The 52112-nt window shown below is 62.3% G+C and carries 44 protein-coding genes; 21 read left to right on the plus strand and 23 right to left on the minus strand.

The features are described 5' to 3' along the window. Nucleotides 1-120: 120 nt before the first annotated feature. Nucleotides 121-1233 carry a hypothetical protein gene (locus AC3WKX_RS25385; protein WP_256579680.1) on the plus strand — a complete coding sequence of 371 codons (1113 nt, stop codon included), beginning with the start codon at nt 121-123 and terminating at the stop codon, nt 1231-1233. On the opposite strand, the gene pbpC is transcribed toward AC3WKX_RS25385, so the two are convergent. From pbpC to AC3WKX_RS25400, 3 genes are all read right to left on the minus strand, one after another. Then, nucleotides 1234-3531 carry a penicillin-binding protein 1C gene (pbpC, locus tag AC3WKX_RS25390; RefSeq protein WP_102370200.1) on the minus strand — a complete coding sequence of 766 codons (2298 nt, stop codon included), beginning with the start codon at nt 3529-3531 and terminating at the stop codon, nt 1234-1236. After that, a complete protein-coding gene (locus AC3WKX_RS25395; RefSeq protein ID WP_102604140.1) occupies nt 3512-9355 on the minus strand; it encodes an alpha-2-macroglobulin in 5844 nt (1947 codons plus the stop codon). Before AC3WKX_RS25395 ends, pbpC begins: the two co-directional genes overlap by 20 nt. Nucleotides 9356-9434: 79 nt before the next feature. Next, entirely contained in the window at nt 9435-10064 is a 630-nt protein-coding gene (locus tag AC3WKX_RS25400; protein WP_102604021.1) for a LysE family translocator, read from the minus strand. Between the two features lie 145 nt (nt 10065-10209). Here AC3WKX_RS25400 and AC3WKX_RS25405 point away from each other — a divergent pair, with 145 nt between their 5' ends. Next, the gene (locus tag AC3WKX_RS25405; RefSeq protein ID WP_032899927.1) at nt 10210-10683 is read left to right on the plus strand and encodes an Lrp/AsnC family transcriptional regulator; all 474 of its coding nucleotides are present in this window, start codon (nt 10210-10212) and stop codon (nt 10681-10683) included. 254 nt (nt 10684-10937) lie between these two features. Here the strand turns inward: AC3WKX_RS25405 and AC3WKX_RS25410 are convergent, their stop codons facing one another. Genes AC3WKX_RS25410 through AC3WKX_RS25435 form a run of 6 tightly spaced genes read right to left on the minus strand, consistent with a single transcriptional unit; the run spans nt 10938 to nt 16625 of the window. Then, nucleotides 10938-11870, minus strand: a complete 933-nt coding sequence (locus AC3WKX_RS25410) for a phosphatidate cytidylyltransferase (RefSeq protein ID WP_102604022.1) — start codon at nt 11868-11870, stop codon at nt 10938-10940. A gap of 1 nt (nt 11871) precedes the next feature. Then, a complete protein-coding gene (locus AC3WKX_RS25415; RefSeq protein ID WP_003213522.1) occupies nt 11872-12492 on the minus strand; it encodes a lysophospholipid acyltransferase family protein in 621 nt (206 codons plus the stop codon). 9 nt (nt 12493-12501) lie between these two features. Then, entirely contained in the window at nt 12502-12945 is a 444-nt protein-coding gene (locus tag AC3WKX_RS25420; RefSeq protein ID WP_003213520.1) for a hypothetical protein, read from the minus strand. Beyond that, the gene (locus AC3WKX_RS25425; protein ID WP_102604023.1) at nt 12935-14233 is read right to left on the minus strand and encodes a phosphatase PAP2/dual specificity phosphatase family protein; all 1299 of its coding nucleotides are present in this window, start codon (nt 14231-14233) and stop codon (nt 12935-12937) included. The genes AC3WKX_RS25420 and AC3WKX_RS25425 overlap by 11 nt, the downstream gene beginning before the upstream one ends. 3 nt (nt 14234-14236) lie before the next feature. Continuing rightward, on the minus strand, nt 14237-15991 hold the full coding sequence (locus AC3WKX_RS25430; protein ID WP_102604024.1) for a bifunctional alpha/beta hydrolase/class I SAM-dependent methyltransferase: 1755 nt from the start codon (nt 15989-15991) through the stop codon (nt 14237-14239). Nucleotides 15992-16001: 10 nt separating this feature from the next. Continuing rightward, the gene (locus tag AC3WKX_RS25435) at nt 16002-16625 is read right to left on the minus strand and encodes a CDP-alcohol phosphatidyltransferase family protein (protein WP_003213515.1); all 624 of its coding nucleotides are present in this window, start codon (nt 16623-16625) and stop codon (nt 16002-16004) included. Nucleotides 16626-16809: 184 nt separating this feature from the next. Between AC3WKX_RS25435 and hflK (AC3WKX_RS25440) the strand changes: the two genes are divergently transcribed. The 8 genes from hflK (AC3WKX_RS25440) (at nt 16810) to cfaB (ending at nt 25991) form a co-directional block, all read left to right on the plus strand. Then, nucleotides 16810-18741, plus strand: a complete 1932-nt coding sequence (hflK, locus tag AC3WKX_RS25440) for a protease modulator HflK (protein WP_102604025.1) — start codon at nt 16810-16812, stop codon at nt 18739-18741. 9 nt (nt 18742-18750) lie between these two features. Beyond that, nucleotides 18751-19749, plus strand: a complete 999-nt coding sequence (gene hflC, locus AC3WKX_RS25445; protein WP_173883038.1) for a protease modulator HflC — start codon at nt 18751-18753, stop codon at nt 19747-19749. Next, nucleotides 19746-20780, plus strand: coding sequence for a protease modulator HflK (hflK, locus tag AC3WKX_RS25450; protein WP_003213508.1), 1035 nt, complete (start codon nt 19746-19748; stop codon nt 20778-20780). Before hflC ends, hflK (AC3WKX_RS25450) begins: the two co-directional genes overlap by 4 nt. After that, nucleotides 20777-22672, plus strand: coding sequence for a cation-translocating P-type ATPase (locus AC3WKX_RS25455; RefSeq protein ID WP_102604026.1), 1896 nt, complete (start codon nt 20777-20779; stop codon nt 22670-22672). The genes hflK (AC3WKX_RS25450) and AC3WKX_RS25455 overlap by 4 nt, the downstream gene beginning before the upstream one ends. A gap of 107 nt (nt 22673-22779) precedes the next feature. Then, nucleotides 22780-23031, plus strand: a complete 252-nt coding sequence (gene bufA2, locus AC3WKX_RS25460) for a BufA2 family periplasmic bufferin-type metallophore (RefSeq protein ID WP_003213503.1) — start codon at nt 22780-22782, stop codon at nt 23029-23031. A gap of 66 nt (nt 23032-23097) precedes the next feature. After that, entirely contained in the window at nt 23098-23943 is an 846-nt protein-coding gene (gene bufB, locus AC3WKX_RS25465; RefSeq protein ID WP_102604027.1) for an MNIO family bufferin maturase, read from the plus strand. Further along, entirely contained in the window at nt 23934-24719 is a 786-nt protein-coding gene (locus AC3WKX_RS25470; protein ID WP_102604028.1) for an HvfC/BufC N-terminal domain-containing protein, read from the plus strand. The genes bufB and AC3WKX_RS25470 overlap by 10 nt, the downstream gene beginning before the upstream one ends. An 87-nt stretch (nt 24720-24806) precedes the next feature. Beyond that, nucleotides 24807-25991, plus strand: a complete 1185-nt coding sequence (gene cfaB / locus AC3WKX_RS25475) for a C17 cyclopropane fatty acid synthase CfaB (RefSeq protein ID WP_102604029.1) — start codon at nt 24807-24809, stop codon at nt 25989-25991. Between the two features lie 145 nt (nt 25992-26136). Here cfaB and cls read toward each other — a convergent pair whose 3' ends face one another. Then, entirely contained in the window at nt 26137-27576 is a 1440-nt protein-coding gene (gene cls, locus AC3WKX_RS25480; protein ID WP_003213496.1) for a cardiolipin synthase, read from the minus strand. A gap of 130 nt (nt 27577-27706) precedes the next feature. Here cls and AC3WKX_RS25485 point away from each other — a divergent pair, with 130 nt between their 5' ends. Continuing rightward, the gene (locus AC3WKX_RS25485; protein WP_003213494.1) at nt 27707-28228 is read left to right on the plus strand and encodes a DUF3617 domain-containing protein; all 522 of its coding nucleotides are present in this window, start codon (nt 27707-27709) and stop codon (nt 28226-28228) included. A 142-nt stretch (nt 28229-28370) separates the two neighbouring features. On the opposite strand, the gene AC3WKX_RS25490 is transcribed toward AC3WKX_RS25485, so the two are convergent. The 7 genes from AC3WKX_RS25490 to folE2 are packed head-to-tail and all read right to left on the minus strand — an operon-like array spanning nt 28371 to nt 34013. After that, nucleotides 28371-29708 carry a dihydroorotase gene (locus AC3WKX_RS25490; RefSeq protein ID WP_008439513.1) on the minus strand — a complete coding sequence of 446 codons (1338 nt, stop codon included), beginning with the start codon at nt 29706-29708 and terminating at the stop codon, nt 28371-28373. Between the two features lie 2 nt (nt 29709-29710). Then, complete coding sequence (locus AC3WKX_RS25495; RefSeq protein ID WP_087694587.1) at nt 29711-30271, minus strand: gamma carbonic anhydrase family protein; 561 nt, start codon at nt 30269-30271, stop codon at nt 29711-29713. Further along, a complete protein-coding gene (hisI, locus tag AC3WKX_RS25500) occupies nt 30268-30693 on the minus strand; it encodes a phosphoribosyl-AMP cyclohydrolase (RefSeq protein WP_102604030.1) in 426 nt (141 codons plus the stop codon). The genes AC3WKX_RS25495 and hisI overlap by 4 nt, the downstream gene beginning before the upstream one ends. Then, on the minus strand, nt 30690-31574 hold the full coding sequence (locus AC3WKX_RS25505) for a metal ABC transporter substrate-binding protein (RefSeq protein ID WP_102604031.1): 885 nt from the start codon (nt 31572-31574) through the stop codon (nt 30690-30692). Before AC3WKX_RS25505 ends, hisI begins: the two co-directional genes overlap by 4 nt. Nucleotides 31575-31585: 11 nt before the next feature. Beyond that, nucleotides 31586-32452 (minus strand): metal ABC transporter permease, encoded by an 867-nt coding sequence (locus tag AC3WKX_RS25510; protein ID WP_003213483.1) that lies wholly within the window; start codon nt 32450-32452, stop codon nt 31586-31588. Then, complete coding sequence (locus AC3WKX_RS25515; protein WP_008439505.1) at nt 32452-33120, minus strand: metal ABC transporter ATP-binding protein; 669 nt, start codon at nt 33118-33120, stop codon at nt 32452-32454. The genes AC3WKX_RS25510 and AC3WKX_RS25515 overlap by 1 nt, the downstream gene beginning before the upstream one ends. After that, entirely contained in the window at nt 33117-34013 is an 897-nt protein-coding gene (gene folE2, locus AC3WKX_RS25520; protein ID WP_102604032.1) for a GTP cyclohydrolase FolE2, read from the minus strand. The genes AC3WKX_RS25515 and folE2 overlap by 4 nt, the downstream gene beginning before the upstream one ends. A gap of 128 nt (nt 34014-34141) precedes the next feature. Between folE2 and AC3WKX_RS25525 the strand changes: the two genes are divergently transcribed. Continuing rightward, the gene (locus AC3WKX_RS25525) at nt 34142-35365 is read left to right on the plus strand and encodes an N-acetylmuramoyl-L-alanine amidase (protein ID WP_003213478.1); all 1224 of its coding nucleotides are present in this window, start codon (nt 34142-34144) and stop codon (nt 35363-35365) included. Here AC3WKX_RS25525 and AC3WKX_RS25530 read toward each other — a convergent pair. After that, nucleotides 35362-35730, minus strand: a complete 369-nt coding sequence (locus AC3WKX_RS25530; protein ID WP_003213476.1) for a hypothetical protein — start codon at nt 35728-35730, stop codon at nt 35362-35364. The two genes, AC3WKX_RS25525 and AC3WKX_RS25530, sit on opposite strands and share 4 nt — an antisense overlap. 127 nt (nt 35731-35857) lie before the next feature. Here AC3WKX_RS25530 and dksA point away from each other — a divergent pair, with 127 nt between their 5' ends. From dksA to AC3WKX_RS25550, 4 genes are read left to right on the plus strand one after another with little or no spacing between them, the layout of a single operon-like run. Further along, nucleotides 35858-36262, plus strand: coding sequence for an RNA polymerase-binding protein DksA (dksA, locus tag AC3WKX_RS25535; RefSeq protein ID WP_003213474.1), 405 nt, complete (start codon nt 35858-35860; stop codon nt 36260-36262). A 27-nt stretch (nt 36263-36289) separates the two neighbouring features. Further along, nucleotides 36290-37495: a zinc metallochaperone GTPase ZigA gene (gene zigA / locus AC3WKX_RS25540; protein WP_102604033.1), complete on the plus strand. Its 1206-nt coding sequence runs from the start codon at nt 36290-36292 to the stop codon at nt 37493-37495. After that, complete coding sequence (locus AC3WKX_RS25545) at nt 37495-38139, plus strand: DUF1826 domain-containing protein (RefSeq protein WP_102604034.1); 645 nt, start codon at nt 37495-37497, stop codon at nt 38137-38139. Before zigA ends, AC3WKX_RS25545 begins: the two co-directional genes overlap by 1 nt. 45 nt (nt 38140-38184) lie before the next feature. Continuing rightward, nucleotides 38185-39147, plus strand: coding sequence for a CobW family GTP-binding protein (locus AC3WKX_RS25550; protein ID WP_102604035.1), 963 nt, complete (start codon nt 38185-38187; stop codon nt 39145-39147). Here the strand turns inward: AC3WKX_RS25550 and AC3WKX_RS25555 are convergent. Next, nucleotides 39141-39539 carry a DUF3301 domain-containing protein gene (locus AC3WKX_RS25555; protein ID WP_003213466.1) on the minus strand — a complete coding sequence of 133 codons (399 nt, stop codon included), beginning with the start codon at nt 39537-39539 and terminating at the stop codon, nt 39141-39143. The two genes, AC3WKX_RS25550 and AC3WKX_RS25555, sit on opposite strands and share 7 nt — an antisense overlap. 117 nt (nt 39540-39656) lie before the next feature. Here AC3WKX_RS25555 and pdxY point away from each other — a divergent pair, with 117 nt between their 5' ends. Further along, nucleotides 39657-40529 carry a pyridoxal kinase PdxY gene (pdxY, locus tag AC3WKX_RS25560; RefSeq protein ID WP_003213465.1) on the plus strand — a complete coding sequence of 291 codons (873 nt, stop codon included), beginning with the start codon at nt 39657-39659 and terminating at the stop codon, nt 40527-40529. Between the two features lie 81 nt (nt 40530-40610). Beyond that, nucleotides 40611-41657: a hypothetical protein gene (locus AC3WKX_RS25565; protein WP_102604036.1), complete on the plus strand. Its 1047-nt coding sequence runs from the start codon at nt 40611-40613 to the stop codon at nt 41655-41657. Between the two features lie 27 nt (nt 41658-41684). Here AC3WKX_RS25565 and AC3WKX_RS25570 read toward each other — a convergent pair whose 3' ends face one another. After that, nucleotides 41685-42170, minus strand: a complete 486-nt coding sequence (locus AC3WKX_RS25570; RefSeq protein WP_003213461.1) for an acyl-CoA thioesterase — start codon at nt 42168-42170, stop codon at nt 41685-41687. Nucleotides 42171-42465: 295 nt separating this feature from the next. Here AC3WKX_RS25570 and AC3WKX_RS25575 point away from each other — a divergent pair, with 295 nt between their 5' ends. Next, nucleotides 42466-44229 carry a cation:proton antiporter gene (locus AC3WKX_RS25575; RefSeq protein ID WP_003213459.1) on the plus strand — a complete coding sequence of 588 codons (1764 nt, stop codon included), beginning with the start codon at nt 42466-42468 and terminating at the stop codon, nt 44227-44229. An 80-nt stretch (nt 44230-44309) separates the two neighbouring features. Here AC3WKX_RS25575 and AC3WKX_RS25580 read toward each other — a convergent pair whose 3' ends face one another. From AC3WKX_RS25580 to uvrD, 3 genes are all read right to left on the minus strand, one after another. After that, complete coding sequence (locus AC3WKX_RS25580; RefSeq protein WP_003213456.1) at nt 44310-44717, minus strand: SMI1/KNR4 family protein; 408 nt, start codon at nt 44715-44717, stop codon at nt 44310-44312. A 136-nt stretch (nt 44718-44853) separates the two neighbouring features. After that, entirely contained in the window at nt 44854-45723 is an 870-nt protein-coding gene (locus AC3WKX_RS25585) for a Tim44 domain-containing protein (RefSeq protein WP_102604037.1), read from the minus strand. A 191-nt stretch (nt 45724-45914) separates the two neighbouring features. Further along, nucleotides 45915-48098 carry a DNA helicase II gene (uvrD, locus tag AC3WKX_RS25590; protein ID WP_003213452.1) on the minus strand — a complete coding sequence of 728 codons (2184 nt, stop codon included), beginning with the start codon at nt 48096-48098 and terminating at the stop codon, nt 45915-45917. 279 nt (nt 48099-48377) lie between these two features. On the opposite strand from uvrD, the gene AC3WKX_RS25595 reads away from it, so the two are divergent. Both AC3WKX_RS25595 and AC3WKX_RS25600 read left to right on the plus strand, forming a co-directional pair. Then, on the plus strand, nt 48378-51251 hold the full coding sequence (locus AC3WKX_RS25595; RefSeq protein WP_102604038.1) for a GGDEF domain-containing phosphodiesterase: 2874 nt from the start codon (nt 48378-48380) through the stop codon (nt 51249-51251). 162 nt (nt 51252-51413) lie between these two features. Continuing rightward, the coding region (locus tag AC3WKX_RS25600) for an SIS domain-containing protein (RefSeq protein ID WP_102665791.1) at nt 51414-52112 on the plus strand (699 nt) is incomplete at its 3' end.

The raw sequence follows: 52112 nt of genomic DNA on the forward strand, positions 1-52112 counted from the left end.
ATGAGTGTCCGGATCAGCGTGGAATCACTGTCCGGATGCGCGTGGAATGGGTGTCCGAGTCAGCGTGGAATCCGCACCCAGGCAGGGGTTGTCACAAAAAAACCAGCGTGGAAAACCCTGGTGGCACTGGTTTTTCTCGCCGGCTTTATTGGCCTGATGGTCTACGCCCCGACGATCCTGGTGGCGCTGTTTTTTCCTGTGTGCATCCTGATCGGACTGCTGGCCAGCTTCGGCCCCAATTTCTATCGCACCGAACAGCGCCTGGCCACCAGCCAGATACGCTCATTGGCCATGGGGCTGGTGGAGGTGAACGGCAAGGTGATCGTCGACACGCCCCTGATCTCCCCGGTCCACGGCAAGCCTTGCGCCGGTTACGTGTGGGTCATCGAAGAAGGCACCAAAGACAAGGATGGCGATTGGAGCTGGAGCCAGGTCTCGGCCGAGGCTCGCTGCAATGACTTCCGCCTGCAGGACGCCACCGGTGAAGTGACAGTGATTGCCGAGGGTATCGACCTGTTCGGCAAGAAGCGCCCTGACGACCATGAATGGATCAGCAACTCCCGCCGCCAGGGCGAACTGCTCCTCACCCAGGATATGCAGGTGATGCTGATTGGCGACGCCTGCGAGCGTGCGGGCAAGACGGTGATTGCCCAGGGCCGGCAACCTGACGCGGTGTTCGGCCTGGCCGAGACCAAGGATGTGGAAAACCGCCGTGTGCTGGCGCCGCTGTGGCGCGCCGGTGGTTTCTACGCGGTGGTGGTGGGTTTGATCGGCGTCGGCATCATGGCCATGACGCCGGAACATTTTGCCCAACTGCATTTGCCGGGCCCCGCCACCTACCAGCAAATGGCAGAGCTGAATCCCGCCTATCGGTTTCTGGCCTGGTTGTACCGTGACAATGGCTTCGTGATTCCTTTCATGGCCGCGTTTGGCTTCTTGCTGACGATGTTTGTGGTGTTGCTCGCGCTGCGGCTCTTGCTGCCCACGGGCATGCGCCTGGCGGTAGGCCGCGTGCTGGGCGCCTGGATGGGCCTGGGCATGGTGATTGGCGGCGTAGTGACCTTGCTGCTGGTGGTGGCCCAGGTGGACACCATGAAGGTGTTCCTGGTGTGGATGATGATTCTGCTGGGTACCCTGGTGTTTTCGATCTTTGAGCAACGCAAGCTGGGGGTGGCGTACAAGCATTTCGCAAAAGATGCCGGCACTGCCGGTTTAGGCGAGGAGGACGCCTGATCAGGGTACAAACTCAACCTTCAAGCCTCGGCTGGCGCTGCGGCCCTGATCGTCAGTGACCCGCAACCGGTACTCCCCCGACTTACCCGGCCGCCAGTTCAGCGTGGTTTGCGGCGGGCCCTGGCCGATCAGGGTCTGGTCGGCGAACCAATACAGCGTCAGTGCATCACTGGCCGCGTTGGCGTTCAGCGGGATGCTTTCCTGGGGCTGGGACAGGCGCAGGTGGTAGCTGACCTGGGTCAGCGGCGAGCGAATCTGTGGCGCTTCGCTTTGATCGCCGACACGGTTGGGTTGGCAGCTTTTCTGCACATTGGGCGGCGTACGCCGGGGCAGTCCGGCGGCGCGGAACAGCCGCTGCACATCGCTGGGCCAGAACTCGAAGACTTCTTCACGGGTGTACTGCGGGTCGAACGGCGGGCACGCGGCCTTGCCGGTGCGGGTGTCGATCAGCACCGGGCGGTGCAGGTTGGACACCCGAATCGGTGACACGCCGGGGATGTACCAGGTCTTGCGGGTACGTGGGCACCAACGGTTGGGCAAGTCACCAGAGGCCGTGCAGACGTCGATGCGGATCAGCCCGGCGGGCGGCTTGTCGGGTTTGATCACCACATTGGGCAAGGCCAGCGGCAGGGCGTCGGCGATACGGAAGAACAACGGTGCCGCAGTTTTCGCACCGATAAACTCAGGATTCGGACGGCCATCGAAGTTGCCCACCCACACCACCAGCACGTACGGGCCTACGAGGCCGGCGCTCCATGCATCATGAAAACCCCAGGACGTGCCGGTCTTCCAGGCCGTACGCCAGTGGCGCCCCGGCAGCCCGTCCGGGCGCGGGTTGCGCCGCAGCATGTCGCGCACCATAAACGCGGCCTGCGGCGTGAGTAGCTGGGCGCCAGTGGTTTGCGGCTGTTCCTGCAAATAGCGCAGCGGCCGCAAATGCCCGTCACCAGCCAGCATCACATACAGCCGCGCCAGCTCCTCGGGCGTCATCTCGCCGCCGCCCAAGGCCAGCGCCAAGCCGTAATGGCTTTCGCCGCGCAGGCCCTTGATCCCGGCCCGTTGCAGCAATCCGTAGAGTGACGGTGAGCGGGTTTGGCTGGCCAGCCACACCGCCGGAATATTGCGGCTGCGAATCAGCGCGTCACGGGCTGTCACCGGCCCGACAAAACTGCCGTCGAAATTTTCCGGCTGGAAGTAGCCGAAGTTACTCGGCATGTCCTTGAGGATGCTCATGGGGTGGATCACCCCTTGGTCCAGCGCCAGCCCATACAGGAATGGCTTGAGGGTGGAGCCCGGCGAGCGCCGCGACAACACGCCGTTGACCTGGCCGTGGATGCTTGTGGATAAGTAGTCTGCCGAGCCCACCAGGGCTTTTACGCTCTGGTCGCGGCTGTCGATCAGGATCGCCGTGGCGTTTTCCACACCGCTGCTGCGGCGCTCGGCGATGAAGCCGGTGATCAGCCGTTCCAGCAATTGTTGCAGCGCCAGGTTGAGGGTGCTGTTCAACTCATTGCCGGTTTGCGAGGCCAGCAACTGTTCGCTCAGGTGCGGCGCGAGAAACGGGATCTGCTGGCGGTTGCGGGCTTCCAGCGGCAGGTCCAGCAAACTGTCGTTACGCGGGTCCTGTGGATAAGTTTCCCGCCAGTCGGCCATCAGCCGTTGCCGGGCGGTTTGCAGGGAAGGCCCAAAGCGCGCCCGACGACCCGGTTGCTGGGGAATCACGGCCAGCGCGAGGGCTTCAGACAAGGACAACTGCGCCGCTGACTTGCCAAAATAGATCCGGCTGGCCGCTTCGGCACCTTCGATATTGCCGCCCATGGGCGCCAGGTTGAGGTAGGCCTCAAGGATGTCGTGCTTGCTGTAACGCGCCTCCAGCCACAGTGCCAGGGCCATCTGCTGCAGCTTGCCGGGCACTTGGCGAGTATTGAGATCCCACAAGCGCCTGGCCAGTTGCATGCTCAGGGTCGAACCGCCCTGACGCTGGCCGCCGCTATAGGTGGCCATGGCCGCCCGCAATAACGCCGGGGGATTGACCCCGGGGTGCCAGTAGAAATTGCGGTCTTCCTTGAGCAGCAACGCCTCCACCAGTGACGGAGAAATCCGTTCCAGAGGAAGCCACAGGCGATATTGCCCGTCAGCCGCCAGGGTCATGCGCAGCAGCGAACCGTCATCGGCCAGCACCACCCGTGAGGAGGTGGCTGCCTGTTCCAGCGGCGCGTGGGGCCACAACCGTAGCCCCGCCAGAATCAACGCCGCTGCCAGCAGCGGCGTCAGGCTTTTAAGGCTTGGTAATTTCAAGCTGGCCTACTTTGCCGCGTCCTTGCAGGGTGGTTTCGTACATGCCCTCGGCGTAGGCCGGTGGCGTATTGAAGGTACCGGCGTTGGTGGCGCGCACGCGGTACACGAAGGTGCCTACATCCCGCAGCGCGGTGCCGTACAACACCACTCGGTCATCACGCACGTCGACGTAGTCCGGTTGCCAGTTGCTCAAGTCGGTCTCGCCAATCGGCGCCTGCCAGGCGTCGGCTTCTTCGGTGTCTTCGCCGGTTTCAACGTACTCCGAATCGTCGCCTTCGCTTTCCTCGGTGCTGGCCGCTTCCGGCTCCGGCGGCAAGTTATACACAGGCTCGACGCCGCCCGGCAGCAGGTCGACCACCGCCACTTGTTGCACCTGATCACGGTCGGTGGCGCGCAAGCGCAGGCGCACCAGGAACTCATCGCCTACCGCGACCTTGCTGACTGGATTGCCTTTGAGGTCGAGGTATTCGTGGATGATTTCCAGGCCGCTGTTGATCGGCTTGAGGTTGGCGCCCTTGTCATAGCCCGCTTCGCTCAGCATGTAGAACGCCGCCGGGCCGTCGGATTTTTCCATCTGCAGTTTTTGCGTACCGGCAGGCACCGCCGCACGTGGCGGCTGGCCGGCCATCTGCAACAACTGTTGCTGCTTGTCGCTGAGCCATGCGGTGGCCTTGAGGGTCATGTCGCTTTGGGCGCGCTGGCCGTAATTGTCCAGGGCCCGCAGCAACAGTGCCGCCGACAGCGAGTTGTAGCGTTGCTCGTTGAGGCGCTTGCCGAGTTTATCCAGCAGGCTTGTCGGCACATCGTCGAGCATTTCCGGGAAGTGCCGCGCGAGCAAATGCAGGTGCTCGGCGTCGTGTACCAGCGGGTCGTAATACAGGCCGTCGCTGTTCCATTTATCCGATAGGGAAAGCCACGGCACCTTGCGGAACAAGGTATCGGCCTGACGATCCTGCTTGAGCAGCTTGTAGCTGGCGGCCAGGTACGCCGCGCCAATGTCGTTCTGCCAGGTGTCCTTGAAGTAGCTTTCGTAGCGCTCGCGGATATCGCTCAAGGCGCCGCTCACCAGAATCCCCTGACGGCTCAGGAGGTAACTGGCGTAGGCGCGGTTGCGCAATTCCGACAGGCCTTCGCTCGGGCCGTTGGCCAGGTCGGTGAGGTACGCGTTGGAACGTTGCAGCAGGTCTTCCGGCACCGGCAGCCCGCGCTCCCTGGCTTCGATCAGGAAGTCGGTGGCGTACAGGCTGGCATACGGCGCCACGTCCGGGTTGGCCGCCCACAAGCCGAAACCGCCGGCCTGGTTCTGCCGTTGACGCAGCATGCGCACCGCACCGCTGAAGGCCTGCTCGGCCTCCGGCGCGTTACCACCCCAGATCAACGCCGGCATGGCCTTGGACACCAATTGCTCGGTGCAGGCGTAGCCATAGTCATCCAGGTAATGCTTGAGGCCGTTGGCCCATACCAGCGGCGAAGCGGCGACGCCCAACTGCACATCGCGCAACTGGCTGAACAGCTCGCGGGTCGGTTTCAGCTCTTTGCTGGCGCTGTCGAAACGGCCCAGGCTCAGGGCCACCCGATGCTCGCTCAAGGGTCGGATCGAAGTGGTTTCCGCCACCTGGATACGCTTGCCATCCGGCAGCACCGCGACGAAGCGCAAGTCGGCCGAGCCGAGGGTTTCGCCTACCTTGATCTTGAACTCGGCGACACCCTCCTTGCGCGGTTGCAGGGCCAGGGTGCTGGCCTTGTCGCCTTGCACCTGCAGGCCATCGCTGGTCTGCACTTCAAACTTCACGTCCGCCGCCGCGTCCAGGTTGCTGAACACCCCGGCGCTGACGCTGAACACATCCCCCGGTGCGACAAAGGCCGGCACGTTCGGCGTGATCACCAGCGGCCCGCGCACTTCGGTGTTGGCCTCGCTGACGCCCACGCTGTCGCTGTCCACGGCCACCGCAAACAGGTGCAGCTTGCCATTGAAGCTGTCCGGAACCTGGTAATGCAGCACGGTTTCACCGGCCGGCAAGTCCACCAGGCCAGACCACCAGGCCACAGGTGGCTGATGTTTACGCTTGAACGGGTTGAGGTGGTTGGCCAGGGCGCCTTCCGTATCGCCACCCGGCGCTGCCCCACTGAGCAGGCGGCTGAATTCAGGCAGAATCAGGTCAAGAATCTGACTGGTACCGACCTCCAGCGCCCGCTTCTGGAAGAAGAAGCCCAACGGGTCCGGCGTCTGGTAGCGCGCCACTTGCAGGATGCCTTCGTCCACCGCGTAGACCACTGCGCGGCCAGGGCGGTCGGCGTTGACCTTGATATCCAGGGTCTGCCCCGGCTCGATCTTCGCCGGGCCTTCGACTTTCAGCGCCATGCGCCGCGCGTCGAGGTTGATGCTGAACGGCACTACGCCGTAGGACAGCGGGCTCATGTAGACCTCGGACGAACCAATGTCCCGTACGAACTGCACGTTGACGTAGGCATTGCCCTCAAGCCCCGCAGGAACGCGGATGTGTTGCACACTGTTGGTGCTGTCGGCCTTGAACCACTGCTGGGTGTAGACCTTGTCCCGCTCGATGGTGATCAACCCGGCGCCGGTGTACGGCGCGCGAATGCTGATGGCGATCTCATCACCGGTGGCGTAGCTGCGTTTATCCAGGCGCAGTTGCAGTTCGGCGTTGCGCTCCAGGGAGCGCGAGGTGTTGCCCCGGCCGGCGACGCTGTAGTCGATCTGGTTCAGCAGGTTGCCGTTGGCGTCCTTGAGTTGCAGGGTGAAATCGCCCGGGGTGCCGGTGTTCAGGGTTTGCTTGGCGCCGTCCTTGGTCATCACCAGCGGCGAGGCCGGCTGGCTGATGTTCTTGATGCGCGACTCGTATTTGTAGGTGCCGTTGGATTGCTTCACCAGCACCGAGACGTAGCGGTGCTCGACCACTTCACTGGTCAGGCCGTCGACTGCGACTGGCGTAAGGTCTGGCGCCACGGCCAGCCATTGCACTTCACGCGGGGCGTCCTTGGCGACGAAAGACAGCGAATCCTTGCTCTTCACACCCACCAGGTACGGCGCCGCCGACACTAGCAATGCGCTTTGTGCGGCGACGTTGCGACCGCCTTCGGCTTCGTACACCTGGGTCATCACTTGCAGGCGATAGGTGCTGTTGGCGAAGCGTTGCAGGTTCAGGTCCAGCACCGCCTGGCCATTGTCGTCGACGGTGGTTTCGGCCAGGTCTTCGGAGCTGGCTTCTTCCAGCGAGTCATTCAGGCGGAAGCGGTAATCCGGGTAGCGATCAAAGGCCGCGAGCGTCGGGCTCAGAGACATTTTCGCCGTGACGCGACGACCCGCCGCCGGAGCGCCGAACAAGTGCATCGCGGTGACCTTGGCCACCACCTGGTCCGGCGAGATCCAGCCCAGCACCGGTGTATCGTGCAGGCTCAGGCTGACTTTCATCCGGTCCGGTTCAAAGTCGCGGACCTTGAAGCTGACGCTGCCCAGGTCGGTACGACGCTGCTTCTCACCGATCAGTTGCAGGGTCGCGGTGTAATCGCCGGATGGGGCTACTTCGCTGCTTGGGAAATCGAAGGTTTCAAAACCGCTGGCCGACAGTTTCAACGGCTGGCGAATCACCTCAAGGCCACGGGGGTCGGTGATCTGCAACTCAACCGGCAGGCCTTGCAGGGCGCCTTTCCAGTCGCCGCTGCGCACGATCATGCCCAGGTGCGCGGTCTCGCCGGGCCGGTACAGGCCGCGATCGGTAAACAGGTAGGCGCTGAGGCGATTGATCGCACCGTCCTCTTCCAGGCCGCCTACATCAAAGCGTGACAAATCCAGCTGTTGCGACTGACGGGCAATCGGCAGGAAGGATTGGTCATTGCCGCGACTGACCACATACATCAACGGCGTTTTCTCACGGCGCAATTCATCCAGCTTGGCGAAGTGCGCGTGACCTTCGGCGCCGGTATGGCCGCTGGCGACCGGCAAACCGTTGCGGCCGATGATATCGACCTGGGCGTCGGACACCGGCGAGCCGTTGCCGATGGACTGCACGTACACATCGTGGCTGCCATCGCTGGAGCGCTTGGCGATGATGCCCAAGTCGGTGACCACGATGAAACGCAGGTCGCTGGTGGTGTTGCGCGAGTAGTCGAAGGTGCGATCAGCCGGGTCGTCCTGCGGGCTCAGCTTGAGCACAAAAATCCCCCGGCGGCCGCCGTTGGCCGTGAGGTAGTTGCTCAGGTCGACGTTGTCGTAGACGGTTTTCGACGGGTCGCCAGCCGACAGCGGAATGTCCAGGCTCTGACGCTCCACCATCCGGTCGAAGTAGTCATTGGCAAAATTCGGTCGGGCAAAGCTACCGCTGCTCTGGTCCACCAGGTGTTGCAACTGGTTGGGCAGCAGGCGCGCGATTTCCACATGGGCGCCGGGTACGCCACGGGCCATGAAGCCCAGGCGTTTTTCGCCGGTGAGGCTGAGCAGGGCGCCGTCGGACAGGAACTGCAGCGTGCGTGGATAAGCCGGCATGCTCACGAGAGAGGCTGTCGGATTTTTCGCCAAGTAGCCGCCGATGGCTTCCAGGTTGGCCGGCACCCGCACATACAGGGCGCGGCCCGGCGGGGCCTTGAACTTGAAGGCGTGCAGGGTGTTCAGCGGTTCGACGCTCGGCACGTGGGTCAGCTTGACCTTGGTGCTGCTGGCCAGCAGTTTGTCGTCGATGTCTTGCAGGTTCCAGGGGCGGGTATCGTCCTCGGCTTTTTCCGGCAGCATCCAGGCCTGCACCTTGTTGGCGATGGTCTCGTCGGCCACGGCGCTGGAACTGCTGAACATCAACACCGGCTCGGGTTCGCCGCGCTCGTTGTCGACAAAGCTGACTTCGGCGCCGGTAAAGGTCAGGCGATAGCGGCCGGGCACGGTGACTTCGGCCACCAGCGGCGCCGAGCTGGGATTGCCGCCATCACGGGCCTTGAGGCCTTCATCGAGCTTGGCGCTGACCGGGGTGCTTTCCAGTGGGGTGGCCAGGGCGGCAGAGCGCACAAAGGCGTTGAGCTTGTGTTCGTCGAAGGTGATTTCCGGTCGATTGGGCAGTTGCGCGTCGCGGTAGGCCAAGCCTTTTCCGAGGGCGACCGAGGCACGTTTGCGTACGCTGTCTTCGTCTACCGGGTGGGAAAAGTGGAAGGTCGCTACCAGCTGTTTCTGCGTCGGGTTGCTCGGGTCCTGGTACAGCTCGTTTTGCGTCAAGGTGGCGCGGAACGGCTGGGTGGAGAATTGGCTGGTGTATTGGCTGAGCAGTACGCCGTCGGCCAACAGGGTTTTCTTGGCCAGGTCGATGGTGTAGTGGGCGTCGACGGGCCAGTCTTTTTCCGGGGTGAACACCAGGCTGCGGTCATCCGCCCAGCGCCAGGCGCCGGCGATGGCAGGCTTGAGGGTGATGCCTTCGGTGACCGGCTTGCCGATGGCCGCCAGCGGGGCCACGGATTCGGCGAAGCGCACCTGCAAGTTATCCACAACCGGCTGCGGCTGGGTGTAATCCGTCAGGTTGGGCTTGTGCAGCGAATAACCCACGGTGTGGGGCTGTGGCAGGTGGGAATACCAGTGCCAGCCGTAAAAGCCCGCGGCCAGCACCAGTACCAGGGCCAGCGCGCCGCCCGCAGCCTGGCGCGGATAAGCCCGGGCCTTGTGGCCGACGTTGACCAGGCCGTTGCCTGTGGCTTGCAGCCAGCGCGGCGGCTGCCACTGGCCGAACAGGCTGCGCGCCAGCCATCGAACGGCGCTGAACAGGACACTCACCACTGAGATCAAGGCCCCGAAAAAACGGCGGCTGGTCGCTTTTAACGAATCAAACATGGTGAGCATCCCTGGCAATGTGTCGCGTATCTTACACGTCTCTTTGATACAAAAGATGACGGCAAATGCGCCGCAAAGCTCAGGCTTGCTGTACGAAGGTGAGGCGTATCGCAAAACCGATCAAAAGACTGCCAAACAGCCATTGCTGAAGGCGCTGGGCGGACGGGCTGCGTTCAAGCCAGCGGCCGATTCTTGCGCCGGCCAATCCATAGCAACTGTCGAATCCCAGGCCGACCGCCACCAGAATCGCCCCCAGCAGCCCAAACTGCGCAGTCACCGATGCGCCATGTGGATCAATGAATTGCGGCAGCAGCACGGAGCAGAACAGCAGCGCCTTGGGGTTGAGCAGGTTGGTCAGCAAACCCCGCTGGAAGGCTTCGCGCCAGGCATGCGCCGGCGTCGTGCTGTGCTCGGCGTTCAGGTTGGGCAGCAGGTTTGAGCGCAGGCACTGCACGCCGATCCACAGCAGATACGCCGCACCGCCCAGGCGCACCACATCGAAGGTCCAGGGTGCGACCTTGAACAGGGTCGCCAGGCCCATCCCCGCCAGCGCCACGTGGCAGGCTCGCGCCAGGCCCAAGCCGCCTGCGGTTGCCAGTGCCATCGCCTTGCCCTGGCGGGCGCCGGTTTGCAGCAGCAGGATCATGTCCGGGCCGGGCAGCAGGTACACCACTGCCAACGCGACTAAAAACAACCAGAGTTCTGCCATGTGCCTGCCCCTTGCGGTAGGTGATTCGTAGGGCAATTTTAGGGGCGAAGGCCGGGGCAGGTGCTTGCGTAGTCAGATGGAAAAGCGTCTAGTCTTGGCACAATCTGCCACTTTTTTCGGGCGAAACATTTCACTTATGCCAAATCTGAAGCTGGACGCATTTGACCGCAAGATTCTTGAAGCCCTGCAACGGGATGGCCGGCTGAGCAACGTGCAATTGGCGGACGAGATTGGCCTGTCGGCCTCGCCCTGCTTGCGGCGTGTGCGGCTGCTGGAAGAGGCCGGGGTGATTCGTGGTTACCAGGCAAGCCTGGACCGGGATGAAGTCGGGTTGGGGCTGACGGTGTTTGTCGGGGTGAAAGTGGAGCGGCATAACGACGAACAGGCGGAGGCGTTTCGGTTGGCGGTGACGGCGCTGCCCCAGGTGATTTCGGCGTTTCTGGTGTCGGGGGAGTCGGATTTCCTGCTGCAAGTGGTGGTGCCGGACTTGCGCGGGTATGAACGGTTCCTGACCGGGAGCTTGTTGAAGTTGCCGGGGGTGAGTGATATCCGCAGTAACTTCGCGATTCAGACGGTGAAGACGCCCGGGGCATTGCCGCTGAGTCACCTTCCCGGCTAGATCGTTCCTACGCTCCGCGTGGGAATGCCGCCCTGGACGCTCCGCGTCCGCTTTAAAGTCGTGACGCGGAGCGTCACCGGATGCATTCCCACGCAGAGCGTGGGAACGATCAGATAAGGACGCTTGTTGTGGCGAGGGAGCTTGCTCCCGCTGGGCTGCGTAGCGGCCCCAAAATCTTGGGAGCGCTGCGCACTCCAGCGGGAGCAAGCTCCCTCGCCACTGGGGTTGTGTGGATTTGGGGAGGGAGGTGGTCGTCAGGTCCACCAGTAGCGCACGAGATGAAAGAAGATCGGCGCGGCAAAACACACTGAATCCAGCCGATCCAGCATCCCGCCGTGCCCTTCGATCATGTGCCCCCAATCTTTCACGCCGCGGTCGCGCTTGATCGCTGACATCACGATCCCGCCCGCAAATCCCAGCAGGTTGATCAACAGTGCAATCAGGAACGACTGCCAGGGATTGAACGGCGTGGTCCACCACAGCGCCGCGCCGATCAGGGATGACAGCAGAATCCCGCCGACAAACCCTTCCACGGTTTTCGATGGCGACAGGTTGGGCGCGATCTTGTGTTTGCCGAACAGCTTCCCGCACACGTACTGCAACACGTCCGACAGTTGCACCACGATCACCAGGTAGGCAATCAGCAGCAGGTTGCGGCCTTCGTAGCCGACGATATCCAGGGTCAGCAGCGCCGGCACGAAGGACACACAGAACACCGCGATCATCAGCCCCCATTGCACCTTCGATGCCCGTTCCAGGAAGTGCGTACTGTCGCCGCCCAGTGACGCGAGGATCGGCAACAGCAGGAACACGTACACCGGGATGAAGATCGAGAACAGCCCGTACCAGTCGAAGTAGATCAGCAGGTATTGCAGTGGCAGCGCCAGGTAGAAGGCCGCCACCAGCGCCGGGTAATCGCTGCGCCGGGTGGGTGTGAGCGTGAGGAATTCCCGCAGCGCATAGAACGACACGGCGTAAAACAGCAGGATCACCGCGCCGGTGCCGAGCCAGAACGCAATGCCAATCACCACCACCATCACCCACCACGCATTGATGCGGGCGTTGAGGTTGTCGATCACCGCGTTGGGTGTGCCACGGGTGCGCAGTTTGAGGATCAGGCCGATCAGCGAGGCGAGCACGAGGATCGCGCCGATCCCGCCGAACAACATCAGGGTTTGGCTATTCATCTCAGGAATGCTCCGGGGCAAGGGCGAGCAAGGCGTCGCGGGTGCGGGCGAGGAACAGCGCCTTGTCTTCGCCGTCCTCCAGTTGCAGCGGTGCGCCGAAGCTGGTGGTGCACAGCAAGGGCAGCGGCAGCACACGGCCCTTGGGCATGACCCGGTTGAGGTTGGCGATCCACACCGGGATCAATTCGGCTTGTGGATAACTCTTGGCCAGGTGATACAGCCCGCTTTTGAACGGCAACAGGCCGTCTTCCAGGTTGCGCGTGCCCTCGGGAAAGATGATCAGCGAGTCGCCGTTTTCCAGGGCCTGAAGCATCGGCGCCAGGGGGTTATCCACAGGGTCCTTGCGCTCGCGGTCGATCAGCACGCCGTTGAACACCCGGTTGATGATGTAGCGGCGCAGGGCGCTGGTGTTCCAGTAGTCGCTGCCGGCCACCGGGCGGGTGAATTTACGCAGGTTCTGCGGCAACGAGGCCCACAGCAGCACGAAATCGCCGTGGCTGCTGTGGTTGGCGTAGTAGATGCGTTGCACCGGCACCGGCGCGCAGCCAAGCCACAGGCTGCGGGCGCCGGTGACGGTGCGGGCCATGGAGGTAATCAGGGTGGCGACCACGGGTTCGAACATGGGGATTCCTTATCCGGCGAAGGGCAGCCAGGGGCTGGCCAGGATGACGGCCACGGTCAGCAGCACTTGCGCCGCCAGCAGGTAGGCTTGCTTGCGCAACAGTTTCAGGGCGCCGCGACGGCGCTCGGTCCAGGGGCGGCCTGCGCGTTTGGCGGATTGCAGGCCAAGGGTTTGCATGGCCTGGTCGAAGTCGGGCGTGCGGTCGGTGTCGCGGGCGAGCAGGGCGAACAGGTCGGCGTCGAAGGCCACCCGCAGCGCCCAGTATTTTTCCAGCAGCCCGAGCACAATCATCCACAGGCTGAGGATCAGGCAGACCGGCGTGATGCTGGCCATCAGCAGCTGAGCGAGGCCGAACAGTACGCCGAGCAAGGTCAGGCCTGTGGATAACTGATCCAGGGAACGGCCCCGCCGCAGCAGGCTGGCGACGACCTGTAATTCCATATCAGCGGGCATGGGCTAAACCCTCCAGGGCTTCACGGTGCGCGGAATGCAGGACCACACGTGGGCGTGCTGTACGAATAATAGCCACCGCCTCGTCGACATTGCCTGCGCGCCCGGTATGTAGCAGCCATGCAGCCACGGCGGTGGCGCTGCGTGAGTAACCGAGGGCGCAGCACACCAGCAAGGGTCCGGCTGAGCGTAGCCGCTCTATCGCTTGGGCGGCCTCCACGCATTGCGCTGCAGTGGGCGCCGTCAGGTCGAGCACTGGCAGGCTGTAGTAGGCGCGACCCTGTGGATTAATCGGCAATTCGGCGCACAGATCGACCACCGCCTTGAATGATCCCAGCTCACCGCTGGTGGGAATTCGCCCCAGCCAAACGTTATCCACAACCTGATCGGGCTGTGGATGTCTACGTGTCCACAGGCGGGAATTGATCCAGGCGGCCACCAGATAAGGCGCCAACAACCAGCGCGCCGCCGGAGTGAGTCGTCCGTCGGCGCGTTTCTGAAATCCCGAAACGCCCAGTACCAGGTAATTCGCCTTCATCAAGCCAAGGGATACCGCCGGCCAAAGCAGCCACAACCAGCCGCCGCCAAGGGAAAGCGCCAGGATCAAACACACCAGCGACCCGAAGCCATAGCGCAGCCCCAGGCGCCAACGCTGGCGGTCCCTGGTCAGCTGGGCATTCAGCAGCGGGCTCGGATGTTCCAGCGGCCATAGCCACACGCACAGCCAGCCGGCGAGGGCGCCTGTGGGTAAGTCAATAAAGTGATGTTGATAAGTGGTCAGCACCGAAAGGCCGATCAACGCGAACCAGCCCTGCACCAGCCAACGCCACAGGCCCCGGCTATGCCGCTGGTACATTATCCACAGCACCACCAGCAGCGCGATGTGCAACGACGGCGCCTGGTTGAACGGCTTGTCGAACCCGGCGAGTACCGCAAACAGCCAGCCAAACACGCCGTCCAGCTCCGGTCTTTCGAAGGTGAAACGCAAGGGCCAGATCAGGAAGCAGGTGACGGCAATCACTTGGGCCGTCAGCAGGCGCAAGGCATGTTGTTTCAGTTCATGGCGGGTGCTTGGCAGTAGCAGGGAGAAACCGTAGAGCAGGTCGATCGACCAGTAGGGCACGATGGTCCAGGCCCAGAACGGGATATGGGTTTCCCAGCCGAACACCATCGTGCCCACGTCGCTGCGCTGGCTGGTGACCCACGTGGCAAAGCCGTAGGTGCTGAAAAACAGCGGCGCCAACAGCAGCAGCCACAGCACCGCCGGTTTCAACAGGCCCGGTTCACGCATGGGTCAGACTCGCTGTGCCAGGGACACGCTGAAAATCCCCCACTCATCCACGCGTTGGGTGATCTTGCGGAAACCGGCGGCTGCCACCAGTTGATCCATTTCCGCCTGGCTGCGCCGGCGCATTACCCAGGCCTGGCCCTGGCGGTGGCTGGTGAGGGCGCGGGCGATCAGTTCCAGTTGCGGATGCCACGGTTGGCCGGTGTACACCAGATAACCACCGGGCTCCACGGCTTCGGCCAAGCCCGCGAGCGAGCCACCGACCATCGCGTTATCCGCGAACAGTTCATATAGCCCGGACACCACCGCCAGCGTCGGCTTGGGTTCCAGCGCCGCAAGGTCCGCCCGGTCAAACGCATCGCCTTTGACGAACTGGGCGATATCCCCCAGCCCTTTTTCACGAATCAGCGCGCCACCGTCGCGCACGTTGATATCGCTGTAGTCCCGCAGCAGGATCGATTCCGGCAACGGCGAAACGCCCTGCAAGGCTTCCAGAATGTACCGACCATGCCCGGCGGCGATGTCGACGATGCGCACTTCCCGCTGCTCGTCCCGCAGTTTGGCCATCGCCAGGCGCAGCAGCTCTTCCACGTTCAACTTGCGCTGACGAATACCGCGCCAGCCGATGGAGTTCAGGTAATTGGTGTCGATCATCCGCCCCAGCCCGCCTTTGCCGGTGGGTTTGTTGCGGTACACGTAGTCCAGGGTGCTGCCGGAGTCGAAGCCGGTGTCGAAACCGAGCTTCACGCCATCCGACAGTTTGCTGCCCAGGCCCATGCTGGCGCGGGTCATGCGCCAGTACAGGTCGCGCAGGGAGTTGCGTGGCAACGGCGCGGCGAGGGATTCGGATTCGGCGCAGGTCAGGCCAATCCTGTCGGCATCCAGCAAGGAGGCGCGGTCCAGCGGGTGTTCGAAGTTCTGCAGGATAAAGCGCCGGGCGCTGCTCAAGGCCACGGCGCGGTCACGTTCACCGAGGGTGTCGTGGAAGAAGCCGGGGAGGATGTGCAGCTCTTTCTTCAAGCTGCCGAGGCGGTCGAAAAACTGCTGCTGGGGTTTGCGGTGCACCACAAAGTCCGAGCCGGAGATCAGCAGTTGGGTCGGTACCTGAATTGCCTGGGCATCGGCTACAACCCTGTCGGCCGCTTCGTACAGGCCCAACAGTACATTCACCGAGATGGCTTTGGTGATCAGCGGATCACTGTCGTAGGACGCCACGCGCTCCGGGTCATGGCTCAGGAACTTGGCCTTGACGTAGCTGTTGACGAAAAAGTTGCCGCGAAACTTGCGCATCAACGCCAGGCCCGGCCGGGCGAAGGGCACGTAGAGTTTGACCTTGAATGCGGGGGAGGCGAGTACCAGCGAGCGAATCTTCGGCGCGTAGTCGTGCACCCAGGTGGCCGCGATCACCGCGCCGACGCTTTGGGCGATCACTGCGAGGTGTTCTTCCTCGATGTTGTAGGCGCTGCGGATATGGTCAACGAAAGTCTGCACGTCCCGCGCACTGGTGGCGAAGCTCGGGCTGTCGCCGCGCGCGCCGGGGGATTGGCCGTGGCCACGGGCGTCCCAGGCGAAGAAGTCGAACTCCGGCAGGTTCAGCTCTTCCACCAGGTGGGCGATACGACCGGAATGCTCGTGGCCGCGATGGAACAGCAAGATCGCCTTGCGCGGCGCAAAGCCCGCGGGTGCGGTGGCGGGCCAATGACGGTAGAAAAGCTCCACCCCGTCATGGGTGCTGAAGGTGTGCTCTTGCTGTTCACGCATCGCAAAATCCTTATGCAGAAGGGGAGGTGTTCGTTTCTTCTTTCAAGCCTTGGCGCACGCGGTTGACCAGGGTGTAGGCCAGCAAGGCGGCGACCAGCCACATCACCGCTTCGACCCAACCGGCACCCAGCCAACCCAGCGCTACGCCGGTGGCCAGCACCCCGAGCACAAATGCCCGATCGCTCTTGCCCATCGGGCCGTCGTAGCGCCGCGAGGCCCCGACCATCGGCCCGAGCACGCCGGCGTATTCGCTGAACACCGCCAGCAGCGTCACCAGCAATACCGGCGCCAGGCTGACCTCGGGGATCAGCGCAAACGGCAGGATCAGTGCGCTGTCGGCGATCACGTCACACAGTTCATTGAGGTAGGCGCCGAGTCGCGACTGCTGGCCGAACTCCCGGGCGAGCATGCCGTCGATGGCATTGAGGGCCATGCGCAGGATCATCCACAGCGGGATCAGCGCAAACAGCCACACATGTTGTGCGAAGCCGGCAATCAGCAATCCCACCAGCAGGGAAACCACCCCGGCCAGCACGGTGATCTGGTTGGCGGTGGTGCCGTTGTCGTAGAGGCGCTGCACCAGCGGGCGCAGCAGGTTCTGAAAACGCGGTTTAAGCTGATAGATCGAAATCATGGGGAGTGACGCTTCCTTGTCCGTAAGCCCGCGAAAAACTCTGGGGAGTGTGCCGATTTATCACCGCTGAAACCAGTGATGGCTCGTGTTTCTAGGGCTTTCGTCACTATCTGTGTGAAACCAAACAAAAATTTCACGCCCCGCGTTATAGGGTAACCAATTGTTTCTGGGTGGGCGTTTGGGGATGCGAGTGGATCTAGATGCTGATGACGTGGCCATTGAAGGGCTGCCGCGTTTTCAGCAGGGGTTGTTTCATGCCCGCCGGTTAAGGCAGGCCGGCATTGGCCTGACGGTGCTGGCGGTCGGCGGCTGGATGCTGGCGCTGTTTGTGGCGCTGTTTGCCCCGCTGTCGATCTGGCCGGTGGTGCTGATCAACTGCGCCTCGGCGTTGCTGGTGCTGGTGGCTGGCTTGCAATCGGCGTGGTGGGTCGCGGATTGGCGGGCCATGGCGCTGGAGGAGCCGGCTGCACGGCTGATCGAACCGCCGCTGCCACAAGAAGAGCCTGGCTGGCTTAACCGGCAGTTCGGTCGCGTCGGTAACGGCTTGCTGGTGCAGATTGGCGCACCGGTGTTCTGGCTGTGCGGCTGGTCGTTGCTGGCATTCTTCAGCGTTCTGGAATTCTGGAGCCTGACCTTGCCCGCCGCGGCGCTGGGCCAGGCTGCCAGTGTCGGCGCCGCCATTGCCTTGGCACTGGCGTTCGGCTTGCTGGTGTTTGAACGGCGCATGGCCCAGGAAAGCACCGCCCAATGGCCGGAAGCGGTGCAACTGGCGCAACTGAGCCGGGTGGCGATTATCTGCCTGGTGATCAGTGCGATTTGTCTGCTGTTTGCCGGTGAAGAGTCCGTGTGGCCCTTGCGCCTGGCCGTGTTGGTCGGCCTGTTGCCGGCCCTGGTGGCGCTGGAGTTTCTGCTAAGAGGCCTGCTGTCGCTGTTCAGCCCGCGCCAGGAGCGGCTTGAACCGCGCCTGATGGCGCAAAGTTTTATCGCCGGGATGCTGCGCTGGCCGCCGCAACCGTTGCTCGCCTTGCAGCACGAACTGCACAACCGTTTCGGCATCGACCTGCGGCAGATCTGGGCCTTCACCTATATGCGCCGGGCATTCCTGCCAGTGCTGGTGGTGGTGCTGGCCGTAGGCTGGTTGCTGACCGGCGTGCATGAAGTCGCCCTGCAAAGCCGTGGGATCTATGAACGCTTTGGCAAGCCGGTGGAGGTCTTCGGGCCTGGCCTGCATGCCGGTTTGCCGTGGCCGCTGGGTCGCGTACTGAACGTGGAAAACGGCGTGGTCCATGAGCTGGCCACCAGCGTTGGCGAAGCGGCAAACACCGACGTCGCTCCGGCCGAGGGCCCGGCGCCGCTGATCGCCAATCGCCTGTGGGACGCCAGCCATGTAAATGACAAATCCCAGGTGATCGCCAGCAGCAGCGGCGACAAGCAGAGCTTCCAGATCGTCAATATGGACGTGCGCTTCGTGTACCGCATCGGCTTGACCGACCAGGCCGCACTCGCCGCCACCTATAACAGCGCCGATGTGCCCACGCTGATCCGCAGCACCGCCAGCCGCATCCTGGTGCACGAGTTTGCCTCGCGAACCCTCGATGAATTGCTGGGTGAAGAACGCAACAGCCTCGCCGATGAAATTGGCAAGGCAGTGCAAGCGGACCTGAAGACACTCGACAGCGGCGTGGAAATTCTCGCCACCGTGGTGGAAGCCATTCACCCGCCCTCCGGTGCGGCGAATGCCTACCACGCGGTGCAAGCTGCGCAGATCGGCGCCCAGGCGCTGATTTCCCGGGAGCGCGGCGCTGCCAGTGAGCAGACCAACCAGGCGTTGCTGCAAGCCAGTACCGCCCGCGACCAGGCCCAGGCCACGGCCCATGAAGTCAGCGCCGGCGCCCAAGCGGCGGACCTGCGCTTCAGCGCCGAACAAAAGGCCTATCAACAAGCCGGCCAGGCGTTCGTGCTGGAGCAGTACCTGAGCCAACTGAGCCAGGGCCTGGCTCACGCCAAGTTACTCATTCTTGATCATCGCCTGGGCGCCAGTGGCGCACCGACCATCGATCTGCGTTCCTTTACCTTACCGGCCGACCCTGCGGTGCCGCGTAAAGCCGTTCAATAAGGAGTTCATCTGTTGAGCGCTCATTCTCACGATCACGCAGGCCATGGTCACCACCACGGCCACCATCATCACCATCATGGCGATGAACACGAAGCCGGCCCGTTCCCCTGGCGGCGTATGGGCTGGGCGGTATTGCTGGTGCTGTTCGCGGTCGCCGCGGCGAGCCTGGTGCAGGTGCGTTCCGGTGAAGCCACGGTGATTACCCGCTTCGGCAACCCGTCGCGGGTATTGCTGGAGCCGGGCCTGGGATGGCGCTGGCCGGCGCCGTTCGAGGCGGCGATTCCGGTGGACCTGCGCCTGCGCACCACCTCCAGCGGTTTGCAGGATGTGGGCACCCGCGATGGCCTGCGGATCATCGTGCAGGCCTACGTGGCCTGGCAGGTGCAGGGCGACCCCGACAATGTGCAGCGCTTTATGCGCGCGGTGCAGAACCAGCCGGATGAAGCGGCGCGGCAGATTCGCACCTTTGTCGGCTCGGCGCTGGAAACCACCGCCGCCAGTTTCGACCTGGCCAACCTGGTGAACACCGATGCCAGCCAGGTGCGCATTGCCGATTTTGAAGCGCAGTTGCGCCAGCAGATTGATCAACAATTGCTCACCACCTATGGCGTGCGTGTGGTGCAGGTGGGCGTTGAGCGGCTGACCTTGCCGTCGGTGACCCTGGCCGCCACCGTCGACCGCATGCGCGCCGAGCGCGAGACCATCGCCACGGAACGAACCGCCGTGGGCAAGCGTGAAGCGGCGCAGATTCGTTCGGCCGCCGAGCGTGATGCGCGGATCGTCCAGGCCGACGCCACGGTGAAAGCCGCCGACATCGAAGCGCAATCCCGGGTCGAAGCCGCGCAGATTTATGGCCATGCCTACGCCGGCAATCCGCAGTTGTACAACCTGCTGCGTTCCCTCGACACCCTTGGCACAGTGGTCACGCCGGGCACCAAGATCATCCTGCGCACCGACGCCGCGCCTTTCCGCGCGCTGGTGGATGGGCCGAAGGATGTCCAGCCATGAGTGAGCGGGAAAGCCTCGACAGCCCGTGGATCCAGGCTGGACGGCTGACGTTCCTGGCGCTGTATGCGGTGACGGTATTGGCCGCGCTGGCGTGGGCGTTTTCCAACGTGCGCCAGATCGACCCGCAGAACCGCGCCGTGGTGTTGCACTTCGGTGCGCTGGACCGGATCCAGAATGCCGGGCTGCTGCTGGCCTGGCCGCGTCCGTTCGAGCAAGTGGTGCTGTTGCCCGCCGCGGACCGGGTGATTGAGCGCCGGGTGGAAAACCTGCTGCGTTCCGATGCGGCCACCCAAGCCGATCGCGTGGCCAGTTTTGCCACACCGCTGAGCGATGCCCTGGCCGGCTCCGGTTACCTGCTGACCGGCGATGCCGGCGTGGTGCAACTGGATGTGCGGGTCTTCTACAAGGTCACCGAGCCCTACGCGTTTGTGTTGCAGGGCGATCACGTGCTACCCGCGCTGGATCGACTGGTCACTCGCAGCGCCGTGGTGCTGACTGCGGCGCGGGATCTGGATACGATTCTGGTGGCGCGCCCCGAGTTGATCGGCGCCGACAACCAGGCCGCCGAACGCCGCGAACGGCTGCGTGGCGACCTGGTGCGCGGCATCAATCAACGCCTGGCTGACCTGGCGTCCACCGGCCTTGGCCTGGGCATCGAAGTCACCCGGGTCGACGTGCAATCGAGCTTGCCGGGCCCGGCGGTCAATGCCTTCAACGCAGTGCTGACCGCCAGCCAGCAAGCCGACAAGGCGGTGGCCAATGCGCGCACCGACGCCGAAAAACTTACCCAGACCGCCAACCAGGACGCCGACCGCGCCGTGCAAGTGGCTCACGCCCAGGCCAGCGAACGGCTGTCCAACGCCCAGGCGCAAACCGCTACCGTCGCCAGCCTGGCCCAGGTCCAAGACCCAGGCCTGTTGCTGCGCCTCTACCGCGAACGCCTGCCGAAGATTCTCGGGCAGGCCGGCTCCGTGACCACGGTTGACCCTAAAGACGATTCCCGCCTGATCATTCAGGGAGCCGAACAATGACCGCCCACGCAGCCCCGATGCTCTCGTCGGCCGAACAACGCAGCGCCGCCCGGCAACTGACCCTGGCGATGCTCGCCCTGGGCCTGCTCAGCCTGGGCCTGGTATGGCGCTGGCTGGCGCCGGACCAGACCGGCGTGAGCCAACTGCTGTTGGGCGTCGCCTCATTGCTGGTGGCCGTGCCCGTGATGCGCTCGGCCTGGTACAGCCTGCGGTATCCAAGTTTGCATGGCATCACCGACCAACTCATTGCGCTGGCGATGCTCGGCGCCTGGGCTACCGGTGACCTGCTGACCGCCGCGCTGCTGCCGATCATCATGATCTTCGGCCATGTGCTGGAAGAGCGCAGCGTCATCGGCTCCCAGGAAGCGATTCATGCCCTGGGCAAGCTGACCCGTAGCCACGCACGGTTGGTGCAGGCGGACGGGACGATCCTGGAAGTGGACAACGGCATCCTGAAGACCGGCGATATCGTCGAAGTGCGTGCCGGTGACCGCGTGCCCGCCGACGGCGTGGTGCTGTCGGGCCAGGCCAGCCTCGACACCGCGCCGATTACCGGTGAATCGGTGCCGCTGGAAGCGAGTGTCGGCGTGCAGGTGTTTGGTGGCGCGATCAACCTCGACGGTTTGCTGCGCCTGGAAGTGACCCGCACCGGCAATGAGTCGACGCTGGGCAAAGTCATCGCCCTGATGCAGAGCGCCGAACGTTCGAAGCCGCCGATCACCCGATTGCTGGAGCGCTACGCCGGCAGCTACATGGTGCTGGTGCTGTTGCTGGCGGCGGTCACCTGGTTTGTCACCAATGACGCCCAGGCGATGCTCGCGGTGCTGGTGGCGGCGTGCCCGTGTGCTTTGGTGTTGTCGGCGCCGGCCACGGCGATTGCGGGCATTGCGGTGGCGGCGCGTCACGGCATTCTGATTCGCAGCTCGGCGTTTCTCGAAGAGCTGGCGGACCTGACGTCCCTGGTGGTCGACAAGACCGGCACCCTGACGTTTGGCACCCTGCGTTTGCAGTCCATCGACACCCGTGAGCCGGATCGGCAAGCACTGCTCAATCTGGCGGCCAGCCTCGGCTCGGCCAGCAGCCACCCGGTCAGCCGGGCATTGGCGGGGCTGGCGACTCAGGAACAAATGCTGGTGTTGTCGGATATTCGCGAGCGCCAGGGCCTCGGTGTGGTCGCCCAGACCGGGCAGGGCGAAGCCGCCCTCGGCCGGCCGGAATTGTTTGAGCAACTGGGCATCACGACCACGGCGGTCCCCAATCACGACGGCCCGATTGCCGGGCTTGCGTTGAACGGGCAGTTCCTTGCCTGGCTGTTGCTGGCGGACAGCGTGAAACCTGAAGCGCGCCAGGCGATGAAAGAGCTGCGTGAATTGGGCCTGGGGCGCCAACTGCTACTGACCGGCGACCGCCAGAGCGTGGCCGACAGCCTGGCGTTGGAAGTGGGCATCAGCGACGTCGAAGCCCAGGCTTTGCCGGAGGACAAACTCAATCGCGTGCTGGGGGAAATCGGCAGCGGTTTCCGGCCGATGGTGGTGGGCGACGGGATCAACGATTCGTTGGCGCTCAAGGCGGGTGTGGTCGGTGTGGCGATGGGCGCGGGCGGGGCGGATATCGCGTTGGCATCGGCGGACGTGGTGCTGATCGGCAGCGACCTGCGGCGCCTGGGCACCTGTGTGCGCTTGAGTCGCCAGTGCCGGCACACGTTGCAGGTTAACGTGATCATCGGTCTGGGCTGGACGCTGGCGATCGTGGTGTTCGCCGCATTTGGCTGGCTGGGCGCGGCGGGAGCGATGATTGCGGCGGTGCTGCACAACCTCAGTACGCTGCTGGTGCTGGGCAATGCGGGGCGTCTGTTGCGGTTCCAGGAGCCGCTATTGAAACTCGAAGAATAAATTTTTCAGTCGCGCTGTAACGCCATGGGGGGACCTCACTCTAGTGCTATGTCGAGACTGAACAATCCGTTCAGACCGGCTCCACTACCGATCATGAGGAATACACAATGAACATCAAATCCGCTGCTGCTGGTGCCGCCCTCGCTATCGCCGCTGCTGGCATGTTTGCCGGTGTTGCCACTCAGGTACAGGCAGCAGACGCCCAGGTCCATTGCTATGGCGTCAACGCCTGCAAAGGCCAGAACGACTGCAAAACCAAAGACCACGCCTGCAAAGGCATGGGTTCTTGCAAAGGCCAGGGCTTCCTGTCGATGAGCAAGGCGATGTGCGATCAGAAAGGCGGCAAAGTCGGCGAATAACCGACAACCGAGTGCAACCGCAGCGGGCCCCCCTCCGCTGCGGACACTTTCCCCAGGAGTGTTTTTATGTCCGCTTCCCTTCCGAGTCTGGGTTACGGCCTGGGTTTACGCAGCGAGTACTACCAGCAGATCCTTGAACAATCGCCGGCCGTGGATTGGTTCGAAGTGATCTCCGAGAATTATCTGGTGCAGGGCGGCAAGGCCTTGTACTACCTGGATGCGATAGCCGAGCGTTATCCCCTGGTGATGCATGGCGTGTCCCTGTCTATCGGCGGGCCCCATGCCCTCGATACCGATTACCTGAAACAACTCAAGCAGCTCTCCGAGCGCATCCGGCCGGCGTGGATTTCCGATCACCTGTGCTGGAGTCGTGGCAACGCGCACCAGTTGCATGACTTGCTGCCGCTGCCCTACACCGAAGAAAGCCTGTACCACGTCGCCGCTCGCGTGCGGCAGGTGCAGGATGTGTTGCAGCGCCCGTTCGTGCTGGAAAACGTCTCCAGCTACGTGCGCTCCAAGGCGGATGAGTTTACCGAGTGGGAATTTCTCAACGCCCTGAGCCACCTCACCGGCTGCCAGTTGCTGCTGGACGTGAATAACGTCTACGTCAGCTCGCGCAATCACGGGTTCGACGCCTGGGAATTTATCCGCAACCTGCCGCCCGAAAGCATCCGCCAACTGCACCTGGCCGGGCATATGGATTACGGCGACTACGTGATCGACACCCATGACCATCCGGTATGCGATCCGGTGTGGGCGCTGTACCAGCGGACCCTGGAGCACCTCGGGCCAGTCTCGACCTTGCTCGAACGCGATGACCATTTCCCGCCTTTCCAGGAGATGCTCGACGAGTTGAACAAGGCCCGCGAACTGGGCGCGAGCGCGCTGGACAGGAGAGCGTTATGCGCCTGATCGATTGGCAATTGGCCTTTGAGCGGCATTTGCTGGCCGAGTCTTCCACTGCCAGCAACAGCTTCAGCGCCACCTTGATCGGCGGTCCGACCCTGGATGTCGAGACGGGCCTGGCGATTTACCACAACGCTTATCACGCCCGATTGCAGGAAGTGCTGCGCGATGACTTCAGCGCCGTCTGGTATTGGCTGGGGGACGAGGAGTTTGCAGCGTTGGGTTCGGCCTATATCTGCCGTTATCCCTCGGCCCATTACAGCCTGCGCTGGTTTGGCGAGCGGTTCCCCGGGTTTATCGTTGAGCATTATGGCGAGCAAGGTTTGGCGCCTGCCGAGCTGGCGCGGCTCGAATGGGCATTCACCCTGGCCTTTGATGCACCGCAGGGCGAGCCGTTGACCCTGCAAGACATGGCAACGCTGCCGCCCGAAGACTGGCCCGGGCTGCTGGTGCAGTTCGTGCCCTCGGTGCAGCAGGTGCTGTGTGATTTCAACAGCCTGGGCATCTGGCGTGCGAGCAAGGGCGAGTGGGACTTTCCCGGCAGCGAAGCCCTGCCATTGGCGCAGGTGTGCCTGGTCTGGCGCCATCAGAATGTCTGCCAATACCGCAGCGTTGAACCGGCGCAAGCCAGCGCGCTGACAGGCATGGTCGCCAACGGTTGGAGTTTTTCCGAACTGTGTGCCGAGTTGGCAGTCACTTACCAGGAGGGCGCGCCATTGCAAGCGGTTACCTGGCTGAAACAGTGGGTCCAGGAGGGTTTGCTCCAGCGGCGGGCACCATAGAAAGGCGCTATTGTTTCGATAGCCTGCTAATTTTTCCGTGGATGGTCTACCCTCATTTCAGACGTCTGAAACAAGGGGGGACTACTCATGCTCGCGCAACTTCCACCGGCCTTACAGAATCTCAAGCTACCGCTGCGTCTTCGACTCTGGGACGGCCATGAATTCAACCTGGGCCCGGATCCCAGCGTCACCATTGTGGTCAAGGACCCCATGATGGTTTCAACGCTCAGCCATCCGACGCTGGACTCACTGGGCGAAGCTTTCGTCGAGGGCAAACTGGAGCTGGAAGGCTCCATTTCCGAAGTGATCAGGGTTGTTGACGAGTTGAGTCATGCCCTGGTTGATGACGACGAGGGGAGTCGTCCGGTGCGCTCGATCCACGACAAGGCCACCGACGCAGCGGCTATTTCCTACCATTACGACCTGTCCAACGAGTTCTACCAGCTGTGGCTGGACCGCGACATGGCCTATTCCTGCGGGTATTTCGAAACCGGCAGCGAATCCCTTGATCAAGCCCAACAAGACAAATTCCGCCACCTGTGCCGCAAATTGCGGCTGCAGCCGGGGGAGTATTTGCTCGACGTGGGCTGCGGTTGGGGTGGGCTGGCGCGGTATGCCGCGCGGGAATTCGGGGTCAAGGTGTTTGGTATCACCCTGAGCAAGGAACAGCTGGCGCTGGCCCGGGAGCGGGTGAAGGCCGAAGGCCTGGAAGACCAGGTAGAGCTGACGCTGCTCGACTACCGCGACTTGCCCCAGGATGGCCGGTTCGACAAGGTGGTGAGCGTGGGGATGTTTGAACACGTTGGCCACGCCAACCTGGCTGAGTACTGCAAGATTCTCTACGGCGCGGTGCGTGAGGGCGGCCTGGTGATGAACCACGGGATTACCGCCAAGCACATTGATGGCCGGCCCGTGGGCCGTGGCGCCGGGGATTTTATCGAGCGTTATGTGTTCCCCAACGGCGAGTTGCCGCATCTGTCGATGATGACCGCCGAGATCAGCGACGTGGGCCTGGAAGTCGTCGACGTCGAAAGCTTGCGCCTGCATTACGCGCGCACGCTGGATCACTGGAGCGAGCGCCTCGAAGACAACCTGGAAGCGGCAGGCAAGATGGTGCCGGAACAAGCCTTGCGCATCTGGCGCCTGTACCTGGCCGGCTGTGCGTATGCGTTTGCCCGGGGCTGGATCAACCTGCATCAGATTCTGGCGGTGAAACCCCATGCCGATGGTAGCCATGAGCTGCCGTGGACGCGGGATGACCTGTACCAGTAAGCAATGGTACCGGTGATCTGAATGTGGGAGCGGGCTTGTGTGGGAGCGGGCTTGCTCGCGAAGGCGTTGTATCAGAAACACATTCAGTGACTGACACTCCGCTTTCGCGAGCAAGCCCGCTCCCACATTGGGTTCGGTGCAAGCCTTACAAAATTGGAGAAATCAGCCGCGCGATCCGCATGCCCAATTGTTGCAGGCGGTGGGTCTGGCGGTTTTCTTCCTGGCTGATTTCATGGGCCAGGGCGAAGTCTTCCAGCAGCATGTGCTCCACCTGGCTGGCGAAAGTGTCATCTACCGTCAGCAACATCACTTCGAAATTCAGCCGGAACGAGCGGTTATCCAGGTTCGCACTGCCGATGGCGCTGATTTCACGGTCGACCAACACCACTTTCTGATGCAGGAACCCTGGCGTATAGCGGAATACCCGCACCCCGGCGCGCACGGCTTCGATCGCATACAGGCTGGAAGCGGCGTAGACGATGCGGTGATCCGGCCGTGACGGCAGCAGCAGACGCACGTCGACACCGCGCAATACCGCCAACCTCAAAGCCGCAAACACCGCCTCATCGGGAATGAAATACGGGCTGGTGATCCACACCCGCTCGGTCGCCGCATGAATGGCCTCGACGAAAAACAGCGAGCAGGTTTCGTAGGGATCCGCCGGGCCGCTGGCCAGCAACTGGCAGAGTACGCCGTCGTCCGGGTAGGTATCCGGCAGCAGCAACGGCGGCAGCTCACGCGAGGCCCAGAACCAGTCTTCGGCAAACGACTCCTGCAAGCACGCCACCACCGGGCCGCTGACTTGCACATGGGTGTCACGCCATGGCGCCAGCGGCGGTTTCTTGCCCAGGTACTCATCGCCAACGTTATGCCCACCGACGAACCCGGTAATGCCATCCACCACCACGATCTTGCGGTGGTTGCGGAAGTTGACCTGGAAGCGGTTGAGCCAGCCGCTGCGCGTGGCGAAGGCCTTGACCTGCACCCCGGCGTCTCGTAGCGACTGCACATAACGATGGGGCAGGGCATGGCTGCCGATACGGTCGTACAGCACGAAAATGGCTACGCCTTCGGCGGCTTTTTCCTTGAGCAAGGTGTGCAGTTGGCGGCCAAGTTCGTCGTCATGAATGATGAAGAACTGGAACAGCACGGCGGTCTTTGCCGAGCGAATCGCCTCGAAAATCGCGCTGAACGTAGCCTCGCCATTGATCAGCAAACGCACCTGATTATTCGCCAGGCACGGCATGCGCCCCAGCTTGGGCATGGCCCGTAGCGAAGCGTAGGCCTGGGAGTTGCGCGCGGCCAATGCCTCTTCAACCCATGGGCGCCAGTTCAGCTCGGTGATCGCCTTGTGCATTTCCTGGTTGGCCTGGCGCCGCGCCTGAATGTAGGCGTCGAAAGTGCTCCGGCCAAAGATCAGGTAGGGAATCAGCGTCAGGTAGGGGATGAACATCAGCGACAATGCCCAGGCAATCGAGCCTTGGGCGGTCCTGACGGTCAGCACCGCATGGATGGCGGCGAGGGTGCCCAGAAAATGCAGGGTGGCAATGAAATAGGCGAGCAGGTGCGGGCCAAAGAAATCCATGGACAACGGTACTCCTGACGAACAAGTGCCTAACAGACCATGTTCGGCCACGAATGTCGCTATTTTATTTGCTGTGCAACACTGGCGCTTTTGCGGCGTCTAACGCCGACAATTGCCCAGGAGTTACCCGATGAATGCTCGTCTGCTTGGTTTGGCCATGGTTGTTGGTTTGACGCTGCCTGTGGCGGCGCAAGCGCAGATGTTGGCGCCGGGCTTGTGGGAGTTGACCACCAGCAACATGAAGGTCGATAACCAGGACCTGCCGGACTTGTCGCTGATCCTCGGTCAGCTCAAGCAACAGATGACCCCGGAACAACGCGCGATGCTTGAGAAGCAAGGCATCACCATGGCCGGCAAAGGCGTACAGGTGTGCCTGACCCCGGCCCAGGTGGCGTCCGATTCCATCCCGCTGACCGACCCGCAATCGGGCTGCAAGCAGGAAGTGACGGACAAGACCGGCAACCAATGGAAATTCCGCTTCAGTTGTCCGAAAGCCCAGGGCACTGGCGTGGCGACGTTCCAGAGCCAGCAGGAATTCACCACTACGGTTAACGGTACCTTCAACGCCACCGGCGTACAGCAGAAGGGCAGCCTGGACACCCACGCGCAGTGGTTGGGCAGCAACTGCGGTACGGTCAAACCCCGCGCTTAACCTAAGACATACCCCGATCAAAATGTGGGAGCGGGCTTGCTCGCGAATGCGGTGAATCAGTCACAGGTGTATTGGCTGACCCACCGCATTCGCGAGCAAGCCCGCTCCCACATTTGATTGGATTGCCAGGTACAGAGTCTCTTCAACGCTGGAAATGCAGCGGCAACCCCTGGCAACTGTCGTGCACGCGCCCGTCGTGCCAGGCCAGGTGGCCGGACACAAGCGTGGTGCTGACGCTGTGCCGGAAGCTGCGCCCGGCAAAGGGCGTCCAGCCGCAGCGGGCCAGGATCGGCTGGCTGCTGACGGGTTTGCCGTGAGGCTCGGGTTGGATCAGCACCAGGTCGGCCCAATAGCCTTCGCGCAGGTAGCCACGGTCGGGGATCGCAAACAGGTCCGCGACCCGATGGCTGGTTTTCGCCACCAGCGTGGTCAGCGGCAGCAGGCCGTCGGCGACCAACTCCAGCAGCGCCGGCAGGGCGTGTTGCACCAGCGGCAAGCCTGACGGCGCTTCGCGATAGGGCAGCTGTTTTTGCGCCCAGGTGTGCGGCGCATGGTCACTGCCAATTACATCCAGACGATCACTCAACAATGCCAGGCGCAGGGCGTTGCGGTCGGCGCGTGTCTTGATCGCCGGGTTGCATTTGATCTGGTGGCCGAGGCGGGCGTAGTCGCGGTCATCGAACAAGAGGTGATGCAGGCAGACTTCCGCCGTGATGCGTTTTTGCGCCAGGGGTTTGTCTTCGAACAGCACCAACTCCCGTGCGCTGGTGATGTGCAGCACATGCAGGCGCGTGCCGTGCCGCTTGGCCAGTTCCACCGCCAGGGACGAGGAGCGATAGCAGGCCTCGGCATCGCGGATCAGCGGGTGTGCCACGGCAGGAATGTGCTCACCGAAACGCTCGCGCATCCTTTGCTCGCGGGCCAGGATGCTGGGGGTGTGCTCGCAGTGGGCCAGGAGAATGGTCGGCACCTCGGCGAACAGACGCTCGAGGATCTTCGGATCATCCACCAGCATATTGCCGGTAGACGCACCCATGAACACTTTGACCCCGGCGACTTCCCGCGGGTCCAGCGCGGCGACGGTGTCGAGGTTGTCGTTGCTCACTCCGAAGTGAAAACCATAGTTGGCCACCGAATGCAGCGCCGCGCGGCGCTTTTTGTCGGCCAGGGCATCCAGGTTCAGGGTCGCCGGGTTGGTGTTGGGCATGTCCATGAAACTGGTGATGCCACCGGCCACCGCCGCACGGGACTCGCTGTAGAAGCTGCCTTTGTCCGGCGCGCCGGGCTCTCGGAAGTGCACCTGGTCGTCGATCATTCCCGGCAGCAGCCACTGGCCTTGGGCGTCGATTTCCACGGTGGCGTTGGCGTTGTCGATGCTGCCGGCGATCTTCTCGATACGGCCATTGGCGACCAGCAGGTCAGCCTCGAATTCCTCGCCTTCGTTCACCAGGCGGGCGTTGCGGATCAGCAGGCGGCTCATGCTCAGAACTCGTTTTGCAGGGCTTTGTAACCCAGTACCAGGTCGACGTTGGTGCGTGCCACATCTTCGGAAAACTCCGAAGCGCTGACACTCACCGGCGGGAACTGGGACAGGTCGGTGTTGGGGCCGATGCGGGTGGTGGAGGGCACGTAGAACGCGTCGGGCAAATCGCGGCCGTCGACTACAGAGTTGTGCCGCACCACGCAGCCATCGCCGACGACGCAATTGAACAGCACGCTGTTGAAGCCGATGAACACACGGTCACCAACGGTGCAGGGCCCGTGGACGATGGAGCGGTGGGCGATGGAGGTGAACTCGCCGATGGTTACGGCGGCGCCGGATTTGGAGTGGATCACCACGCCGTCCTGGATATTCGAATTGGCACCGATGGTGATCGGGTCCATGTCACCGTTGGCGTCGACTTCGTCGGCGCGGATCACCGCGTAAGGGCCGACAAATACGTTTTCGCCGATGATCACCTTGCCGCAGATGATTGCGGTTTTGTCGACGTAGGCCGATTCGGCAATCACGGGCAGATCGCCGGAAGGGTTCTTGCGGATCATGGGTCAGGTTCCTTGAGAGGCGCGGTGATGATGTTTACGTGGCGGCCGTCGATGGCGTTGTAGAAACAGGTGGGCCGGCCGGTGTGGCAGGCCGGGCCTTGCTGGTCGACGATCAGCAATACCGCGTCGCCGTCGCAATCCAGGCGGGCCTCCACCAGCAGTTGCCGGTGGCCCGAGGTTTCGCCCTTGCGCCACAGTTGCTGGCGCGAGCGGGACCAGTAGCAGACGTGCCCGGTGGCCAGGGTTTCGTCGAGGGCCTGGCGGTTCATCCAGGCCAGCATCAACACTTCGCCGCTGCCGTGTTGCTGGGCGATGGCGGCGATCAGGCCATCGCTGTTCCACGGCAGGGCGTCGAGCACGCTATCGAGTGGAAAGCGGCTGCCGATGGCAGCCTCTTCCAGGTCAAGCATGCTCAGGCTCATGGCTTGCTCAGGGCCGCGCACAGGGTGTTGAGGTTGTATTCGAACAGGCCGGTAAAGGTGCTGGCCGGACCTTCTGCGGCCAGGGCGTCCGAATACAGCGTGCCGCCGATCTGCGCGCCGCTTTCGTCAGCGATCTGCTGGAGCAGACGCGAGTCCTTGATGTTTTCCATGAACACGGCCTTGACCTTGTCCTTGCGGATCTGGGTGATCAGCGTGGCGACTTCGGCGGCCGACGGTTCACGTTCGGTGGACAGGCCTTGAGGCGACAGGAACTCGATACCGTAGGCCTGGCCCAGGTAGCCGAAGGCGTCATGAGAGGTGACGATGCGACGGTTACCCGGTGGCAGCGCGCCAAACTTGGCCTTGGCTTCAGCCAGCAGGCGGTAGATTTCTTTCAGGTACACCTGGCTGTTGTGCTCGTAGTCGGCCTTGTTGGCCGGGTCGGCAGCGATCAGCGCCTTGGTGATGTTGTTCACGTAGATAACGGTGTTGGCCAGGTTGTGCCAGGCGTGCGGGTCGGGGATGGTTTCGCCGTCCTCTTCCATGGTGTGGGAGAGCACGCCTTTGCTCGCAGTGACCACAGTGGCCTTGGTCTCGGTGCTGGTGATCAGGCGATCCAGCCACGGCTCGAAGCCCAGGCCGTTCTTGATGATCACCTTGGCCTTGAGCAGGGCCTTGGCATCGTCCGGTGTTGGTTCGTAGGTATGGGCGTCGGCGTCGGGGCCGACCATGTTGCTGATCTGGATATGATCGCCACCGACCTGGTGGGTCATGTCGTCAAGAATACTGAAGCTGGTAACCACCTGAAGCTTGTCGGCAGCCTGGGCCGTCGCGAACGACAGCGGCAGCAACACACTGAACAGCACGAGTAGAGCGCGCATCGGGAAACACCTCATTGGGATGTAAGCAAAGGCGGGCGGCGCAGCAAGCCGTGCACCGGACCGAAGACCACGGACAGCAGGTACCAGCCGCCAGCCACCAGCACAATTGCCGGGCCGCTGGGCAGCGAGTAGTAGAACGACAGCAACAAGCCAAGCCAGACCGACAGGCATCCCAGCACCGCTGATATGGCGATCAACACCGGCAGGCGCCGGCTCCAGAAACGTGAAGCAATCGCCGGCAACATCATCAGGCCGACCACCATCAACGCGCCGATGGCCTGGAAACCGATCACCAGGTTCAGCACCACCAGCGTCAGGAACAGGCCGTGGGCCAGCGGGCCGAGGCGGCTGACGGTTTGCAGGAACAGCGGGTCGAGGGTGTCCAGCAGCAGCGGTTTGTAGATCACCACCATGGCGATCAGGCTGAAGCCCGAGACCCAGAGCATGCCGGTGAGGGTCGGGCCGTCTACCGCCAGGGCCGAGCCGAACAGCAGGTGCAGCAGGTCCAGGCGTTTTCCGGCGAGGCCGAGGATCAGCACGCCGCTGGCCAGGGAGATCGGGTAGATGGCGGCGAGGCTGGCGTCTTCCTTCAGCCCGGTGCGACGGGTAATCCAGGCGGCGAGGCCGGCCATGCTCAGGCCGGCGCCCAGGCCGCCGATGGTCAGCGCGGGCAAACTCAGGCCGGCAAACCAGAAGCCCAGTGCGGCGCCGGGCAGGATGCCGTGGGACACCGCGTCACCGATCAGGCTCATGCGGCGCAGGATCAGGAACACCCCAAGCGGCGCCGTGCTGCATGCCAATACCAGACCGCCGACGAGCGCGCGGCGCATGAAAACGAAATCGAGAAACGGCATCCACAGGTGGGCGGCGAAGTGCATCAGGCCACCTGCATTTGCGGCTGCGGGCGGATCAGTTCTTTGCTGGAGCCGAACACGCAGCCACTGCTTTTGATCTGCACCACTTGCTGGGTGTGTTGGCGTACGGAGCCGAGGTCATGGCACACCACGACCACCGTGCGGCCTGCGTCGTGCCAGGCGTGGATGTGTTTCCAGCACAGCGCCTGGCCGTCTTCGTCGAGGGCGGCGTGGGGTTCGTCCAGCAGCAATATCGGCGACTCGGCCAGGCTCATGCGGGCGAGCAGGGCGCGTTGCAGTTCGCCGCCCGACAAGGCCATCAACGGCCGATGCTCCAGGCCGCTGAGGCACCAGTCTTCGAGCACGGCGCTCAGGCGTTCGGTACGTTGTTGCGGGGTTTGCCTGCTGCCCCAGAAACCGGCGGCCACCAATTCTTCAAGGCTGATAGGAAACTGGCGATCGAGGTTCTGTTGCTGGGGCAAAAACGACAGGCCACCTCGGCGTGGAACATCGATCGTCACTTTCCCCGCCAGTGGCTTCTGCAATCCGGCGATAACTTTCAGCAGGCTACTTTTGCCGGTGCCGTTGGCGCCGATGATGCCGGTAAGGCTGCCTTTTTCCAGGGTGAAATCCACGGCGGGGGTCAGTGGTTGGCCGGGGGCGCCCCAGCGCAAAGCGGTGCAGGTGATCATTCGGAAGGTCTCGTCCAGCGGCTTTCGGCCACGGCATCGTGCGCGTGAAGGCTTTCGGCGTGGATCACTCTCAAGTGGAAGGCATTGACCGCATCCGAGCGTTTCAAGGCGAGGTTCAGGCGGCGGGCGGCGTCTTCGCAGAACATCAGGTTCTGCCCGTTGGCCAGGGCGAAGGCTTGTTCGTCTGCACGCTTTACGGCGGTCTGCACGGCAGTGCCGAGGGCGGCTTCGGTTTCGTCGATCAACTGGGTCAGCGGCAGTGTTGGCTGATCGTCCTGAAGCCGGACATGCAACAGCGCGCTGCTGCGCTGGCTGTGGGGCGTGGCGACGATGCCGTTTGCACTGCCGAGCCAGGTCAGTACGTCTTCGTGCTGCAGCGGTGTGCCGGCAAAGTCCTCGATAAATTGCTGCTGAATCAATTGCCTGGCGAGGGCAGCGGAGCAAGGGCAGGTTGAAGAGTAAGTAACGTCAATTTTTAGTTCCACGTGGAACATCTGGTTTTCCAGGCGCGCCTCGATGCTCACCGGGTAGCTTTTCCAGCCGGCCAACGGGCTGACCAGCGCCGGACGTTTCAGCAGCAGACCTGCATGAATTCGCAGGTAGGCATTTGTGGATAAACCTTCATGACTGTCGAGAAAACGTTGCAATACACTGCGCAGCAGTGCTGGCGTAAGCGGCTGCTGTTCAAGCATTTCCAGCGCCAGGTAAAGCCGTGACATATGAATGCCACGGGCCTCGCCGTCGTCCAGGCTGACGCCGGCATCAGCCGTGGCGCTAAGGCTTTGGCCGTCGATCAGAATGGGCAGGGCAATGCCGCACATGCCCACCCAATCGAGCGGCGAGGCTTGGCGTGAAGCCTGCGCGGCGATATCGGGCAGAGTCAGCGCGTTCATGAGCAGGTCCATCGTTGGAAATAAAAAGACATGTTATATTATTACAATTGAAACGACGAAAGTTTTTCTGTTCTGTCTTTTATTCAGTCATGTCGAGTACGGAAGCTCCTTTATTTGCGGTGTAAGTCATGCACAGACGTCAACTTCTCAACCTGCTGCTGGCCAGTGCGGTGTTCACCTTGCCCTTGGGCGTGTCTGCCGCGCAGATCCGCAATGCACGGCTGTGGCGGTCGGATAACAAGCTGCGGCTGGTGCTGGACCTCAGCGGCCCGGTGCAATACAAGACCTTCACCCTGACCGCGCCGGAGCGGTTGATCATCGATTTGAGCGGCGCGAAGCTGACCGGTGATTTCAGCCAACTGGCCCTGACCAACAGCGGCATTACCTCGATTCGCTCGGGGCATTTCGGGCAGGGCGATACGCGGATCGTGCTGGATTTGAAGGCGCCGATGCAGCTCAACAGCTTTCTCCTGCCGCCACAGGATGGCCAGGGCCACCGCCTCGTGCTGGACCTGACAAGCGCCACTCATGCACCTATGCAAATCGCTGCGGCACCGGCCGCGTTGGCTGCACCCGTGCCGGCGCCGGTGGACAGGGCTCATCCGAAACGCGACATCATCGTGGTGGTCGACCCTGGGCACGGCGGCAAGGATCCCGGCGCGATTGGCTCAAAGGGCCAGCGCGAAAAAGACGTGGTGCTGTCCATCGCCCAGTTGCTGGCCAAGCGTCTGAAGCGCGAGAAGGGCTTCGATGTGAAGCTGGTGCGCAACGACGACTTCTTCGTGCCGCTGCGTAAACGTGTGGACATCGCCCGTCAGCACAAAGCCGACATGTTTATCTCGGTACACGCCGATGCCGCGCCACGGCTTACGGCGTCCGGCGCCTCTGTCTATGCGCTGTCTGAAGGCGGCGCCACCTCCGCCACCGCACGGTTCATGGCGCAGCGGGAAAACGGCGCCGACCTGTTGGGCGCCACCACCTTGCTCAATCTCAAGGACAAGGACCCGATGCTGGCCGGGGTGATTCTCGACATGTCGATGAACGCCACCATCGCCTCCAGCCTGCAACTGGGCAGCTCGGTACTGGGCAGCCTGCAAAGCATCACCACGCTGCATCAAAAACGCGTGGAACAGGCCGGCTTTGCGGTGCTCAAGTCGCCGGACGTGCCGTCGATCCTGGTGGAAACCGGGTTTATCTCCAACACCCAGGACGCCCAGCGACTGGTCACCGCACGCCATCAACAGGCGGTGGCAGACGGTTTATTTGAAGGGTTGAAGAACTACTTCCAGAAGAACCCGCCGATGAACAGCTACATGGCCTGGGTTCAGGAACAGAAAACCGGCCAGGTCTAACAGCCGGTGATTCGACTACAGGTGAACTTGGCGCTGGCACCACCGGAACTGGAAAACCGGTTGAGGGTGGTCCAGCCCACTCGCCGCGTGTAGCCCACCCACGCCTCACCATCGGAAGCCAACCCGGTAAAGAACGTCAGTTGCCCGTAGCGGCTGCTGGTCTGTGCCCAATAGCGTTTTCCGATCACTTCAAAGCCCCGCAAATACGTAGTGCTGCCTGCCGTCGCGACGCTGTAGGCATTGCCCTGGGCGTCGACGCACGCGAGCAGGTTGGCGCTGCGGGTGCAGTTGGCCAGCAGGCTGGGCACCTGGGCGTTGGCCAGGCTCGCCAGCATCAGCAACACAGCACACAGCAGGTATTTCATAGAGGCTCTCGGGGCGTTATTCGGCTGCCAGCATTGCGCCCTTCGTCGTCACGAGCAAGGGGGATTGGCTTATTTGCATTGTTATACTATAACATTAAAAAACAGCCTGACCCGTGAACCACCTCCGATGACCGAACAAGACCTTCTCGCCCAACCCTGCGCCGACTACATGAATGAAGCCCAGCAAGGTTTCTTCCGCGAGCTGCTGCTGGCCCAGCGCAACGAGCTGCAAGCGCGTATCGACGCTGAATTCATGGTGCTGCGCGAACAGGAGCCCAACAGCGATCCCGCCGATGTCGGCAGCGCCGAAGAACAGCGCCAATGGCAACTGCGCCTGCTGGAGCGCGAAAAAAAGCTGTTGGACAAGATCGACGAAGCCCTGGAACGCCTGGCCCGCGGTGAATACGGCTGGTGCCGTGAAACCTGCGAACCCATCGGCCTCAAGCGCCTGCTGCTGCGCCCCACGGCCACCCTGTGTATCGAAGCCAAAGAACGTGAAGAGCTGCGCGAACGCCATCAACGGGCGATTTGACCGGCCAACCCTGATGAGGAATACCTGATGCCCAATCGTCTCCCCGTTACTGTGCTGTCCGGATTCCTCGGCGCCGGCAAAAGCACGCTGCTCAACTACGTCCTGCGCAACCGCGAAAACCTGCGGGTGGCGGTGATCGTCAACGACATGAGCGAAATCAACATCGATGGCAGTGAGGTCCAGCGCGACGTCACCCTCAATCGCGCCGAAGAAAAACTGGTGGAGATGAGCAACGGCTGCATCTGCTGCACCTTGCGCGAAGACTTGCTGGAAGAAGTCGGAAAGCTCGCCAAGGAAGGTCGGTTCGATTACCTGTTGATTGAATCCACCGGTATCTCCGAGCCGCTGCCGGTGGCCGAAACCTTCACCTTTCGCGACGAAGACGGCCAGAGCCTGGCGGACATTGCCCGGCTCGACACCATGGTCACCGTGGTCGACGGCATGAACTTCCTGCTCGACTACCAGGCTGCCGAAAGCCTGGCGTCCCGGGGCGAAACCCTCGGTGAAGAGGACGAGCGCTCGATCACCGACCTGCTGATCGAGCAGATCGAATTTGCGGATGTGATCCTCATCAGCAAGATCGACCTGATCAGCAGCAGTGAGCGCGAGGAGTTGATGGCGATCCTGGAGCGCTTGAACTCCCAGGCTGAAATCATCCCGATGGTCATGGGCGAAGTGCCGTTGGCGAAGATCCTCAACACCGGCCGTTTCGACTTCGAGCGTGCTTCCCAGGCGCCGGGCTGGTTGCAGGAACTGCGTGGCGAACACCTGCCGGAAACCGAAGAGTACGGCATCGCCTCCACCGCCTATCGCGCCCGCCGCCCGTTCCACCCGCAGCGGTTTTTCGACTTTATCGACCGGCCTTGGGTGAATGGAAAACTGCTGCGCTCCAAGGGCTTTTTCTGGCTGGCCAGCAAACACCAGGACGCCGGTAGCTGGTCCCAGGCTGGCGGCCTGATGCGCCATGGGTTTGCCGGGCGCTGGTGGCGTTTCGTGCCGAAAACCCAGTGGCCCCAGGACGAGGAAGGCATCGCCGCAATCATGAAAAACTGGCAACTGAGCACCGGCGATTGCCGGCAGGAGCTGGTGTTTATCGGCCAGAACATCGACTTCGCCCAGATGACCGCCGAGCTGGACGCTTGTTTGCTGACCGACGATGAAATGGCCACGGGTGTCGAAGGCTGGCGCTTGTTGGCCGATCCCTTTGGCCCTTGGTTCGAAGAGGCTGCCTGATGCTGGCACCGACCCTGAAACTGCGCGCGGCGGTACGCCAGACCCACGGCGAAACCCCGGCCGTGCTCACCGATATCCTTGAGGACGGCGTGAACCTGGCGGTGTGGCAGCGTCAGTTGCCCCTGCACATCGCCGAGTTCGGCGCGTTACTGGTGGCACTCAATGAGCCATTGGCCGAGTCGCTGGTGGTTGAACTGAACAGCGAAGACGCCGAGCCAAACCTGCAGGAATTTGCATCAGGTTGCCGTGATCTTGAAGGCTACGAAGGCTTTATCGCCGATGTGTCGTGGTTGGTCAGCGCCTTTGCCTGTTTGCTCGGAGCCAAGCGTATCGGCGTGCGTTTGCGGCTATTGGACAAGGCCATGTGCCCGCGTTTTCATGTGGATCATGTGCCGGTGCGGCTTATCACCACCTACGCCGGCATCGGCAGCCAGTGGTTGCGCGAGGGGGTTATGGAGCGGCGACACCTGAGCCAGGCGAGTGCTGAGCCGGAAGAACGCATTGAGCAAATCCACTGCGGTGAAGTGGCCTTGCTCAAGGGCGAAAAATGGCACGGCAACGAAGGCTTTGGCCTGATCCACCGCTCGCCGCCGCTGCAAGCGGATCAACGACGGTTGATTCTGACGCTGGATTGGTTGGCGTAACCGGGTAGGATCAAAGCTCTCTACACGGTCTGAATGATGTCCACCATGCTGCAGAACATTCCCACCCACGTGATTGCCGGGCCCCTGGGCGCCGGCAAGACCAGCCTGATCAAGCACCTGCTGGCCCAGCGCCCGGCCAACGAGCGTTGGGCGGTGTTGATCAATGAGTTCGGGCAGATTGGCCTGGATGCCGCGTTGCTCACCCGTGATGACGACGGGATTGCCCTCGGTGAAGTGGCGGGTGGCTGCCTGTGTTGCGTCAACGGGGCGCCGTTTCAGGTAGGACTGGGGCGTTTGTTGCGTAAGGCCAGGCCCGACCGGCTGTTTATCGAGCCGTCCGGGCTTGGGCACCCGGCTCAATTGCTCAAGCAGCTGCGGGAAGCACCCTGGCAGCAGGTACTGGCGGTGCAGCCGTGCGTACTCGTACTGGACGCCCAGGCGTTGGCGGCGGGTAAACCTTTACCCAATGCCCAACGGGAGGCATTAGCCAGCGCCGGGCTGTTGGTATTGAACAAGAATGAAGCCTTAAGTGATGCGCAGCGCCTGTTGATTCAAGGACAACTGCCCGACCGGCCGATCTATTGGACGCAGCAGGCGCAACTGCCCTTGGCCCGGTTACCGGGTGTGAATGCTCAAGCGGCAGCGGCTGTGGATAATTTCGAGTTGCCCAAAGGCCTGGGGCAAATGCCGGCCATCTGGACGGATCCGGCATCGCCGATCTGCCTCAGCCAGGGCCAGGAGGATGGCTGGAGCATTGGCTGGCGCTGGCATCCGAGCCAGCGATTCGACGCGCGGCGCATTCAGCAATGGCTGCAATCGTTGGACTGGCGACGGGCAAAACTGGTTATCCACAGCCTGGATGGCTGGGCATCGGCCAACGCTGTGGATAACGCAGCATTGGCCTGGCAGCCCAGCGAATGGCGGCGGGATTCGCGTATCGAATTGATCTTCAGCGAAGTGCAGGACGTTGCGCAGTTACAGGGTGGGTTAACCGCTTGCCGTCAGTGACGGGTCTTGCTGTTGCCATGCTCCTGGCGCCACTGGCTTAGCTCAATGATCTCGGCGCTGGGCAATGGCGTCTTGATCTCGAACGGGTAGGGCGCCAGCTCGATTTGTGCACTGTGGGCGCCGAATTGGGTGATGGTCCCCGGGTGCCGCGTTTCGCCGGTCACGGTGAATTCGAAGTTGTAGATCCGTGCCAGGCGCCGCCGCCCGCTGGCATCTTTCACAAAACCGATGCGCTTCAACGCCACGGCGCCATCGAGCAGCTCGATGTCGAGCTTGGCGCAGTGCTGCTTGACCCGTTCCAGCGCCCGCTCGCGCAGGCCGTGGTTGTGCCACAGCCAGGCGGCACCGGTCGCCAGCAGCATCAGCACGAAGATATTTCCGAGGGTCAGCATTCGATGAACTCCAACAAAGTAGGGCCAGCTTAACTGCGTCTCCGGTCTGTCGTACAGGCCGCGTTTAGTCGCATACTGCGCAGCCAGAATATCAACGGCTTTACGGAAATCCCCTGCATGAAACGTACGCCCCATCTGCTTGCGATCCAGTCTCATGTGGTCTTCGGCCACGCCGGAAACAGCGCCGCCGTGTTCCCCATGCAACGGGTCGGGGTGAACGTGTGGCCGCTCAATACGGTGCAGTTCTCCAACCACACTCAGTATGGTCAGTGGGCGGGAGAAGTGTTGGCGCCGCAGCAAATTCCTGCGCTGGTGGAAGGCATCGCGGCGATTGGCGAGCTGGGCAACTGTGATGCAGTGCTGTCGGGCTACCTGGGCAGTGCGGCCCAGGGCCGGGCGATCCTCACCGGCGTGGCGCGGATCAAGGCGATCAACCCCAAGGCTCTTTACCTGTGTGACCCGGTGATGGGGCATCCGGAAAAAGGCTGCATCGTGCCCCAGGAGGTCAGCGACTTCCTGCTGGAGGAAGCGGCGGCGATGGCCGACTTCCTGTGCCCCAACCAGCTGGAGCTGGACAGCTTTGCCGGGCGCAAGCCGCAGTCGCTGTTCGATTGCCTGGGGATGGCCCGTGCGTTACTGGCCCGCGGGCCGAAAGCGGTGTTGGTCAAGCACCTGGATTATCCCGGCAAGCTGCCGGACGGCTTCGAAATGCTGTTGGTGACGGCTGAAGGCAGCTGGCACCTGCGTCGGCCACTGCTGGCATTCCCGCGTCAGCCGGTGGGCGTGGGCGACCTGACGTCGGGCCTGTTCCTGGCGCGGGTGTTGTTGGGCGATAGCCTGGTGGCGGCCTTTGAGTTCACTGCTGCAGCGGTGCATGAAGTACTGCTGGAAACCCAGGCGTGCGCCAGCTATGAGCTGGAACTGGTGCGCGCCCAGGACCGGATTGCCCATCCGCGAGTTCGCTTCGAGGCAACCCCAATCGGGCTGTAGGACTATTCCTGATTGAGCGACGCAAAGGGCGTCCGTTACTACCGGCCGTCTTTTTGCCCTCTGCGTTCATCAAGGAAGATCATGTCGTTATCCCTGCTCCATTCGCCACGGGCATTTATCGCATTGGCCCTGGTTACGCTGCTCAGTGGTTGCAGCGTCCACGGTACCTATCCTGACGCAGCCGAGCCCGATGCGGCGAAGCTGCGGTTCATCTCCAACACCACCAACAGCACCCTTTTTGTCTATGACGCACAGCACTGCATAAGTGAGACCACAGGCATTCTCAACAACATGTTCCTGGTGGACACCAAGCGGCGGGTAGACATGCTTGTGCCGCCACCGCCCACGGCTCGTGGGCTGCTGGAGATCAAGCTGGCGCCCGGAAAGGACACTATGTTGATGATCAACACCAACGGCAGCTCCTATGTCTGTGGCAAAGCGTTCAATCTAACGCCCAAGGCGGGTGAAGAGTACGAAGTGACCTTCGAATTGCAGGGCCGCCAATGCAGCACGCTGCTCCAGCGTCTTACGCGATTGGACGGCAAGGACGTGCGGATCCCGCAGCCGCTGTTCGAGACCGGCATGCCGTCTTGCGAGGGCAAAGGTCCGATATTCGGCAAGTTGTTACCGGATACTCCGCAGCGAATGGTGTTGATTGATCGCATTCTTGACGAGCGTGCGCAGTCGATCACGGCCATCGTGTCAGAGAATAAAGTCGACCGAATGCAAACCTCGCCTCAAGAGCTTGATGAGTTGATCAGCAAGCGCAAGGCGTTGATGGGCTCGTATACCTTGCCGCCGGATTATTGGAACCAGTTTCGGCAGAACTATGAACTGTCGAATCAAGAGTCTGCCGGTCGTCTGGCCCGGGCTCTGGGATTTTACACTGAGGTGTACCGCCAGCGCCTGCGGGGAACTGAGGATGCCGTCCTGGAGCAATGGATGCAGCCTACGGACAGTGCGATCAAATCGCGCGTAGCGGAGAACGACAAGCTTATGGTGCAGTACTACGTGAATACCCGAAAGAGCGTGACGATTGAGGTGGTCAATCACCATATGGAGCGCATGGCCCAGTTGGACCAGCGCTTTGATGTGTGTGCGCACTTTGACAAGTGCTCGCGTTACTAAGCGGTCATCCAGAAACCTGGCGGGCTCTTACGGGCCGTCTGCCTTGATTTCCTGATAGCGCTTTTCCAGCTCCTGGCGAATCTGCCGGCGCTGTTGAGCCTGCACAAACCGGCGTTTGTCTTCGCTGTTCTGCGGTTGCAGCGGCGGCACGGCGGCCGGTTTGCGCTGGTCATCCACCGCGACCATCGTGAAGAAGCAGCTATTGGTGTGGCGTACCGAACGCTCACGGATGTTCTCGGTGACCACCTTGATCCCCACTTCCATCGACGTGTTGCCGGTGTAGTTGACCGAGGCCAGGAAGGTCACCAGCTCGCCGACATGGATCGGCTCGCGAAAAATCACCTGGTCCACCGACAACGTCACCACATAGCGCCCGGCATAACGGCTGGCGCAGGCGTAGGCCACTTCGTCGAGGTACTTGAGCAGCGTGCCGCCGTGCACATTGCCAGAGAAGTTGGCCATGTCAGGGGTCATCAATACTGTCATCGACAGCTGGGCGTTTCCGGGTTCCATAGCACACTCACGGGTTGTAGGCATTGGGTGGGGAGGCACCTCTGCGGGTGCTGGAATCTTTGCAGAGCCATTCATAACGGGACGCTGGGCCCCGGCTTGCCGTCACGCCTGGGGCGATCTGTTTCCATATATTGCACCGGCTTTCTGCCGCAAGTCGCGGTGTTACCCTTCAAAAGCCCGTCTCAAAGGCAATTCTTACGATCAAGGCAGACTTTTCTTTCCGTTCATTGCGACCTTTCGGGGTGCATGCGTGGAAATGGGAAAAGCGCCAGTACCCCTCAAGGAGCCCCTCGCCATGCACGCCATCAGCTTTATCCAGGACCTGGCCGTGATCATGCTGGTGGCCGGGGTGGTGACGATCCTGTTCCATCGGCTCAAGCAGCCGGTGGTGTTGGGGTATATCGTCGCCGGCTTCATCATCGGCCCGCACACCCCACCGTTTGGCCTGATCCACGACGAAGACACGATCAAGACCCTGGCCGAGCTTGGGGTGATCTTCCTGATGTTCTGCCTGGGCCTTGAGTTCAGCCTGCGCAAGCTGTTCAAGGTTGGCGCCACCGCCTTTATCGCGGCGTTCCTCGAAATCATCCTGATGATCTGGATCGGCTACGAAATCGGCCGCTGGTTCGACTGGAACACCATGGACTCGCTGTTCCTGGGCGCGATCCTGGCGATTTCCTCGACCACCATCATCGTCAAGGCGCTCAATGACCTGAAGATGAAAAATCAGCGCTTTGCCCAGCTGATTTTCGGGGTGCTGATCGTCGAAGACATCCTCGGCATTGGCATCATCGCCTTGCTGTCGAGCATTGCCGTCAGCGGCACGGTCAGCTCCGGCGAGGTGTTCTCCACCGTCGGCAAGCTCTCGCTGTTCATGATTGTCGCGCTGGTGATCGGGATTTTGCTGGTGCCACGCCTGCTGGAGTACGTGGCCAAATTCGAAAGCAACGAGATGCTGCTGATCACCGTGCTGGGTCTGTGTTTCGGTTTCTGTCTGCTGGTGGTCAAGCTGGAATACAGCATGGTGCTGGGGGCATTCCTGATCGGCGCGATTATGGCCGAATCTCGGCAATTGCTGAAGATTGAGCGCCTGATCGAACCGGTTCGCGACATGTTCAGCGCGATCTTCTTTGTCGCCATTGGCTTGATGATCGACCCGCAGATCCTCCTGCAATACGCCTGGCCGATTGCGGTGATTACCGTGGCCGTGGTGCTGGGCAAGATGTTGTCCTGTGGGTTGGGGGCGTTCATTGCGGGTAACGATGGCCGCACTTCATTGCGAGTGGGGATGGGGCTGTCACAGATCGGCGAATTTTCATTCATCATCGCCGCGCTGGGCATGACATTGCAGGTCACCAGCGACTTCCTGTATCCGGTGGCGGTGGCTGTTTCTGCGATTACCACACTGCTCACACCCTATCTGATCCGTGGCGCAGACCCGCTGTCGCTGAAGATTGCCGCAGTGATGCCCAAGCGCATGAGCCGGGTGTTCGGGATGTATGGCGAGTGGCTGCGCAGCATTCAGCCCCAGGGCGAGGGTGCGATGCTGGCGTCGATGATCCGCAAGATCATTCTGCAGGTGGGGGTGAACCTGGCGCTGGTGGTGGCGATCTTCTTTGCCGGCAGCTTTTTCGCGGCGCGTATTGGCAGCTACCTGGAAGGCTGGGTCAGCGATCCGAGCTGGCAGAAGGCATTGATCTGGGGTGGGGCGTTGCTGCTGTCGCTGCCGTTTTTGATTGCGGCGTACCGCAAGCTCAAGGCGCTGTCGATGCTGCTGGCGGAGATGAGCGTGAAGCCGGAAATGGCCGGGCGCCACACTCAGCGCGTGCGCCGGGTGATCGCCGAAGTGATCCCGATTCTTTCGCTGCTGGTGATTTTCCTGCTATTGGCAGCCTTGTCGGCCAGTATCCTGCCGACCAACAAGTTGCTGGTGCTGATCGCCGTGGTGACGGCCGCGGTGGCCGCCGTGCTCTGGCGCTGGTTCATCCGCGTGCATACGCGGATGCAGGTCGCCTTGCTGGAGACCCTGGATAACCATAAGGATACGCCGGAGCACTGAGTGGGTCGCAGAGGGCTGCTTCGCAGCCCAGCGCGAGCAAGCTCGCTCGCCACAACAAGCGCCCTCGGCACACAGGGGTCTCAGCTTTCCAGCCAGACGTCCCGCGCCCAGTGCCACACCGATTCCCAGGTTTCTTCGGTGACGAGTTCTTCTTCGCCGGACCACAGCACCACGGTGCCGTCTTCTTCGACGCAGTAGTAGTCGTCGCCGTCCTGGCAGATCGGGATCATGCTGCGGTCAACACCGGCATCCCAGGCGTTGGCGGCAACGTCCGGCAGGTAGGTGTGGGACTGTGGGTCGGTGACGGTCACCGGCTCCAGGCTGCCGTAGACCACATCGCTGACGGTCAGCAGAAATTCACGGAAGACGAACGGAATATCGATGAACAGTTGTTCCTCGATTTCCACCAGTTGATCTTCGTCAGGCAGCTCCAGAGGAACCGGTACCGGTTCGTTGGCTTCACGCAATTGTTCGATAACTTCTTCCACGGCCGGGATCCTCTTGCTAGATGGCGCGGTTTATAGGGGCGTTTTATACAGTAGCTCGCTATAAGTGCAACCGTGAAATAGAAAACCCCGGACAAGTCCGGGGTTTTTGTTACTGCGTACTCAAAGCGGGCAGGGATCAGCCGTTCTGGCGGATACCGGCGACCAGCCAAGGCTGGTTTTCGCCTTGTGGGCGTTCCATGTTCCAGCTTTCGCTGAACACTTCGCCCTGGTCGAAACGCGAGGTCTTCGACACACCGCTGAAGGTCAGGGTGGCGATGGTCTTGTCGGCGCGGTCATCCACACCTTCAAGCTGCACTTTCAGGTCGTCGATGTAGGTCGACTGGAAGCCGTCGCCCAGGTCGGCACGTTCGCGCTTGAGGAACTCCAGCAGTTGCGGGGTCACGAACTCGGCGATCTTGTCCATTTCGTTGGCGTCCCAGTGTTGCTGCAGGGACTGGAAGTGGCTGCGGGCCGCTTCGACGAAGCGCTCTTCGTTGAACCAGGCGGGTGCGTTGATCACCGGACGAGCGGCAGCAGGAGCAGCCGAACCGCCGAAGATCGAACCCATGGCAGCAGGCTTTTGCTCGAACACTTCACGCTGCATCGGCGCGCCGGCTGGAGCCATGTGCTCCTGTTGCTTGCGGCGACGGGCGGCGATAAAGCGGAAGATCAGGAAGGCGATGACCGCCATGATCAGGATGTCGAAGATCTGCATGCCCTGGAAGCCGCCGCCCATGAACATGGAGGCGAGCAGGCCGCCGGCCGCGATACCGGCCAGAGGGCCCAACCAGCGCGAAGCACCGCCAGCCTTGGCAGCAGCGCCTGCGGCACCGGCAGCGGTCGCAGCTGCGCCGCCCATGCCGCCGCCGGATGGGGCCATTTGGCTGGTCTGGTGGCTCGGCGCCGAGCCCATGGATTTGCCGCCACCGAAGCGCTTGGCGTTGGCGTCGAGGCTCATCGTCAGGCCGATGCACAACGCCATGGCGATGCTAAGAAAACGTTTCATAAAGGGAATTCCCATTTGTGGATTGCACGCGCGCCATGTTGCACAGGTGTGATGTCAGTGGCTAGCGGCATAGTGTTTCGGGCTTTTGCGTAGGGCCAATACCGAATCGTCTGTAGGACTTATTACAGATATTGGCCCCACCGCTGCCAAATACAAGGGTGGGGCAACATCCTTCATGTTCTACAGTTGTTTCAGATTGCTTCGAGCTTGGCGTAGCCCATCATCAGCCACTTGCTGCCTTCGGCGAAGTTCACCTGCACCCTGGCCTGGGCACCGGCGCCTTCGAAGTTGAGGATCACGCCTTCGCCGAAGATCGCGTGCTTGACCTGTTGGCCAAGGCTGAACGGCGTCTCGGGGATTTCCGAACCAGCGAACATGCTGCTGGAGTTCTGCTGCTGGCCGCCGCCGAACGGTCGGCTGACGCTGTTGGACAAGCGCACTTCCTGAATCAGCCCTTTCGGCACCTCGCGTACGAAGCGCGACACCTTGTTGTAGGTCTCGCTGCCGTACAGGCGTCGGGTTTCGGCGTAGGTCATCACCAGGTTCTGCATCGCCCGGGTGATGCCCACGTAGGCCAGGCGGCGTTCCTCCTCAAGGCGGCCGGGTTCTTCCAGGCTCATCTTGTGGGGGAACAGGCCTTCTTCCATGCCCACCAGGAACACGTAGGGGAATTCCAGGCCCTTGGCACTGTGCAAGGTCATCAGCTGAATGCTGTCTTCATGCTCATCAGCCTGGGTGTCGCCGGCTTCCAGGGAAGCGTGGCCGAGGAATGCCGCCAGTGGCGTCAGGTCTTCGTCTTCTTCGGTGTTTTCGAACGCGCGGGCGGCGCTGACCAGTTCCTCAAGGTTTTCTACCCGGGCCTGGCCTTTCTCGCCTTTTTCCGCTTCGTGGTAGGCGATCAGGCCGGACTGCTCGATCACGGTCTGGGTCATCAGGTGCAGGGGCATTTCCATGCACTTGGCGGCCAGGTTCTCGATCAGCTCGACAAACACGCTCAAGGCACCGGCCGCACGGCCGGTCAGGCCCTTGTTGGCGATCAGCAGGCGCATCGCTTCCCACATCGACACATCGCTGTGGCGTGCGTGGTCGCGAATCGCCTCGACGGTCTTCTCGCCGATGCCGCGGGCCGGAATGTTGATCACCCGTTCCAGCGCCGCATCGTTGCCGCGACCTTCCAGCAAGCGCAGGTAGGCCATGGCGTTCTTGATTTCGGCACGTTCGAAGAAGCGCTGGCCACCATAGATGCGATACGGAATGCGCTCGCGCAGCAGGGCCTCTTCCAATACCCGTGATTGAGCGTTGGAGCGGTAGAGAATCGCGATATCGCTGCGGGCCAGGCCGGTTTTCAGGGCGCTTTCGATGGTTTCCACCACGTAGCGCGCTTCATCGTGTTCGTTGAAGGCGGCGTACAGGTTGATCGCTTCGCCTTCGCCGCCGTCGGTCCACAGCTCTTTGCCCAGGCGCCCGGTGTTGTTGGCGATCAAGGCGTTGGCGGCCTTGAGGATCCCGGCGGTGGAGCGGTAGTTCTGTTCCAGGCGGATGGTTTCGGCGTCTGGGAAGTCGTCGCTGTACTGGTAGATGTTCTCGATTTTCGCGCCGCGCCAGCCGTAGATCGACTGGTCGTCGTCGCCCACCACCATCAGGCTGTCGCCGCCCTTGGCCAGCAGGCGCAACCAGGCGTACTGCACGGCGTTGGTGTCCTGGAACTCGTCCACCAGGATGTGGCGGAAGCGCTTCTGGTAGTGCGCCAGCAAGCCCGGGTTGTCGCGCCACAAGTCGAGGGCGCGCAGCAGCAGTTCGGAGAAGTCGATGACGCCGGCGCGCTGGCAGGCCACTTCATAGGCTTCATAAATGCTGCGCATGGTGGCCAGGAACAGGTCGCCGCTGGCCTGGATATGTTGCGGGCGCAGGCCTTCATCTTTCTGACCGTTGATGAACCACTGGGCCTGACGGACCGGCCAGCGTTGCTCATCCAGGCCCAGCTCGCGGATCACCCGCTTGACCAGGCGTTGCTGGTCGTCGCTGTCGAGAATCTGGAAGGTCTGGCTCAGGCCGGCTTCCTGCCAATGCGCCCGCAACAGACGGTGCGCCAGGCCGTGGAAGGTGCCCACCCACATGCCGGCCGGGCTGATGCCCATCAACTGCTCGATGCGATGACGCATCTCGGCAGCGGCCTTGTTGGTGAAGGTCACCGACAGGATGGAATGCGGTGAGGCGTTCTCGACCTGGATCAACCAGGCGATACGGTGCACCAGCACTCGGGTTTTACCGGAGCCAGCACCGGCCAGGACCAACTGACGGCCAACGGGGGCCGCTACGGCCTGGCGTTGGGCATCGTTGAGGGAGTTCAGCAAAAGAGAGAGATCATCGCGCATCGGCGCATTCTAGGGTGCCCGGGGGAGTCGGGCAAATCCCAATGCCGGGTGGTCACGGGAAAACTTCTGCGTCGACACGGGATAAGGCAACAATCTATTCACGGTGATGACCGGTCGGTCATCGCCCACAGCCCGCGCCCTGTCTCACTCAAGCTGTCTGGCTCCAAGGTTTGCGCCTGATTGTCGCGCTGTTTTTATGACTTGGGGCAGTTTGGCCCGAGCGTTTGCTTGTGTATGCTCCGTCGACGTTTCGGGCTCACCATTATAAGAACACTGCCTATGACCCTTAGCATTGACCTGGCGGGACCCTCCGTGGCGCCGGCGCAGGTTATCCGCAAGCACTACGCCATGGAGATGGCGGTGGAGCGCACGCGCCTGCTTTACCAAGGCTCCCTGCTGCCTACTTTATTAATGCTGGTGAATGGACTGGTCTGCGCCTGGTTGCTCTGGAGCCCGCAGCGCTATCTGCTGGACAGCATTTGGCTGGTATGGCTGCTGGCGCTGGTGGCCTTGCGGGTAATTCAGGTGGCGGCGTTCGATTCCGCCATGCCCAGCCGCCAGGCGCAGCCGATCTGGCGACGCATGTTCATGCTGGGCTCAGCCGTTAGCGGCTTGACGCTGGCCAGTGCTGCCATCGCCCTGGTACCGGTGGACAGTTTTGCGCAACAGGCCTGGGTGTTCGGCCTGCTCGGCGCGGCGACCTTGTCCGCCAGTGTGGCCTATGCCGTCAGTCTGCCGGCTTTCCTGTCGTTTGCCGTGCCCTGCCTGGTGCCGGCCATCCTCTATTTATTCTGGAGCGGCGACCCGCAACAGCAAGGCTGGGGTTGCCTGGGGCTGATTCTGCTGGCATCCCTGAGCCTGGTGGCATGGCAGGTCAATCGCCTGATCCAGCGCGGGCTGCTCAGGCGCTTCCAGAACCAGGCGTTGATCGAGCACCTGCAGCAAGCGCAGCAACGCAGCGAGCAACTGAACCAGGAACTGGTGCGTGAGGTGGAGCAGCGGCGCCAGGTCGAACAAGAGTTGCGCGAAGCACAGATCGGCCTGCAGCAACGCGTCGATCAGCGCAGTCAGGAACTGGACGCGGCCAGCCTGGCCCTGAGCAAAAGCGAGGCGCGTCTGGCCATGGCGCTGCAGGCCAGCGAACTGGGGCTGTGGGACTGGAACCTGCAAACCGATGAGGTCCACCACACCCAGCTCAAGGAGTTGTTCGGCCTGGAGCCGGAATACGTCACGGCGATGCTCAGCCACCTCAAGCCACGCCTGCACCCGGACGACTTGCCGCTGCTCAAGCGCGCGCTGGTGGAGCACCTTAAAGGCCGCAGCGAGGACTACCTGGTGGAATACCGGGTGCGCCATGGCGATGGCCATTGGGTATGGATCCAGGACCGTGGCCGCGCCGTGGAGCGCTCGGTAGGCGGGCGCGTCACGCGGATGCTCGGTACCCGCCGCGACATCAGCGCCGGCAAGGTCCTGGAAGAACAGCAGCGCCTGGCATCGACGGTGTTTGAGGCGGCCAGCGAAGGCATTGTGATCCTCGATCCGGACTACGTGCTGATAGCCGTCAACCAGGCATTCAGCCGCGTTACCGGCTTCGACATTGACGACATGATCGGGCGCAATGTCGTGGAGCTGCCCAGCAGCCGCGACGCACGGCGCCACTTCCCGGTGATCCGCCAGGCGTTGCTCAGCCACGGCACCTGGCAGGGCGAGCTCGTGGAAACCCGCAAGAACGGCGAACTCTACCCGCAATGGCTACAACTGAATGTAGTCCGGGATATTCGGGGAAATGTCAGCCATATCGTGGGTTTCTTCGCTGATCTGTCCGCGCGGCGCGAATCCGAGGAGCGCATGCGCTACCTCACGCATTACGACGAATTGACCGGGCTGGCCAACCGCTCGCTGTTCCGCGAGCGGTTGCGCGAAGCCCATCAGCGGGTGCGCCAGGGTGGCCGCAGCCTGGCTTTACTGCATATCAACCTGGACCGTTTCAAGCTGCTCAACGACAGTCTCGGGCATGAAGTGGCCGACCAGTTGTTGCAGAAAATGGCCCGCCGCTTGATCAACGCCTTGCCTGAGGCCGACACCATAGCGCGGCTCTCTGGCGATGAATTCGCCGTGCTGTTCGACGCCTACGGCAACCTGTCGAGCCTGGCGCGGGTGGCCACGCGGTTGCTGGCCAAGTTGCGGGTGCCGGTGACGGTGGAAGGGCACGAGTTGGTGGTCAGTGCCTCAATGGGCGTCAGCCTGTTGCCCGACAATGCGCGGGAAATATCCGCGCTGGTCAGCCAGTCGAACATGGCCATGCAGCACGCCAAGCACCTGGGCGGTAATAACTTCCAGTTCTACACCGACAGCCTGCAGGCCAGCACCCTGGAACGTTTGCAGCTGGAAAACCAGCTGCGCAAGGCGATTGATGAGCGCCAGCTTACGGTGTTCTACCAACCCAAACTGTGCCTGGCCAGTGGCAAGCTGAATGCGGCCGAAGCATTGATTCGCTGGGAACATCCGCAGTGGGGCATGGTGCCGCCCGGCGACTTTATCGGGCTGGCCGAAGAAACCGGCCTGATCGTGCCGCTGGGGGAGTTCGTGTTGCGCCAGGCGTGCTGGCAGGCTTGTGAATGGCAACGCCAGGGGCTGGCGCCGATTCGGGTGTCGGTCAACCTGTCGGTGCACCAACTGCGCCAGGGCAAGCTGATCAGCCTGGTGCGCCAGGTGCTGGAAGAAACCGGGCTTGATCCGCAATACCTGGAGCTGGAACTGACCGAAAGCCAGCTGCTCGACAGCGTCGAGCACATCATCTCGACCTTCCAGCAACTGCGCGACCTGGGGGTGAAGCTGGCGATTGATGATTTTGGCACCGGCTACTCATCCCTCAGTTACCTCAAGCGCATCCCCGTGGACTACGTGAAGATCGACCAGACGTTCATTCGCGGCCTGGGCCAGGGACGCGAAGATGCCTCGATCACCCGCGCAATCATTGCCATGGCCCACGGGCTGTCGCTCAAGGTGGTGGCCGAGGGTGTGGAAGATCAGCAGCAGCTGGACTTTTTGCGGGATGAGCAGTGCGACGAGGTGCAGGGCTATTTGATCAGTCGGCCGGTGGAAGCGGATGGCTTGGCGGATTTGTTACGAAAAAATGCCGATTTTCCATAGTTGAGCCCAAGCCGCATGCGGGGCTACATCGAGCCTGCCCGCTGAATCAGCGGGCAGCAGCGTGATTAAGTGATGCATCGAACGGGCAAATCGTTAATTCTTGTAGTATAACTACAAGCTTGCTACATCCCTGGCGTCTGCCAATAACAAGAGTCCAGCCCTTTGAACCTGTTGCAACATATCGCCCAGTCGCGCCACCTGTTACGCAAATCGGAACTCAAGGTTGCCGATCACGTGCTGCTTGACCCTGCGGCCGTGATGCACAGTTCCATGGCCGACCTGGCCCACAGCGTGGGCATCAGCGAGCCGACCATCGTGCGCTTCTGCCGCGCCATCGGTTGCTCCGGTTTCCAGGACTTGAAGCTCAAGCTGGCCCAGAGCCTGGCGGCCGGTGCGAGCTTTGGCCAGTTTGCGATCCACGAAGACGATTCCGTCGCCGACTACAGCCTGAAAATCTTCGACACCACCCTGCACACCCTGATGGAAGTGCGCGAAAAGCTCGACCCGGTGGAGCTGCAAAAAGCCGTGACCGCCATGTCCCAGGCCCAGCGCGTGGAATTCTATGGTTTCGGCGCGTCCGGCGCGGTGGCGGCGGATGCCCAGCACAAGTTCTTCCGTTTGCTGCTGACGGCGGCGGCCTACAGCGACCCGCACATGCAGGCGATGTCGGCGGTGACGTTGAAGCCCAGCGACGTGGCGATCTGCATTTCCCAGTCCGGCCGCTCCAAGGATTTGCTGATCACCGCCAACCTGGTGCGTGAAAGCGGCGCGACCCTGATTACCCTGTGCCCGAGCCAGACGCCATTGGCAGAGCTGTCGACCGTCAACCTGGCGATCGATGTACACGAGGACACCGAGATC

This window comes from Pseudomonas sp. GP01-A4 (assembly GCF_058780865.1).

Bases quoted from the DNA above. Each gene is read 5' to 3' on its own strand.
- AC3WKX_RS25395 (WP_102604140.1), bottom strand. From the start codon at position 9,355: ATGTTTGATTCGTTAAAAGCGACCAGCCGCCGTTTTTTCGGGGCCTTG.
- AC3WKX_RS25400 (WP_102604021.1), bottom strand. From the start codon at position 10,064: ATGGCAGAACTCTGGTTGTTTTTAGTCGCGTTGGCAGTGGTGTACCTG.
- AC3WKX_RS25410 (WP_102604022.1), bottom strand. From the start codon at position 11,870: ATGAATAGCCAAACCCTGATGTTGTTCGGCGGGATCGGCGCGATCCTC.
- AC3WKX_RS25415 (WP_003213522.1), bottom strand. From the start codon at position 12,492: ATGTTCGAACCCGTGGTCGCCACCCTGATTACCTCCATGGCCCGCACC.
- AC3WKX_RS25420 (WP_003213520.1), bottom strand. From the start codon at position 12,945: ATGCCCGCTGATATGGAATTACAGGTCGTCGCCAGCCTGCTGCGGCGG.
- AC3WKX_RS25425 (WP_102604023.1), bottom strand. From the start codon at position 14,233: ATGCGTGAACCGGGCCTGTTGAAACCGGCGGTGCTGTGGCTGCTGCTG.
- AC3WKX_RS25430 (WP_102604024.1), bottom strand. From the start codon at position 15,991: ATGCGTGAACAGCAAGAGCACACCTTCAGCACCCATGACGGGGTGGAG.
- AC3WKX_RS25435 (WP_003213515.1), bottom strand. From the start codon at position 16,625: ATGATTTCGATCTATCAGCTTAAACCGCGTTTTCAGAACCTGCTGCGC.
- hflK (WP_102604025.1), top strand. From the start codon at position 16,810: ATGCGAGTGGATCTAGATGCTGATGACGTGGCCATTGAAGGGCTGCCG.
- hflK (WP_003213508.1), top strand. From the start codon at position 19,746: ATGAGTGAGCGGGAAAGCCTCGACAGCCCGTGGATCCAGGCTGGACGG.
- AC3WKX_RS25455 (WP_102604026.1), top strand. From the start codon at position 20,777: ATGACCGCCCACGCAGCCCCGATGCTCTCGTCGGCCGAACAACGCAGC.
- bufA2 (WP_003213503.1), top strand. From the start codon at position 22,780: ATGAACATCAAATCCGCTGCTGCTGGTGCCGCCCTCGCTATCGCCGCT.
- bufB (WP_102604027.1), top strand. From the start codon at position 23,098: ATGTCCGCTTCCCTTCCGAGTCTGGGTTACGGCCTGGGTTTACGCAGC.
- AC3WKX_RS25470 (WP_102604028.1), top strand. From the start codon at position 23,934: ATGCGCCTGATCGATTGGCAATTGGCCTTTGAGCGGCATTTGCTGGCC.
- cfaB (WP_102604029.1), top strand. From the start codon at position 24,807: ATGCTCGCGCAACTTCCACCGGCCTTACAGAATCTCAAGCTACCGCTG.
- cls (WP_003213496.1), bottom strand. From the start codon at position 27,576: ATGGATTTCTTTGGCCCGCACCTGCTCGCCTATTTCATTGCCACCCTG.
- AC3WKX_RS25485 (WP_003213494.1), top strand. From the start codon at position 27,707: ATGAATGCTCGTCTGCTTGGTTTGGCCATGGTTGTTGGTTTGACGCTG.
- AC3WKX_RS25490 (WP_008439513.1), bottom strand. From the start codon at position 29,708: ATGAGCCGCCTGCTGATCCGCAACGCCCGCCTGGTGAACGAAGGCGAG.
- AC3WKX_RS25495 (WP_087694587.1), bottom strand. From the start codon at position 30,271: ATGATCCGCAAGAACCCTTCCGGCGATCTGCCCGTGATTGCCGAATCG.
- hisI (WP_102604030.1), bottom strand. From the start codon at position 30,693: ATGAGCCTGAGCATGCTTGACCTGGAAGAGGCTGCCATCGGCAGCCGC.
- AC3WKX_RS25505 (WP_102604031.1), bottom strand. From the start codon at position 31,574: ATGCGCGCTCTACTCGTGCTGTTCAGTGTGTTGCTGCCGCTGTCGTTC.
- AC3WKX_RS25510 (WP_003213483.1), bottom strand. From the start codon at position 32,452: ATGCACTTCGCCGCCCACCTGTGGATGCCGTTTCTCGATTTCGTTTTC.
- AC3WKX_RS25515 (WP_008439505.1), bottom strand. From the start codon at position 33,120: ATGATCACCTGCACCGCTTTGCGCTGGGGCGCCCCCGGCCAACCACTG.
- folE2 (WP_102604032.1), bottom strand. From the start codon at position 34,013: ATGAACGCGCTGACTCTGCCCGATATCGCCGCGCAGGCTTCACGCCAA.
- AC3WKX_RS25525 (WP_003213478.1), top strand. From the start codon at position 34,142: ATGCACAGACGTCAACTTCTCAACCTGCTGCTGGCCAGTGCGGTGTTC.
- AC3WKX_RS25530 (WP_003213476.1), bottom strand. From the start codon at position 35,730: ATGAAATACCTGCTGTGTGCTGTGTTGCTGATGCTGGCGAGCCTGGCC.
- dksA (WP_003213474.1), top strand. From the start codon at position 35,858: ATGACCGAACAAGACCTTCTCGCCCAACCCTGCGCCGACTACATGAAT.
- zigA (WP_102604033.1), top strand. From the start codon at position 36,290: ATGCCCAATCGTCTCCCCGTTACTGTGCTGTCCGGATTCCTCGGCGCC.
- AC3WKX_RS25545 (WP_102604034.1), top strand. From the start codon at position 37,495: ATGCTGGCACCGACCCTGAAACTGCGCGCGGCGGTACGCCAGACCCAC.
- AC3WKX_RS25550 (WP_102604035.1), top strand. From the start codon at position 38,185: ATGCTGCAGAACATTCCCACCCACGTGATTGCCGGGCCCCTGGGCGCC.
- AC3WKX_RS25555 (WP_003213466.1), bottom strand. From the start codon at position 39,539: ATGCTGACCCTCGGAAATATCTTCGTGCTGATGCTGCTGGCGACCGGT.
- pdxY (WP_003213465.1), top strand. From the start codon at position 39,657: ATGAAACGTACGCCCCATCTGCTTGCGATCCAGTCTCATGTGGTCTTC.
- AC3WKX_RS25565 (WP_102604036.1), top strand. From the start codon at position 40,611: ATGTCGTTATCCCTGCTCCATTCGCCACGGGCATTTATCGCATTGGCC.
- AC3WKX_RS25570 (WP_003213461.1), bottom strand. From the start codon at position 42,170: ATGGAACCCGGAAACGCCCAGCTGTCGATGACAGTATTGATGACCCCT.
- AC3WKX_RS25575 (WP_003213459.1), top strand. From the start codon at position 42,466: ATGCACGCCATCAGCTTTATCCAGGACCTGGCCGTGATCATGCTGGTG.
- AC3WKX_RS25585 (WP_102604037.1), bottom strand. From the start codon at position 45,723: ATGAAACGTTTTCTTAGCATCGCCATGGCGTTGTGCATCGGCCTGACG.
- uvrD (WP_003213452.1), bottom strand. From the start codon at position 48,098: ATGCGCGATGATCTCTCTCTTTTGCTGAACTCCCTCAACGATGCCCAA.
- AC3WKX_RS25595 (WP_102604038.1), top strand. From the start codon at position 48,378: ATGACCCTTAGCATTGACCTGGCGGGACCCTCCGTGGCGCCGGCGCAG.